40 protein-coding genes (1 of these 40 running past the window's edge) are annotated in these 57671 nt (G+C 66.5%); 15 read left to right on the forward strand and 25 right to left on the reverse strand.

The genetic code is table 11. The annotated features are described in order from the left end of the window. The 14 genes from HMPREF2914_RS02660 to glnE all read right to left on the reverse strand — a co-directional run. A partial coding sequence (locus HMPREF2914_RS02660) for a glycosyltransferase (protein ID WP_070702800.1) occupies nt 1-677 on the reverse strand: 677 nt, incomplete at its 3' end. 72 nt (nt 678-749) lie between these two features. Continuing rightward, nucleotides 750-2168 (reverse strand): PIG-L deacetylase family protein, encoded by a 1419-nt coding sequence (locus HMPREF2914_RS02665; RefSeq protein WP_023092697.1) that lies wholly within the window; start codon nt 2166-2168, stop codon nt 750-752. Nucleotides 2169-2171: 3 nt separating this feature from the next. Continuing rightward, nucleotides 2172-3068: an antimicrobial resistance protein Mig-14 gene (locus tag HMPREF2914_RS02670; protein WP_023092698.1), complete on the reverse strand. Its 897-nt coding sequence runs from the start codon at nt 3066-3068 to the stop codon at nt 2172-2174. Then, nucleotides 3062-4198, reverse strand: a complete 1137-nt coding sequence (locus HMPREF2914_RS02675) for a glycosyltransferase (protein ID WP_003109898.1) — start codon at nt 4196-4198, stop codon at nt 3062-3064. Before HMPREF2914_RS02675 ends, HMPREF2914_RS02670 begins: the two co-directional genes overlap by 7 nt. After that, entirely contained in the window at nt 4182-5939 is a 1758-nt protein-coding gene (locus HMPREF2914_RS02680) for a carbamoyltransferase family protein (RefSeq protein ID WP_003095766.1), read from the reverse strand. Before HMPREF2914_RS02680 ends, HMPREF2914_RS02675 begins: the two co-directional genes overlap by 17 nt. Nucleotides 5940-6042: 103 nt before the next feature. Continuing rightward, nucleotides 6043-7521: a lipopolysaccharide kinase InaA family protein gene (locus tag HMPREF2914_RS02685; protein ID WP_003135663.1), complete on the reverse strand. Its 1479-nt coding sequence runs from the start codon at nt 7519-7521 to the stop codon at nt 6043-6045. Continuing rightward, a complete protein-coding gene (locus tag HMPREF2914_RS02690; RefSeq protein ID WP_003095770.1) occupies nt 7518-8276 on the reverse strand; it encodes a lipopolysaccharide kinase InaA family protein in 759 nt (252 codons plus the stop codon). Before HMPREF2914_RS02690 ends, HMPREF2914_RS02685 begins: the two co-directional genes overlap by 4 nt. Continuing rightward, nucleotides 8273-9007: a lipopolysaccharide kinase InaA family protein gene (locus HMPREF2914_RS02695; protein WP_003109902.1), complete on the reverse strand. Its 735-nt coding sequence runs from the start codon at nt 9005-9007 to the stop codon at nt 8273-8275. The genes HMPREF2914_RS02690 and HMPREF2914_RS02695 overlap by 4 nt, the downstream gene beginning before the upstream one ends. Continuing rightward, a complete protein-coding gene (gene rfaP / locus HMPREF2914_RS02700; RefSeq protein ID WP_003095775.1) occupies nt 9007-9813 on the reverse strand; it encodes a lipopolysaccharide core heptose(I) kinase RfaP in 807 nt (268 codons plus the stop codon). Before rfaP ends, HMPREF2914_RS02695 begins: the two co-directional genes overlap by 1 nt. After that, nucleotides 9810-10931 (reverse strand): glycosyltransferase family 4 protein, encoded by a 1122-nt coding sequence (locus HMPREF2914_RS02705; protein WP_023092699.1) that lies wholly within the window; start codon nt 10929-10931, stop codon nt 9810-9812. Before HMPREF2914_RS02705 ends, rfaP begins: the two co-directional genes overlap by 4 nt. After that, a complete protein-coding gene (waaC, locus tag HMPREF2914_RS02710) occupies nt 10928-11995 on the reverse strand; it encodes a lipopolysaccharide heptosyltransferase I (protein ID WP_023092700.1) in 1068 nt (355 codons plus the stop codon). Before waaC ends, HMPREF2914_RS02705 begins: the two co-directional genes overlap by 4 nt. Further along, nucleotides 11992-13029, reverse strand: coding sequence for a lipopolysaccharide heptosyltransferase II (gene waaF / locus HMPREF2914_RS02715; RefSeq protein WP_003109905.1), 1038 nt, complete (start codon nt 13027-13029; stop codon nt 11992-11994). The genes waaC and waaF overlap by 4 nt, the downstream gene beginning before the upstream one ends. Before the next feature lie 59 nt (nt 13030-13088). Next, on the reverse strand, nt 13089-14012 hold the full coding sequence (gene ilvE / locus HMPREF2914_RS02720; RefSeq protein WP_003095783.1) for a branched-chain-amino-acid transaminase: 924 nt from the start codon (nt 14010-14012) through the stop codon (nt 13089-13091). A gap of 55 nt (nt 14013-14067) precedes the next feature. Continuing rightward, complete coding sequence (gene glnE / locus HMPREF2914_RS02725; RefSeq protein ID WP_003109906.1) at nt 14068-17016, reverse strand: bifunctional [glutamate--ammonia ligase]-adenylyl-L-tyrosine phosphorylase/[glutamate--ammonia-ligase] adenylyltransferase; 2949 nt, start codon at nt 17014-17016, stop codon at nt 14068-14070. Nucleotides 17017-17297: 281 nt separating this feature from the next. On the opposite strand from glnE, the gene aceE reads away from it, so the two are divergent. From aceE to msrA, 4 genes are all read left to right on the forward strand, one after another. Further along, nucleotides 17298-19946, forward strand: coding sequence for a pyruvate dehydrogenase (acetyl-transferring), homodimeric type (gene aceE / locus HMPREF2914_RS02730; RefSeq protein ID WP_003109907.1), 2649 nt, complete (start codon nt 17298-17300; stop codon nt 19944-19946). Nucleotides 19947-20090: 144 nt separating this feature from the next. Further along, nucleotides 20091-21734 carry a dihydrolipoyllysine-residue acetyltransferase gene (gene aceF / locus HMPREF2914_RS02735; RefSeq protein WP_003125595.1) on the forward strand — a complete coding sequence of 548 codons (1644 nt, stop codon included), beginning with the start codon at nt 20091-20093 and terminating at the stop codon, nt 21732-21734. Nucleotides 21735-22151: 417 nt separating this feature from the next. Further along, a complete protein-coding gene (dipA, locus tag HMPREF2914_RS02740; protein ID WP_003106476.1) occupies nt 22152-24851 on the forward strand; it encodes a phosphodiesterase DipA in 2700 nt (899 codons plus the stop codon). A 94-nt stretch (nt 24852-24945) separates the two neighbouring features. Next, the gene (msrA, locus tag HMPREF2914_RS02745) at nt 24946-25593 is read left to right on the forward strand and encodes a peptide-methionine (S)-S-oxide reductase MsrA (RefSeq protein ID WP_023092701.1); all 648 of its coding nucleotides are present in this window, start codon (nt 24946-24948) and stop codon (nt 25591-25593) included. Between the two features lie 3 nt (nt 25594-25596). Here the strand turns inward: msrA and HMPREF2914_RS02750 are convergent, their stop codons facing one another. Continuing rightward, nucleotides 25597-26433: a 23S rRNA (adenine(2030)-N(6))-methyltransferase RlmJ gene (locus tag HMPREF2914_RS02750; RefSeq protein ID WP_003095790.1), complete on the reverse strand. Its 837-nt coding sequence runs from the start codon at nt 26431-26433 to the stop codon at nt 25597-25599. A gap of 301 nt (nt 26434-26734) precedes the next feature. On the opposite strand from HMPREF2914_RS02750, the gene HMPREF2914_RS02755 reads away from it, so the two are divergent. The 8 genes from HMPREF2914_RS02755 (at nt 26735) to HMPREF2914_RS02790 (ending at nt 39557) form a co-directional block, all read left to right on the forward strand. Continuing rightward, on the forward strand, nt 26735-28537 hold the full coding sequence (locus HMPREF2914_RS02755) for an acyl-CoA dehydrogenase (protein ID WP_023092702.1): 1803 nt from the start codon (nt 26735-26737) through the stop codon (nt 28535-28537). A gap of 292 nt (nt 28538-28829) precedes the next feature. Next, on the forward strand, nt 28830-30572 hold the full coding sequence (locus HMPREF2914_RS02760) for a potassium/proton antiporter (protein ID WP_003161655.1): 1743 nt from the start codon (nt 28830-28832) through the stop codon (nt 30570-30572). A 91-nt stretch (nt 30573-30663) separates the two neighbouring features. Further along, on the forward strand, nt 30664-34020 hold the full coding sequence (gene mscK / locus HMPREF2914_RS02765) for a mechanosensitive channel MscK (protein ID WP_003095799.1): 3357 nt from the start codon (nt 30664-30666) through the stop codon (nt 34018-34020). Nucleotides 34021-34086: 66 nt separating this feature from the next. After that, nucleotides 34087-35547: a protein adenylyltransferase SelO gene (gene selO / locus HMPREF2914_RS02770; protein ID WP_023092703.1), complete on the forward strand. Its 1461-nt coding sequence runs from the start codon at nt 34087-34089 to the stop codon at nt 35545-35547. Nucleotides 35548-35697: 150 nt separating this feature from the next. Next, nucleotides 35698-36672, forward strand: coding sequence for a sulfite exporter TauE/SafE family protein (locus tag HMPREF2914_RS02775; protein ID WP_003095804.1), 975 nt, complete (start codon nt 35698-35700; stop codon nt 36670-36672). A gap of 136 nt (nt 36673-36808) precedes the next feature. After that, on the forward strand, nt 36809-38086 hold the full coding sequence (locus HMPREF2914_RS02780; RefSeq protein WP_003114564.1) for a bifunctional O-acetylhomoserine aminocarboxypropyltransferase/cysteine synthase: 1278 nt from the start codon (nt 36809-36811) through the stop codon (nt 38084-38086). A 90-nt stretch (nt 38087-38176) separates the two neighbouring features. Further along, nucleotides 38177-38629 carry a YiiD C-terminal domain-containing protein gene (locus HMPREF2914_RS02785; protein WP_003110186.1) on the forward strand — a complete coding sequence of 151 codons (453 nt, stop codon included), beginning with the start codon at nt 38177-38179 and terminating at the stop codon, nt 38627-38629. 112 nt (nt 38630-38741) lie between these two features. Then, a complete protein-coding gene (locus HMPREF2914_RS02790) occupies nt 38742-39557 on the forward strand; it encodes a universal stress protein (protein WP_003095811.1) in 816 nt (271 codons plus the stop codon). A gap of 21 nt (nt 39558-39578) precedes the next feature. On the opposite strand, the gene HMPREF2914_RS02795 is transcribed toward HMPREF2914_RS02790, so the two are convergent. Continuing rightward, entirely contained in the window at nt 39579-40346 is a 768-nt protein-coding gene (locus tag HMPREF2914_RS02795) for a ParA family protein (protein WP_003095812.1), read from the reverse strand. A gap of 90 nt (nt 40347-40436) precedes the next feature. After that, a complete protein-coding gene (locus tag HMPREF2914_RS02800) occupies nt 40437-41342 on the reverse strand; it encodes a LysR family transcriptional regulator (protein ID WP_003095817.1) in 906 nt (301 codons plus the stop codon). Nucleotides 41343-41517: 175 nt separating this feature from the next. Between HMPREF2914_RS02800 and HMPREF2914_RS02805 the strand changes: the two genes are divergently transcribed. Beyond that, the gene (locus HMPREF2914_RS02805) at nt 41518-42834 is read left to right on the forward strand and encodes an MFS transporter (RefSeq protein ID WP_003095819.1); all 1317 of its coding nucleotides are present in this window, start codon (nt 41518-41520) and stop codon (nt 42832-42834) included. 27 nt (nt 42835-42861) lie between these two features. Here the strand turns inward: HMPREF2914_RS02805 and HMPREF2914_RS02810 are convergent, their stop codons facing one another. Continuing rightward, complete coding sequence (locus HMPREF2914_RS02810) at nt 42862-43791, reverse strand: oxidoreductase (protein WP_003095820.1); 930 nt, start codon at nt 43789-43791, stop codon at nt 42862-42864. A 111-nt stretch (nt 43792-43902) separates the two neighbouring features. Here HMPREF2914_RS02810 and HMPREF2914_RS02815 point away from each other — a divergent pair, with 111 nt between their 5' ends. Continuing rightward, complete coding sequence (locus HMPREF2914_RS02815; RefSeq protein ID WP_003095821.1) at nt 43903-44976, forward strand: AraC family transcriptional regulator; 1074 nt, start codon at nt 43903-43905, stop codon at nt 44974-44976. Nucleotides 44977-45049: 73 nt separating this feature from the next. After that, nucleotides 45050-46030: a PA5033 family protein gene (locus HMPREF2914_RS02820; RefSeq protein ID WP_023092704.1), complete on the forward strand. Its 981-nt coding sequence runs from the start codon at nt 45050-45052 to the stop codon at nt 46028-46030. Between the two features lie 120 nt (nt 46031-46150). Here the strand turns inward: HMPREF2914_RS02820 and hemE are convergent, their stop codons facing one another. The 7 genes from hemE to pilQ form a co-directional block, all read right to left on the reverse strand. After that, nucleotides 46151-47218, reverse strand: coding sequence for a uroporphyrinogen decarboxylase (gene hemE, locus HMPREF2914_RS02825; RefSeq protein WP_019486037.1), 1068 nt, complete (start codon nt 47216-47218; stop codon nt 46151-46153). A gap of 176 nt (nt 47219-47394) precedes the next feature. Next, complete coding sequence (locus tag HMPREF2914_RS02830) at nt 47395-48828, reverse strand: FAD-dependent oxidoreductase (protein WP_003095829.1); 1434 nt, start codon at nt 48826-48828, stop codon at nt 47395-47397. A gap of 28 nt (nt 48829-48856) precedes the next feature. After that, nucleotides 48857-53302, reverse strand: a complete 4446-nt coding sequence (gltB, locus tag HMPREF2914_RS02835) for a glutamate synthase large subunit (RefSeq protein ID WP_023092705.1) — start codon at nt 53300-53302, stop codon at nt 48857-48859. A 224-nt stretch (nt 53303-53526) separates the two neighbouring features. Next, entirely contained in the window at nt 53527-55182 is a 1656-nt protein-coding gene (locus HMPREF2914_RS02840; protein WP_003141778.1) for an AAA family ATPase, read from the reverse strand. Nucleotides 55183-55188: 6 nt separating this feature from the next. Continuing rightward, on the reverse strand, nt 55189-56295 hold the full coding sequence (gene aroB, locus HMPREF2914_RS02845) for a 3-dehydroquinate synthase (RefSeq protein WP_003107839.1): 1107 nt from the start codon (nt 56293-56295) through the stop codon (nt 55189-55191). A 49-nt stretch (nt 56296-56344) separates the two neighbouring features. Then, complete coding sequence (gene aroK, locus HMPREF2914_RS02850) at nt 56345-56863, reverse strand: shikimate kinase AroK (protein WP_003095833.1); 519 nt, start codon at nt 56861-56863, stop codon at nt 56345-56347. A gap of 11 nt (nt 56864-56874) precedes the next feature. Beyond that, nucleotides 56875-57671, reverse strand: partial view of a type 4a pilus secretin PilQ gene (pilQ, locus tag HMPREF2914_RS02855; protein WP_003095835.1) — the 3' portion only. Its footprint extends 1348 nt past the window's final position; only the last 797 of its 2145 coding nucleotides appear in the window; its start codon lies beyond the right edge, outside the window — the gene reads right to left on this strand; the stop codon is at nt 56875-56877.

The following is a 57671-nucleotide window of genomic DNA, read 5'->3' on the forward strand; positions in this document are numbered from 1 at the left end:
GGCATTTTATCAACCAGAAATTCCGGATACCCGAAATTCTTGATCATGTATTCGCCCATGCCGACATCCGCGCTGACGAAGAAACGGATGCGGTTGAGCGTACGCAGGTACTCCTCGCCGGACTTGGTCTTGGTCACCAGCAGGTTCTCCACTCCGCCCAACTCGTCGAGCAGCGCCTTGCGTCCACTGTAGGCCACGCTGCCGGTACTGCCGACGAAGCCCAGCTCGATATCGCGCGCCAGGCCCAGGTCATGCAACAGGGTCTGGTCGTAGCCCTTGGGCACGAATACCGCGTCGAATCCCTCCTGGCGCAGGCGTTCGCTGACCGTATGGCCCGAACTGATCACCCGAACCCAGGGCAGGCGCCGGTAATGGGCACTGAACTTGCCGGTGTACTTGCAGGGAATGTAGTTCTGGTAGGCATCGTGCTCGAGGATCACCAGGTTGGGCACGCTGCGAATGAAGCGGACCTGGCGCATTTCCTTCTTGAAGCGGAGGAAGAACAGGATGCGGTCGTAGCGCGAGACATCCACGTGCTTGCGGAAGTAGCCGCGCAGGTCGGCCTGCTCCTCGCTGCTCAGCCAGCGGGTATCGCACTCGCAATGGGCGGCGATGCCGTCGTACAGGCGATCCAGGATCGCTCGCTGCTCTTTCTGGACCAGAAACAGAACTTTCATCAGACCTTCATCCTCGCGGCTGCTCCGAAGCAGCATGGCGGCTCGAACCTTGCCGAACGCTCGACCCAAGCATCATGCCTCCCCGTCCAGCGACTCCACCCAGAACAACTCGTGCCGACGCACCGCCTTGCGCATGAACTCGTCCTCGCCGTATGCCGGCCAGCGACGCCCGGCGAGCCAGCCCTGCAGACGGCGGCGCAGACGGCGCTTGAACGGCGGCCTGGGTTGCAGGTCGTGCATCATGCCCAAGGCCATGGCCTTGTCCACCTGGCGCGTGCGCTCCAGCGCCAGCGTCCATGGCAGCAACGGCGAGCACTCTTCGGTCAACGGCGGCAGGCTGACCCCCATGTGCGCATCGCCCATCGGCCAGCGATCGTTGTCGTGCAGGTGATTGGCATAGTGCAACAATGCCTGCGGCTGCCAGTCCAGACCCTGGAGCGCCTCGCGCACGGCCTCCTGGGCGCGGACATGGTCCGGGTGCGGATCGAAATGCGGATGAGGCAGGACGATGACCTCGGGACGTGCCAGCAGGATCAGCTCGCGGAGATCGGCCAGCAGATTGTTCCAGGTCGACAGGCCGTCGGCATCGCTGGCCAGGCGCAGGCGGTTGAACTGGCGGAACGGACGGATATCGGCGAGATCGGCCTCACGGGACGGTACCACCTCGCCCGGGTTCGCCTGCATGGCAGGCAATTGCAGGCAGAAATAACCCAGTTGCACGCAGCGCTCGGCCGGCACCCCACCCCACGCCGGCACGGCCTGGCTATCCCAGGCGCGCAGGCGGCCCTTCAGGCGCGCCGCAGCTATTCCGTCGAGGCCCATGCGGCGGTAATGCTCGGTTTCGATCTCGCCGGCGGTCAGGGTCACGATCCAGGCCTCGCGTGCCTGGCTGTAGAGGCCGAAGGCGGCCAGCTCGGCGTCGTCGGCATGCGGAGCGATGACCATCACCCGCCGCTCACGGTAATCGGGATGGCGCGCACGCCACAGGGTCGGTTCGCCGACCAACCGGCAATGCCGGCCGCGCAGGCGAATCCGGCCCTCGCCCAGCGGCCCGGCCAGTCCCGTCAGGTTCAGGTAGCGCAAGCCGTTCACCCCACGTTCGAAAGCCTGGGCATCGGCCTCCGCGCCACCTTCCAGCAGTACCGAGGGTTCGAGGAAACGCCCCAGCCAGCCAGCGCGCACGCCGATGCCAAGCACCAGCGTATCGCCTTCGCGCAGCTCGCCGTCGACTCGCAGACGGCCATCCGCCAGGCGTACCGGCAGCGACTCGACCCCTTCCGCGAAACGGTAGCGGTAGTCCTCGCCCGGCGAATAGAACAGGTGATCGGCGAACCAGGCTTCGTGGGCGACCCACAGGGCCACGAGGAGGATCGGCAACAACCAGGGGCTGACCAGCAGACCGACGGCCAGCAATGCCAGCAGCGCAACCAGTAGGCCGATCCGCTTGTTGCGTCGATGACGCTTGAGCAACTGCTGCTTGCGTGCGCTCATGCTTCAGACCTGGAAGACCGGAGAAGGATGGCACCAGCGATCCTTGTATTCGCGGTCGGCGCGACCGAACGAATAGCGCAGGGGTTTGCCCAGCGCTCGCGCATCCTCCCAGGCGGCCTGGGTGTTCAGGTAACTGAGCACGCTGCCAGGGCTGAACTCGCGGGTCTGCGGATCGACGCCGCCGTTGATGTACTCGACGCTGAGCCAGCCCGGCGCTTCGGCGCGATACAGTACCTGGACCGCGATGGGCTGGTCGTTGAGCAGCAGGACCGAGCCGCGCAGCAATTCGCGCAGCCGCTCGAAGACCTCGGCCATGCGCTCCGCGCCGGTGGCCGGGAAACCCCAGCGACGCTGGAACAGTTCGAGATAGATGGCGGCGAACTCGGCCGGGGCGAAGCTGTCTGCCTGGCGCACCTGGCCACCGGCCTCCTCCACCAGGCGCACTTCGCGCCGCTGGTTGTAGCGGAACTTCTTGGAGAAATCCTCGGGGGCGCGAGCGAAAGCCAGTTGCTCGGCCTGCGGGCGCAGCGTGACGATGTTCCGCTCATGCAGCACCGACAGGTAACGTCCCCCATGGCGGAGGGCGATGCGGGCATCGCCAGCCACCGGCAGGATCAGTTCGGCGTTGCCCAGGTCGTACAGGCCCTTCTTGCCGCGCCGCTTGAGCACGTCCTTGGACAACGCCAGGTGGCGGCCCCAGGTCGGGATCGCCGCAACCAGTTCGCCAGCGCTCTCCCAACCCAGGTAACGCACCGGGATTCCAGCCATTTCGGCGAGCTGCTCGACCACCAGCGGGTGGGTCGCGACGCTGCCGCCGAAACGCTGCCAGGCCTGGGCGTAGGTCAGCGCATCCACTTCGCGCCAACCGCGTTCGCGGAAGGCGCGCAACCTGTTCAGCATGCAGACTCCGAAGCGAAGCCGGCAATCGTCGGCAGGCGCCAGAATTCGCGGCGCACCGCGGCGTCGGAGAAGCGTGTCTCCAGGCGCTCGAGCATGAGCCGCGCACAGGCCTCGCGCTGGCGGCGGTCGAGCGCTGCCAGGTGGGTCAGACCCTCGGCCAGGGCCGTCTCGTCGCCCAGCGGGAAGAGGATGCCGACCCCCTCCACCACTTCGCGGGCGCCGCCACAGGCGGTGGCGATCAGCGGTACGCCGGCGACCATGGCCTCCAGCAGGACCATGCCGAACGGCTCGTGGTCGGAACTCAGGGCGAAGGCGTCGAACGCCTTGAAGTAGCGCCGTGCCTCTTCGACCTGGCCGAGGAACAGCACGCGCTCGCCGATGCCCAGTTCGCAGGCCAGGTCCTTGAGCTGCTCTTCCAGGCGGCCGCTGCCGAGGATCGCCAGCAGGCTGTTCTGTGGCAGGCGCGGCAGCGCGGCGGCGAAGCCGCGCAGCAGGGTAGCCTGGTCCTTGTCCGGATGCAGGCGGCCAACGTTGCCGACCACCCAGGCCTCGTCGGGCAGGCGCAGTTGCCGGCGCGCACTCAGGCGCTCGACCTGCTCGGCCTGCAGCGCAGCGACGTCGATGCGGTTGTAGAGCGTCTCGATCCGCTCCGCCGGCCACTTCGGCAGGCAACGGCGGATATCGTCGCGCACCGCGTCGGACACCGCCAGCAGGCTCAGGCGCTTGCTCATCAGGCCGGCGAAGACCTTGCGCGACAACCGCTGGTAATCGCCGAAGGCGTGGTGCACGCCAACGATCGGCAGACGAGTGGCCAGGCTGGCGATCCAGATCGGCTTGAAGCGGTGCGCGATGCAGAAGCGGAAGTCGCGCGAACGGGCGATCTCGCGCAAGTCGCGGATCGCCTTCAGCTTGAGGCCACGGATGTCCCTGGAGCCGTACTCGAGGAACAGTACCTCGTCGGAGGCGCAACGCGCCGCCACCTCAGGATCGGAACGCCCGGTGAGGAACACCGTGGTGACCTTGTACGGGGTTCCGGCGAACAGGCTGGCGTACTGACGGGCACAGTCGAGGAAAGGCCCGTCGTAGCCGTGACAGAACTGCAGGACGCGAGGTTCAGCCGACCGAGTCATACCAGTCCACGCCCTCCTTCACCACCAGGATGTCCTCCATGATCAGGTACTGCAGATCGGAGCCGAAGAACATGTTCAGGGCGTCGGTCGGCGAGCAGATCATCGGTTCGCCACGACGATTGAGCGAAGTGTTCAGGGCCACGCCGTTGCCGGTGAGGTTCTCCAGTTCCTTCATCAGGTCGTAGTAGCGCGGGTTGTACTCGCGCTTCAGCACCTGGGCGCGGGAGGTGCCGTCTTCGTGCACCACTTCCGGCACTCGCTCCTTCCACTCTTCGTTGACTTCGAAGGTGAAGGTCATGAACGGGGCCGGGTGGTCGATCTTGAACATCTGCGGGCCGACGGTATCCAGCATCGACGGGCAGAAGGGCCGCCAGCGCTCGCGGAACTTGATCTGCGCATTGATCCGGTCGGCCACGCCCGGCACGCTCGGGCAGCCGAGAATGGAGCGGCCACCGAGGGCACGCGGACCGAACTCCATGCGTCCCTGGAACCAGGCCACCGGGTTGCCGTCGGCAAGGATCCTGCCGATACGCCGGCTGCGGTTGTCGATCTTCTGCCACTGCGGCCTGGCCTCGTGACGGGCGCAGGCGGCGATGACGTCCTCGTTGGAATACTCCGGGCCGAGGTAGACGTGCTCCATCTTCTCCACCGGCACGCCGCGCTGGTGCGACACGTAGGCCGCCGCGCCGACCGCGGTGCCGGCGTCGCTGGCCGCCGGCTGGACGAACAGCTCCTTCACTTCGGGGCGCGAGATGATCTTCTGGTTGAGCTTGACGTTCAGCGCGCAGCCGCCGGCGAAAGCGACCTTGCCGGTCTCGCGGATGATATCGCCGAGGTAGTAGTCCATCATCTCCAGCGCGAGCTTCTCGAACAACGCCTGGATGCTCGCGGCGTAATGGATGTAGGGATCGTCGGCGATGTCGCCTTCGCGCTTGGGCCCCAGCCACTCGATCAGCTTGGGCGAGAAGTAGTAGCCCTTGCCTTTCTCCTTGTAGCGGCGGAAGCCGATGACGTTGGCATAGTCGGTGTTGATCACCAGTTCGCCGTTCTCGAACTTGGCGAGACGGGAGAAATCGTACTTGCTGGCGTCACCGTAGGGCGCCATGCCCATGACCTTGAACTCGCCGTCGAGCATGTCGAAGCCGAGGTACTCGGTGATCGCGCCGTACAGGCCGCCCAGCGAATCCGGATCGTAGAACTCCTTGATCTTGTGGATCCGACCGTTCTCGCCCCAGCCGAAGAAAGTGGTGGCGTACTCGCCCTTGCCGTCGATGCCGAGGATCGCGGTCTTTTCCTTGAACCCCGAGCAATGGTAGGCGCTGGAGGCATGGGCAAGGTGGTGCTCGACCGGCTGGATCTTGATTTTCTTCAGGTCGAAGCCGAGTTGCTGCAGGCACCACTCGATGCGCTTGTAGTAACGCTTGTAGCGGCGGTTGCCGAGCAGGATCGCATCCAGCGCGCGATCCGGCGCGTAGGCGTAGCGCTTGGCGTAGTGCCAGCGGGCCTTTTCCATGATGCTGATGGGAGCGAAGGGAATCGCCACCACGTCGACATCGGCCGGCTCGATCCCTGCCTGCTCCAGGCAGAACTTCGCCGATTCGTAGGGCATGCGGTTCTTCGCGTGCTTGTCGCGCACGAAGCGCTCTTCCTCGACGGCCGCGACCAGCTTGCCGTCGATGTACAGGGCGGCGGACGGGTCATGGCTTACGGCGCCAGACAGGCCTAGGACGGTCAATGCCACGGTAGAACCTCTTCAAAGCAGCTCGCGGTTGCGGAGTGGGACCGACAACCGCGGCTTTCGTTTAACTCGTCGACCGCCGCAGGCGGTGGTCGTCGCTTGTCGTTCAAGCCCCGGCGGCGTCGCCGAGGCGGGGAATCCGTTGCTCCAGCAGCCGGTAGAGGCCGCTGTCCTGCGGCCAGTTGCGCAGGAAGCGCGCGCGGTCGCGGGCGTAGGCGCGGGCAAAGGACGCCTGGCTGTGATGCTTGCGCATCGCGTCCAGGTCGATCAGCGCCCATTCGCCGCCTTGTTCATGGGCCTGCCAGAACAGGTTGTGTCCCTTCAGGTCGCCGTGGCTGATGCGTTCGCGGATCAGCGTCGAAAACAGCCGATCCAGTGCCGCCAACTCGGCTTCCGGTGGCGAAACGGCGCCATCGGGCATGTCCAGGCAAGGCTTAAAACGAGCGATTATATCCTGACCGCCGAGATAATCGGTAATCAGGTAGGCGCGCCCGCGCAGCCAGCACCAGCGCCGCTCCAGCATCGCCAGCGGACGGGCGGTGGCGATGCCGAGGAATTCCAGGCGGTTGCCTTCGCGCCAGGAGGCCCAGGCCCGGCTCGGCCGCCAGAAGCGCTTCAGCCAATGGACCCAGCCCTTGATGTTGTAGCGTTTGATGATCAGCGTGCGGCCATTCGCTTCGACCCGGGCGACGGTGGCCGCGCCGCCGTCCTTGTAGACGTGGCCGGCGGCGATCAGGCGGTCCGCGTCCGCCAGCAGCGGCGCCATCGTCTCGGCCTCGCTGCGGCGGGCGGCGAACAGGCGGAACGGACCGCGCACGACGCTGAACAGGCTACAGTCGCGACCGACCTTCCTCAGCAGGTCGCGCACCCGCCAACGGCGAACCTTGGCGATTTCCTTCTGCAAGGCTTCCAGCGGCAGCGCATGCTCGCCGTTGGCCAGCAGGTAATGCACCAGCAACTCTTCCAGGAAAGGATCGAGGACCGCCGGCAACTGGGCGAAGAACACCCCGAGGTTTTCCAGCACTTTCTGTCGCGACAGCGGCTGGCCGGGAGTTTCCGCACGCACGCCGCCACCGTCGATGAGATACAGGCGGCCGGCGTGGCGCAACAGGTTGTCCAGGTGCAGGTCGTCCTGCCAGAGGCCCTTGGCATGCAGCTCGCCAATGGCCGCCAGGGCTTCGCCGAGCACCGCTTGCTGGGCATCGCCCAGCGGCGCCTGGGCCTCCACCGCACGCCAGGCGTCACCGAGGCTCTGCGCCGCGTCGAGGTAGTCGAACAGCAGCCAGCCGCCCTCGCCCTCCTGCAGCCCGTCGGCCAGCAGCGCCGGGGTGGTCAGCCCCTGGGCCGCGAGCAGACGCGCCCCTTCCAGTTCGCGCTGGAAATGCCGTGCGGCCTTGCCGCCCACCAGCAGCTTGGCCAGCACCTTGCGCCCACGCCATTCGCCGGCACCGACGTAGCGCTGCCCGGGCAGCACCCGCAGCAGACTGTCCAGGCGCAATTCGGCAGCGCCAGCGCCATCCGCCAGGGTCACCCGCAATGGCAGTTGCGGGTGGCGGCCGGCGGCTTGCAGTTCGGCCAGTCTCATCGGCGCGACTCCTTGCGCCGGCGGCGCTGGTCGAGAAGGCGATACCACTGCTCGACCTCGGCCGAGTCGAGGGGTTCGTCGACATAGGCGGAGATGAATTCGTGCACGTCCGCTTCGCTCCAGTCCGGGGCACGGCGCAGCATCGGCTCCAGGTCCTTGACCTGGTCGCGGCGGCCGAACCAGATCGGGCGGGTCTTCTCCAGGTCGATCAGGCAGGCCTCGAAGACACCATCGGCCCCCTCGCGGAGGAATACATGCTTGGGATAGAAGCAACCATGCATCTGTCCGGCCGCGTGCAGCTGGCGCGCCAGCCTGCCAACCGCCCGGAGAATCGCCCGGCGCCGCTCTTCGGCCAGGTCGTGCCAGGACGCCAGCCAGGTGTCCAGGTCCTGCCAACCGTCCAGGGCACGGGTCAGGAGGATCGCCTGGCGCTCTCCGCCGACCGCCTGCTGGGCGAAGAACGCCGCCTGCAGGGCGGGAATGCCCAGCGCCCGGTAGCGCTCGATGTTGCGGAACTCGCGGGCGAAGGTCGGCTCGCCCAGCGGATGGCGCAGGCTGCGGGTCAGGTGGTTGCTCTGGCGCTTCAGGTAGTAGGCGGAGTCGCCCAGGTCGAGGCGGTAGACGCTGCTCCAGCCACCCCGTTCGGTATTCGGTTCGTCCACGGCGTCCAGCTGCAAGGCCCACAGGGCGTCGAAGCTGTCCAGACGGTTGCGCTGGAGCAGGTCGTGGTCCTGCGCGGCGATGAAAACGCTCATTCGCGCCCCTCGAAGAAAGCCACCACCTGGCGAATACGCTTCTTGTCGGATTCGTTCAGGTGCCGGCGACGGCGATATTGCAGGTAGAAGCGCAGGCGCTGGGTGCGCGACAGGTGGTACTTGGCCACCTTGTCCAGGCAGGCCAGGTCCTTGGTGATCCGGTAGCGCAGCATGAAGCTCCACCAGAACGCGCCGTTCGGGCAGTCGATGAAATACACCAGCGGCTGGCCGTCCACCAGCAGGTTGCGCCACTTCAGGTCGTTGTGGGTGAAATGCTGGTCGTGCATCAGGCGCGTAGCCTTGGCGATCTGCCGGCTGACGCCGTCCACCCAGCGCGGGTCCTTCAGGCGCGGATCCCGGTTGCAGGCGAGCACCGACAAGTCCTCGGTGCCCGGCAGCTCGCGGGTGATCATGGCGCCGCGCTGGAAGGCGCCGGCCTTGCGCTCCAGCCCCCAGGCGACCACTTCGGCGGTGGGAATGCCCCACTTCTCGAAGCGCTTGAGGTTCTGCCACTCGGCCTTGATCCGCGGTCGCGCCAGGTAGCGGCGCAGGCCCTTGCCGGCGCTGCGGTAGCGCTTGACGTAGTAACGCACGCCGTCGCGCTCGATGCGGATGACTTCGGACAACGGGTCGCGGGTCAGGCGCTCGCCCTCCAGGGCGAACACGCTATCGAGGCTACCGAAGTCGGCGGCCAGGTGACGGTAATCGGGTTCGAGGGTCCACCCCGCCATCAGAGCAGGTCTCCGTAACGCTGCTTGCGTTCGTAGAGTTTTTCCGCCTTGCGTTCCATCCAGGCCAGCAGGCCGGCCTCGTCGCGCAGTATCTCGCGCAACGGCCGGCGGAAATAGGTGCGCAGGAAGCGTAGCTTGTCGCGACGCGTCAGTCCGATGTCCAGCGCAGAGAAATACAATGCCGCCAGATCCTTGTTACGCCAGCGTTTCGGCGTGGCGTCGCGAGTCTGGGCACGGTGCAGGTCGATCACCGAGAGGCGGAAATCGTCCGCGCTCACCGGCTTGTCGGTGTGCAACAGGAAATGACAGATGTAGCAGTCGCGATGGTTGACTCCGGCACGGTGCATGTCGCCGACCATCCGCGCCACCGCCTCGACCAGCGCGCGCTTGAGCCGCGGCGGTGGAGGACGTTCGCGCCAGTCCTGGGAGAACACCTCGAGGTCCACGGTCGGCGCCAGTTCCTCGGTGACGATGAAGGAATGCTGCCGCGCCGGATCGCTGCCGCGCTCGCCGTAGGCGACCGCGGTCATGGTCGCTACGCCGGCCTCGTGCAGGCGCCGGATGGCCTGCCACTCCTGGCGCGCGCCGAGCACCGGGAGCTTGGCGGTGAGCAGGTTCTTGGCGATCTCGCCCCAGCCGATGCCACGGTGGATCTTGACGAAGTAGCCGCGCCCGTCGACCTCGGTGCGCAGGGTGCGGCGCCCCTCCAGTTCGCGGTAGACCTTGCCTTGCAGCGCCTCCACCGCCTCGAACGGGTCGCGCCCGCTCCACAGGCGCTTGAACGGCTCTTCCAGCACCAGCCTCATGAGACCTCCTCGAGGATCAGGTCGGCGGCGCGCTGCGGCATGCTGTAGAGGTCGGCGTGATCGGCGTAGGCCAGGCCATTGCGCGACCAGGCGGCGCGCGCCGGAGCGTCCTCCAGCATTTCCGCGAGCAGGCGGTTGAGACTGTCCTGCTCGAAGGGACTCGGCAGCACCCGCCCGGCGTCGGCCTCGGCGATGTAGTGGGCGTAGCCGCAGACATCGGTCACCAACACCGGCAGGCCGGAGACCAGCGCCTCCAGCAGCACCGTACCGGTGTTCTCGTTGTAGGCCGGGTGGATCAGCAGGTCGGCGCCGAGCAGGAAGCGCGGGATATCGCTGCGACCCTTGAGGATCTGTACCTGGTCGTTGAGACCGAGGGCGGCGATCTGTAGCAGGAACGGCTTGGGATCGTCCTGGCCGATGGCGATCAGCCGGGTACGCCTGCGCAACGCCTTGGGCAGCGCGGCCAGCGCCTTCAGGCTGCGATCCAGGCCCTTGGTCTTGAAGCCGGAACCGATCTGCACCAGCAGCAGGTCGTCTTCCTCCAGGCCGAACTCGCGGCGGAATTCCGCACGCACGTCCGCGGCGTTGGCCGGCGCCCGGCGATCCTGGCTGATCCCCGGCGGCAGCAGATGGAAACGCTCGGCCTGGGTGCCGTAGTGCTTGACGAAGAGCGGCTGCTGCACCTCGGAGATCATCAGGATCTCGGTCTTCGAGGCCGGGTCGAACACTGCCCGTTCGTAGCCGGCGAAGTGGCGGTAGCGGCCCCACTGGCGGTACAGCGGGTTGCGCAAGGTCTGGGCCTTTTCCTCGAAACAGGCGTCGGCGGCGTAGTAGACATCCAGTCCGGGCATCTTGTTGAAGCCGATCACCCGCTGCACCGGGCGCCTGGCCAGGTCGGCGCGGACCCACGCGGTGAACTTCTCGTTGCGCCGGTGGTTGAAGATCGAGCGCACCGGGGCCACCAGCACTTCGAAGCCGTCCGGCACGTCGCCCTCCCAGATCAGGGTATAGACGCGGATGTCGTGCCCGCGCCGCTGGCATTCCAGGGCGATGCGCATGAAGTCGCGCTGCAGGCCGCCGAAGGGGAAGTATTTGTAGAGGATGAACGCCAGGGTCATCGGAGGGTCTCCGGGGCCAGCAGCATGGCCTCCAGCTGGGTGGCCACGCGCTGGGGATTCAGCCGGGTGAAGCACAGCGGCTGCTCACGCTTGAGATCGAACAGTTTGCGGTCCTCTTCGGTCGGCTGGTAGGTACAGGTCTTCTTCAGGCACGGCGCACAGGGGAAGTCGCTGCCCAGGTGGACCTGGGAGCGCCCGTAGGCGCCGGTGAAGCCAGGATTGGTCGGGCCGAACAGCGACAGCGTCGGCACGTCCAGCGCCGCCGCCAGGTGACCGAGGCCGGTATCCACCGCCACGCAGGCGCGCGCGCCGGCAAGCACCTTGGCCATGCCGGCCAGGGATAATCTGGGGAGTACCGCGGCATTTTCCAACCCCGCCGCCAGGCGCCCGGCCCGCTCCCGCTCGGCGGCGCTGCCCCAGGGCAGGCGCACCGACCAGCCGCGCTCGCACATGCGCTCGGCCAGTTCGCGCCAGTAGGCTTCCGGCCAATGCTTGGTGTCCCAGGTAGTACCGTGCAGGAACACCAGGTACGGCGCTCCAGGGTCGGCGTCGGCCAACTGCTCGCGGTCCAGGCCATAGTCACCGACCGACTCGGGCAACGGGTAGTCCAGCACCTGGGCGAACAACTGGCGCGTGCGCTCCACCGCATGCTGTCCCCAGGCGACCGGATAGGCACGGCGATAGAAGCGGCTGGCGAGCGGCTCGCGCGCCGAGTCGCGATCGAGACCGGCGACCGGCGTCTTGCCCACGTAGCGGGTCAGCCAGGCACTCTTCAGCAGCCCCTGGGCGTCGATCACCAGGTCATAGTCGACTTCCTTCAGGCGCTGCTTGAAGCGCCGCCATTCGCCGTTGCGCAGGGTCTGCCAGAGGTTCTTGCGCCAGCGCCGGATCGCCACCGGGATCACCCGCGCCACCGCCGGATGCCAGGCGGGAATCTCGGCGAAACCTTCCTCCACCACCCAGTCGAACTGGATGCCGGGAATCGCCCGGGCGGCGTCGGTAAGCGCCGGCAGGGTGTGGATCACGTCGCCGAGGGACGAGGTCTTGACCAGCAGTACCCTCATCCGGCGACCTCGGCAGGGTCGCCGACCAGCCGCTCCAGGGCTTGCAATACCAGACCAGGCGGCAGCTCGCGGAGGCAATTGTAGTGGCCGAAGCGACAGGTGCGCTCGAAGCACGGGCTGCACTCGAGACCGAGGCGGACGATCTCCACCCGGTCCGCCAGCGGCGGGGTGAACTGCGGCGAGGTGGAGCCATAGACGCCCACCAGCGGGCGATCCAGCGCGGCCGCCACGTGCATCAGGCCGGAATCGTTGGACACCACCGCGCCAGCGCAGGACATCAGGTCGATGGCCTCGGCCAGCGAAGTCTCCCCGGCAAGATTGAAGGACTCCTCGCGCAACCCCGGAATCAGGCGCTGGCGAATCTCCTCTCCACCGGGATGGTCGTTCTTCGAGCCGAACAGCCAGACCTGCCAGCCGGCACGGATCTTCGCCTCGGCGACCGCGGCGTAGTGTTCCGCCGGCCAGCGCTTGGCCTCGCCGAACTCGGCGCCGGGACAGAGCGCCAGCACCGGGCGGTCCAGGCTCAGGGCGAACTTGTCGAGCGCCGCCTGGCGGCTGCCGTCGTCGATCCGCAGGCGCGGCTGCGGATAGGGCTTCGGCAACTCCACGCCCGGCTCGAAGGCCAGGGCCATGAAGCGTTCGATCATCAGCGGATAGCGCTGCTTGTCGAGCTTGCGGATGTCATTGAGCAGCCCGTAGCGCATCTCGCCGCGCCAGCCGGTGCGCTTCGGTATTCCGGCGAACCAGGGCACCAGCGCCGACTTCAGCGAGTTGGGCAGCAGGATCGCCTGCTCGTACTGACCGCGCAGGCCGCGTCCGATCCGGCGCCGGGTGGCGACGTCCATCACCCCGTGGCCGAGCGGGAAGCTCAGGGCCTGGCGCACCTCGGGCATGCGCTCGAGGATCGGTCGGCTCCATTCGGGCGCCAGCACGTCGATCACGCACTCGGGATGCCGCTGGCGCAGACACTGGAACAGGGTCTGCGCCATCACCATGTCCCCCACCCAGGAGGGACCTACGATCAGAATTCTCATTCAGGCTCCGGAAATGATCAGGGAGGCTTTCGCCTCCCTGTCACACCCTTCTTCGGTGCTTACTTGACCAGGGTACGCCACTCGGCGTGGGCCTCGGTCTTGCCGCTGACCAGGTCGAAATAGGCTTTCTGCAGCTTTTCGGTGACCGGGCCACGGCGGCCGGCGCCGATCTTGCGCCCGTCCACTTCGCGGATCGGCGTGACTTCCGCGGCGGTGCCGGTGAAGAAGGCCTCGTCGGCGATGTACACCTCGTCGCGGGTGATGCGCTTCTCGACCAGTTTAAAACCGTGTTCGGCGGCCAGGGTCAGGATAGTGTTACGAGTGATGCCGTTCAGGCAGGCGGTGACTTCCGGGGTGTAGATCACGCCATCCTTGATGATGAAGATGTTCTCGCCGGAGCCTTCGGCCACATAGCCTTCCGGATCGAGCATCATGGCCTCGTCGGCGCCACCGGAGATCGCCTCCTGGAGGGCCAGCATCGAGTTGATGTAGGCACCGTTGGACTTGGCGCGGGTCATCGAGATGTTGACGTGGTGGCGGGTGAAGGAACTGGTGCGCACCTTGATGCCTTGCTGCAGGGCTTCCTCGCCCATGTAGGCGCCCCAGCTCCAGGCGGCGATGATCACATGGACCTTCAGGCCGCTGGCGCGCAGGCCCATGCCTTCGCTTCCGTAGAACACCATCGGGCGGATATAGGCGCTTTCCAGGTTGTTCTCGCGCACGGCGGCGCGGGTCGCCTCGTTGATCTCGTCGCGGCTGTACGGGATCTGCATGTTCATGATGTGCGCGGAGTCGAACAGCCGGTCGGTGTGCGCCTGCAGGCGGAAGATCGCCGTGCCCTGCGGGGTGTCGTAGGCGCGCACGCCCTCGAACACGCCCATTCCATAGTGCAGGGTATGGGTCAGCACGTGCGTGGTCGCATCGCGCCACTGCACCAGTTCACCGTCATACCAGATCACGCCATCACGATCGGCCATCGACATAGTTGCCAGCTCCTTCAGATATTCGTTACGTACTTGCGTTACGTGCCTGAGTGGATCAGCCGAGCCGTAGCTCGCGCCAGATCCTGATCACTTCTCGCCGCTCCGTCTGGAAGTGCTCGCCGCTCACGACCCCGGCCTCCTTCTGTAGTGCCAGGCGGTGTGCGGCTGCGCGATAGGCCTTGTAGGCCTCCTGCAGGAGACGGACGTCCTCGCTGGCGATCAGGCCAGCCCGTTCCAGTCCTTCCAGAATGCGGATGTTATCGGTGAATTCGAGCAGCGCCGGGTGTTCTCCGGACCAAGCTAGAACCGCATATTGCACCATAAATTCGATATCGACGATACCACCGGCATCGTGCTTGAGATCGAAGGCTGCCGTGGCCTCGAAGGCATTCGAAGCGGTACCGGCGGCGGTCGCGCGGGTTCCCAGGTTGTCGCGCATCTTGGCGCGCATTTCGCTGACTTCGGTGCGCAACGCGTCGAGATCGCGCGGCCTCGCCAGCACCTCGGCACGTACCGCCTCGAAGCTCGCCTGCACCCGCCGGCAACCGGCCAGCACCCGGGCGCGGACCAACGCCTGGTGCTCCCAGGTCCAGGCCTCCTGCTCCTGGTAGCGCTGGAAGGCGCCCAGCGAACTCACCAGCAGGCCGGCCGCGCCGCTCGGACGCAGGCGCATGTCGACCTCGTAGAGGGTACCGGATGGCGTCTGCGCGGTGAGGAAATGGATGATCTTCTGCCCCAGGCGGGTAAAGAACTGCGCGCCATCGATGGATTTGCCGCCATCGGTCTCGCAGTGGGGGTCGCCGTCATGGATGAACACCAGGTCGAGGTCCGAGCCATGACCGAACTCCAGCCCGCCGACCTTGCCGTAGCCGACGATGACGAAGTCCGGATCGCACGGCGTGCCGTCGGCGCGCAACGGCCGGCCGTGACGCTGCACCAACTGCCGCCAGGCCAGTTCGAGGACCTCGACGAGGATCGCCTCGGCCAGCCAGGTCAGGTAGTCGCTGACCTTCATCAACGGCAGCGTGCCGGCGATCTCCGAGGCCGCCACCCGCAGCCCGTGGGCCAGCTTGAAGTGACGAAGGGTCTCCATCTGCTGCTCGAGGTCGTCCTCGGGAATCCGCATCAGCCGTTCGCGCAGCTCGGCGGCCAGCTCGGCGGCCTGTGGAGGACGGAACAGGCGCCCCTCGTTGAGCAGTTCGTCGAGCAGGATCGGGAACCGCGCGATCTGCTCGGCAACCATCGGGCTGGCCGCGCAGAGGGTCAGCAGGCGCTCCAGCGCGCCAGGGTTCTCGGTCAGCAACACCAGGTAGGCGGAACGCCGCGCCACCGCTTCCACCAGCGGCAGGACCCGCTCCAGCACCAGGTCCGGCTGAGGGTTTTCCACGGTCATCGCCAGCAGGCGCGGAACGAAGGCATCCAGGCGTTCCCGGCCGAGACGCTGCATCGCTCGCACCTGGGGGCCGTGGCGCAGATCGCTGAGACGCTTCCAGGCCGCCTCGGCATCGACGAAGCCGGCGTCGGCCAGTTGCCGACTGGCCGACTCCTCGTCCAGCGCCTCCTCCCACAGCGGGATCCACTCGGCGCCGACGCTGCCGCAGGCCGCCTCGCCGCTTTCGTCCTCGTCCGGGTCGGCGATCACCTGGCGGAAGTGCCAGTCGATGCGCGCCCGCCAGTGGCTCAGGCGCTCGTGGAATGCGGCCCAACTGGCGAAGCCCATGATGAAGGCCACGCGGATGCGGTCGTATTCGTCGCTGGGCAGCATTTGCGTCTGCCGGTCGGCCAGCGCCTGGATGGCATGCTCGGCGTAGCGCAGGAACTCGTAGCCGCCACGCAGCTCCTCGACCACCGCCGGCGGCAGGTAGCCCTGCCCCTCCAGGGTCGCCAGCACCTTCAGCAGCGGCCGTTGCTGCAAGCTCAGGTCGCGCCCGCCATGGATCAACTGGAAGGCCTGGGCGATGAACTCCACCTCGCGGATACCGCCTTCGCCCAGCTTGATGTTTTCCGACATCCCCTTGCGCCGGACCTCCTGCTGGATCAGCTGCTTCATGGTGCGCAGCGCCTCGATGGCGGAGAAGTCCAGGTAGCGCCGATAGACGAACGGCCGCAGCATGCCGAGCAGTTGCTCGCCTGCCTGCTGGTCGCCGCCGACCACCCGCGCCTTGATCATCGCGTAGCGCTCCCAGTCGCGCCCCTGGTCCTGGTAGTACTGCTCCAGCGCGGCGAAGCTGTAGACCAGCGGTCCGCTGGAGCCGTAGGGACGCAGGCGCATGTCGACGCGGAAGACGAAGCCGTCGACGGTGATCGCATCCAGCGCCTTGATCAGCTTCTGCCCCAGGCGGGTGAAGAACTCCTGGTTGTCCAGCGAACGCTTCGCCCCCTCGGTCTCGCCGCCCTCCGGGTAACCGAAGATCAGGTCGATGTCCGACGACAGGTTGAGCTCCACCGCGCCCAGCTTGCCCATGCCGAGGACCACCATCCGCTGCGGTTCGCCGGAGCGCCGGCCGATCGGCGTGCCGAACTGCTCGCACTGGCGCCGATGGAGCCACTCGCAAGCCAGGTCGATGCAGGCGTCGGCCAGGGCCGACAGGTCGCGACAGGTTTCCGCCAGCGCGGCGCGGCGGGTCAGGTCGCGCCAGATGATGCGCAGTTGCTGGCGTGTGCGGAAACGTCGCAGGCGCCGACCGAGTTCGTCCTCGTCGGCGCAATCCTCCAGCCGCGCCTGCAACTGGCTGCGCAATTCGCCGGGCGCGTGGGGGTTCTCCAGCTCGCCGCGTTCGGCCAGATCCAGCAGCATCGCCGGGTCGCGCACTGCCTGCTCGGCGACGAAATCGCTGGCCGCAGCGACCCGTCGGAAATCCTCCAGGCGCTCCTCGGGCCAGGCCTCCAGGCGGGCCAGGGCGGCGGCATCGAGGGCGGCGACAGCGGAGCGGAGGGCAGTCCCGGCGCGTTCGGCGGCGGGCAGCAGGGTGGCCGGCAGATTCGCCAGCGAAGGCAGGCTCATGGTCTATCCTGTTTGGGCTTCCGACCGAAGACCACAGGCTCGACGCACAACGTCGAAAAGGCTCTACATCGGGCCTTATAGCCTGACAGCGACAATCGAAATGTAGTTTTACTACTAAAAATTGTATCCAGAGGGCTGTTTCTCAGACTGATCTGTAGTAAAACTACAAGTCGCCGGGTACACCCCCGGAGAACATCCAAGAATTAGCTGCGGTCGCCCACGAGGCCGGCCGCTCACCTATGGCATCCGATTCTGGAAGCCTTTCCGCCCTGGAGCAAGCCATGCAAGACCTCGATCCCGTCGAAACCCAGGAATGGCTGGACGCCCTGGAGTCCGTACTCGACCGCGAAGGTGAAGACCGCGCTCATTACCTGATGACCCGCATGGGCGAGCTGGCCAGCCGTAGCGGCACCCAACTGCCCTACGCGATCACCACGCCCTATCGCAACACCATTCCGGTAACCCACGAAGCACGCATGCCCGGCGACCTGTTCATGGAGCGCCGGATCCGCTCCCTGGTGCGCTGGAACGCCCTGGCGATGGTGATGCGGGCGAACAAGCACGACCCGGACCTGGGCGGCCACATCTCCACCTTCGCCTCCTCGGCGACCCTCTACGACATCGGCTTCAACTATTTCTTCCAGGCTCCCACCGAAGAACACGGCGGCGACCTGGTGTTCTTCCAGGGCCACGCGTCCCCCGGCGTCTACGCCCGGGCCTTCCTCGAAGGCCGCATCAGCGAGGAACAACTGGAGAACTTCCGCCAGGAAGTGGACGGCAACGGCCTGTCCTCCTATCCGCACCCCTGGCTGATGCCGGACTTCTGGCAGTTCCCCACCGTATCCATGGGCCTTGGCCCGATCCAGGCGATCTACCAGGCACGCTTCATGAAGTACCTGGAAAGCCGCGGCTTCATCCCCGCCGGCAAGCAGAAGGTCTGGTGCTTCATGGGCGACGGCGAGTGCGACGAGCCGGAATCCCTCGGCGCGATCTCCCTGGCCGGCCGCGAGAAACTCGACAACCTGATCTTCGTCATCAACTGCAACCTGCAGCGCCTCGACGGCCCGGTCCGCGGCAACGCCAAGATCATCCAGGAGCTGGAAGGCGTGTTCCGCGGCGCCGAGTGGAACGTCAACAAGGTCATCTGGGGTCGCTTCTGGGACCCGCTGTTCGCCAAGGACACCGCCGGCCTGCTGCAGCAGCGCATGGACGAGGTCATCGACGGCGAATACCAGAACTACAAGGCGAAAGACGGCGCCTACGTCCGCGAGCACTTCTTCGGCGCGCGTCCGGAACTGCTGGAAATGGTCAAGGACCTTTCCGACGAGGAAATCTGGAAGCTCAACCGCGGCGGCCACGACCCCTACAAGGTCTATGCGGCCTACCACCAGGCGGTCAACCACAAGGGCCAGCCGACCGTCATCCTGGCCAAGACCATCAAGGGCTACGGCACCGGCAGCGGCGAAGCGAAGAACATCGCGCACAACGTGAAGAAGGTCGACGTCGACAGCCTGCGCGCGTTCCGCGACAAGTTCGACATCCCGGTCAAGGACGCCGACCTGGAGAAGCTGCCGTTCTACAAGCCTGAAGAAGGCAGCGCCGAGGCCAAGTACCTGGCCGAGCGCCGCGCCGCGCTGGGCGGCTTCATGCCGGTGCGCCGGCAGAAGAGCATGAGCGTGCCGGTTCCGCCGCTGGAAACCCTGAAGGCCATGCTCGACGGCTCCGGCGATCGCGAGATCTCCACCACCATGGCCTTCGTGCGGATCATCTCGCAGCTGGTCAAGGACAAGGAACTCGGCCCGCGCATCGTCCCGATCGTCCCGGACGAGGCCCGTACCTTCGGCATGGAAGGCATGTTCCGCCAGCTCGGCATCTACTCCTCGGTCGGCCAGCTCTACGAGCCGGTGGACAAGGACCAGGTGATGTTCTACCGCGAGGACAAGAAGGGCCAGATCCTCGAGGAAGGCATCAACGAGGCCGGCGCCATGTCCAGCTGGATTGCCGCCGGTACCTCCTACAGCACCCACAACCAGCCGATGCTGCCGTTCTACATCTTCTATTCGATGTTCGGCTTCCAGCGCATCGGCGACCTGGCCTGGGCCGCCGGCGACAGCCGCGCGCACGGCTTCCTGATCGGCGGCACCGCCGGTCGCACCACGCTGAACGGCGAAGGCCTGCAGCACGAGGACGGCCACAGCCACCTGCTGGCCTCGACCATCCCGAACTGCCGCACCTACGATCCGACCTACGCCTACGAACTGGCGGTGATCATCCGCGAAGGCTCGCGGCAAATGATCGAAGAGCAGCAGGACATCTTCTACTACATCACCGTGATGAACGAGAACTACGTCCAGCCGGCCATGCCGAAGGGCGCAGAGGAAGGCATCATCAAGGGCATGTACCTCCTCGAGGAGGACAAGAAGGAAGCCGCTCACCACGTGCAACTGCTGGGCTCCGGCACCATCCTGCGCGAAGTCGAGGAAGCGGCCAAGCTGCTGCGCAACGACTTCGGCATCGGCGCCGACGTCTGGAGCGTGCCGAGCTTCAACGAGCTGCGTCGCGACGGCCTTGCCGTCGAGCGCTGGAACCGCCTGCATCCGGGCCAGAAGCCGAAGCAGAGCTACGTCGAGGAGTGCCTGGGCGGCCGTCGCGGCCCGGTGATCGCCTCCACCGACTACATGAAGCTCTACGCCGAGCAGATCCGCCAGTGGGTTCCCTCCAAGGAGTACAAGGTGCTCGGCACCGACGGCTTCGGCCGCAGCGACAGCCGCAAGAAGCTGCGCAACTTCTTCGAAGTGGATCGTCACTGGGTGGTGCTGGCCGCGCTCGAAGCGCTGGCCGATCGCGGCGATATCGAGCCGAAAGTGGTGGCCGAGGCCATCGCCAAGTACGGTATCGATCCGGAGAAGCGCAACCCGCTGGATTGCTAATTCGCTCCATACTCCCCTCGGCAGCGAGGGGTTTCGAGCACGCCGGCGCCGCCAACGGGCGGCGCCGGCTCACAACGAACCAAGGACCAAAAGTCTTTGTTTTGCGCGCCGCACAGCGGTGGTGGCACGTAAAAGGAGAGGAATGTGAGCGAACTCATTCGCGTACCCGACATCGGCAACGGTGAGGGTGAAGTCATCGAGCTGCTGGTCAAGCCCGGCGACAAGGTCGAGGCCGATCAGAGCCTGCTGACCCTGGAATCCGACAAGGCCAGCATGGAAATCCCCAGTCCCAAGGCCGGGGTAGTGAAAAGCATCAAGGCGAAGGTCGGCGACACCTTGAAAGAAGGTGACGAAATCCTCGAGCTGGAAGTGGAAGGCGGCGAACAGCCTGCCGAAGCCAAGGCCGAGGCAGCGCCCGCCCAACCGGAAGCGCCGAAAGCCGAAGCGCCTGCTCCCGCCCCGAGCGAGAGCAAGCCGGCCGCCCCCGCCGCAGCCAGCGTCCAGGACATCAAGGTCCCGGACATCGGCTCGGCCGGCAAGGCCAACGTCATCGAAGTGATGGTCAAGGCCGGCGACACGGTCGAGGCCGACCAGTCGCTGATCACCCTGGAATCCGACAAGGCCAGCATGGAGATCCCCTCGCCGGCCTCCGGCGTGGTGGAAAGCGTCTCGATCAAGGTCGGTGACGAAGTCGGCACCGGCGACCTGATCCTCAAGCTGAAGGTGGAAGGCGCCGCTCCGGCAGCCGAAGAGCAACCGGCAGCCGCTCCGGCCCAGGCCGCGGCGCCCGCCGCCGAGCAGAAGCCCGCCGCGGCGGCCCCTGCGCCAGCCAAGGCCGATACCCCGGCTCCGGTCGGCGCACCCAGCCGCGACGGCGCCAAGGTCCACGCCGGCCCGGCGGTGCGCATGCTGGCGCGCGAGTTCGGCGTCGAGCTGAGCGAAGTGAAAGCCAGCGGTCCCAAGGGCCGCATCCTCAAGGAAGACGTCCAGGTCTTCGTCAAGGAGCAACTGCAGCGCGCCAAGTCCGGCGGTGCCGGCGCCACCGGCGGAGCCGGTATCCCGCCGATCCCGGAAGTCGACTTCAGCAAGTTCGGCGAAGTGGAAGAAGTGGCGATGACCCGCCTGATGCAGGTCGGCGCCGCCAACCTGCATCGCAGCTGGCTGAACGTGCCGCACGTGACCCAGTTCGACCAGTCGGACATCACCGACATGGAAGCCTTCCGCGTTGCCCAGAAGGCCGCGGCGGAGAAGGCCGGGGTCAAGCTGACCGTACTGCCGATCCTGCTCAAGGCCTGCGCCCACCTGCTCAAGGAACTGCCGGACTTCAACAGTTCGCTGGCCCCCAGCGGCAAGGCGCTGATTCGCAAGAAGTACGTACACATCGGCTTCGCCGTGGACACTCCGGACGGCCTGCTGGTCCCGGTGATCCGCGATGTCGACCGGAAGAGCCTCCTGCAACTGGCCGCCGAGGCCGCCGAGCTGGCCGACAAGGCCCGCAACAAGAAGCTCTCGGCCGATGCCATGCAGGGCGCCTGCTTCACCATCTCCAGTCTCGGCCACATCGGCGGCACCGGCTTCACGCCGATCGTCAACGCGCCGGAAGTGGCGATCCTCGGTGTGTCCAAGGCGACCATGCAGCCGGTATGGGACGGCAAGGCCTTCCAGCCGCGCCTGATGCTGCCGCTGTCGCTGTCCTACGACCATCGCGTGATCAACGGCGCCGCCGCGGCGCGCTTCACCAAGCGCCTGGGCGAACTGCTGGCGGACATCCGCACCCTGCTCCTGTAATACCTGCGCCGCTCCCCACGGAGCGGCCAGCCCCTCTCGCGAGCATGCCACGCTCGTCTCTCGGCCCCACCGGATGGTGGGGCTTTTTTTGCCCGCCTGACGGCTCGGCGAAACTGCGACCCGTCGTACCGCCAGCGAATGCCACAGCACCCGCAGGCGCGAGTTCGGCGCGCACGATGACAGGCGCTCGACGCCAACCCTCCCGGCGAAGCCAACCCTACGAAAAACAGGGCTTTTCCAGCGGCGCCGCAGACCTCCGACCGTCCAGCGGTTTTTTCCCGGATCCGCTTAACTTGGGCCCTGCCGGGCCGATACAGAGTTACTTGTCAGACCAATCGGCATAATGCACCCTTTGCCTGCACCCCATCGAAACGGGTCGAGGCCTCCCCCTCGCTCAGTACCTGGAATCAGCCTCGCATGAAAAGTCATCCCGATGCCGCCAGCCGTTCGGCGGCCGAGGTTGTCACGCAGCTACCCGTGCCGTCGCGGCTCGGGCTGCTGCGTTTCGAGCGGCTGAACGAGCCGAGCTGGGCACTGCTGTTCCTCGATCCTGCCTGCGAGCGCCAGCTCGGGCTGCCGGCGACTACCCTCTGCGCACTGCTCGATGCGCCTTACGCCAGCCTGATGGAACCCGAGGCCCGCCACCGCCTGCACGAGCAGATCCAGCAGCAACTGGTGAAGCGCCCGCACTACCAGGTGAGCTACAAGCTGCACACACCCAACGGCGTGCTGACCATGCTGGAGTTCGGCGAAGCCTTCCAGCAGCATGGCCGCCAGTTGCTGCACGGCTACCTGATGGTCGAGGAGCGAGCGGAGAGCGCCGAGCGCAGCGAACAGTTGCTCGACCTGGAATCGCAGAACCTGCGCCTGAAGGCGTCCCTGGACCTCTACCAGCGCTCCCAGGACGACCACCTGCAACACCTGCTGCGCTCGCGCACCCAGCAGAACCTGATCGTCCGCCTGGCCCGCCATCGCTACCTGTCCAGCGACCCGCTGCTGGAAGCCGCGCAACTGATCACCCAGGCCGCCTGCGAAGCCTACGGCACCGCGCGCGCCGGCATCTGGCGCCTGCTCGACGACCAGCGCCTGGAAGCGGTGACCGTCTACCGCCGCGACCTCGACCAGTACGAGAAGCCCCAGAGCATCGACGCCAGCCGCTACCCCGCCTACCTCGAGGCGGTACACAGCGGGCGCGCCATCGACGCCCACAACGCCCAGCGCGACCCACGCACCCAGGAACTCTACAAGGACTACCTGAAGCCGCTGGGCGTCAACGCCCTGCTCGACGCCACCATCCGCATCGGCGGCGAGGTGGTCGGCGTGCTGTGCCTGGAACACGCCGGCGAGAACCGCATGTGGCAGAGCGACGAGATCGCCTTCGCCGGGGAACTCGCCGACCAGTACGCGCAGGTCCTGATGAACCACGAGCGACGCAATGTCTCCAGCGCCCTGCACTTGTTCCAGCGCGCGGTGGAACAGAGCGCCAGCGCCTTCCTGCTGATCGACCGCGACGGCGTGGTGGAATACGTCAATCCGAGCTTCACCTCGATCACCCAGTACAGCGCCGACGAAGTGCGTAACCGACGCCTGTCCGAGCTTCCGGCGCTGGAGAACCTCAGCGAGCTGCTGTTCGACGCGCGTTCCGCGCTGACCCAGCAGAACAGCTGGCAGGGCGAGTTCCGCAGCCGCCGCAAGAACCACGAGCCTTACTGGGGCCAGTTGTCGCTGTCGAAGGTCTACGACGATCTCGGCGAGCTGACCCACTACATCGGCATCTACGAAGACATCACGCAGAACAAGCTGGCCCAGCAGCACATCGAGAAACTCGCCTACCGCGACAACCTCACCGGCCTGGCCAACCGGCACTATTTCATCGGCGCCCTCGAGGAACGCCTGGAAAGCAGCGGCGACCGCCCGCTCAGCCTGCTGCTGGTGGACATCGACAACTTCAAGCGGATCAATGACAGCCTCGGCCACCAGACCGGCGACAAGCTGCTGGTCAGCCTGGCCCGGCGCTTGCGCAGTTGCCTCGGCGACGGCGCCACCCTGGCGCGCTTCGCCAGCAACGAGTTCGCCGTGCTGCTCGACGACACCGCGGTGGAAAAGGGCGAAAGCATTGCCGCGCAGGTCCTGCACATGCTCGACAAGCCGCTGTTCGTCGACAACCAGTTGATCAACATCACCGGCTCCATCGGCCTGGCCAGCGCCCCGCAGCACGGCTGCGACCCGCAGACCCTGATGAAGTACGCCGGCCTGGCGCTGCACAAGGCCAAGGCCAACGGCAAGCACCAGGTCCAGGTGTTCACCGAGGCGCTGACCGCCGAGGCCAGCTACAAGCTGTTCGTCGAGAGCAACCTGCGCCGCGCCCTGGCGCAGAACGAACTGGCGGTGCACTACCAGCCCAAGCTGTGCCTGCGCAGCGGCCAGTTGCTCGGCCTGGAAGCCCTGCTGCGCTGGCAGCATCCGGAAAAAGGCATGATCCGCCCGGACCGCTTCATCAGCGTGGCCGAGGAAACCGGACTGATCGTGCCGATCGGCAAGTGGGTGATCCGCGAAGCCTGTCGCCAGGCCCGCGAGCTGGCCGAGGCCGGGCTGGGCGAGCTGCAGATCGCCATCAACCTGTCGCCCAAGCAGTTCACCGACCCGGACCTGGTCGGCTCGATCGCGGCGATCCTCCACGAAGAGAACATCCCGGCCAGCCAGCTGGAACTGGAGCTCACCGAAAGCCTGCTGCTGGACGCCACCGACGATACCCGCCAGCAACTCGAACGCCTGAAGAGCCTCGGCCTGACCCTGGCGATGGACGACTTCGGCACCGGCTACTCGTCACTGAGCTACCTGAAGAAATTCCCCATCGACGTGATCAAGATCGACCGCAGCTTCATCAAGGACATCCCGGACAGCCAGGACGACATGGAAATCACCTCGGCGGTGATCGCCATGGCCCACAACCTCAAGCTCAAGGTAGTCGCCGAAGGCGTGGAGAGCGCCGAGCAACTGGCCTTCCTCCGGCGCAACCGCTGCGACATCGGCCAGGGCTACCTGTTCGACCGGCCGATCCCCAGCGACCTGCTCAATACCAGCCTGCTGCGCTATCCCTGCCGCACCCTGCACTGATCGCCCCAGGCCTCCCCCGCCGGCGCGGAAAGGCTGTACTCTCTGTGCTCATCCGCGAGTCATTCGCCTACCCCCTGAGCAGGAGACGAGAGCCATGGTTCTGCGTTCTGAAATCCTCACCAAGAAAAGCGAGCTGCCCACGCCGGACCAGGCCCTGCCGGGTCGCGAAAGCGCCATGCCGGTGCCCGAAGCGCACTTCGTCAACGGCCGCCCGCTGACCGCGCCATTCCCCGCCGGCCTGCAACAGGTGCTGTTCGGCATGGGCTGCTTCTGGGGCGCCGAGCGTCGCCTCTGGCAGCAACCGGGCGTCTGGGTGACTGCGGTGGGTTATGCCGGCGGCTACACGCCGAACCCGACCTACGACGAAGTCTGCTCCGGCCTGACCGGCCACAGCGAGGTCGTGCTGGTGGTCTACAACCCGCAGGAGACCAGCTTCGAACAGCTGCTCAAGGTATTCTGGGAAGCCCACGACCCGACCCAGGGCATGCGCCAGGGCGGCGACATCGGCACCCAGTACCGCTCGGTGATCTACACCTTCGACGCGGCCCAGAAGGCCGCGGCCATGGCCAGCCGGGTGAACTTCCAGGCCGAACTGGCGAAAGCCGGCTACGACCGCATCACCACCGAGATCGCCGACGTCCCGCCCTTCTACTACGCCGAGGCCTACCACCAGCAGTACCTGGCGAAGAACCCCAACGGCTACTGCGGCCTGGGCGGCACCGGGGTGTGCCTGCCGGCCTGACGACTATTCCGCCACCAGCCAGTCGAGACGCCAGCCACCCTGGCTCTGGGCCATGACCTCGGCCAGCCAGGGCAGCAGGTCGCGCAGTTCGTCCTCCAGCGGCCACGGCGGATTGACGATGGCCAGCCCGGAGCCGTTGAAACGCTCGGCGTCGTCGATCGGATGCACGTGCAGCTCGGCACGCAGCAGCTTCGGCGCGACGCTACGTTCCAGGGCCTGGTAGAAACGCTTGAGCTGGCGCTCGTCCTTGATCGGATACCAGATCACCACCACCGTCTGGCGCATCCGCCCGATCGCCTCGTCGAGCGCAGCAACACAACGCTGCAATTCGTCGGCCTGCTCGAACGGCGGATCGATCAGCAGCACCGCGCGCTTTTCCGGCGCCGGCAGGAACGCCCGCGGCAGCAGCCAACCGTCGCCCTGGTGCACGGCGACCCGCCGTTCGCCAGCCATGTTGGCCTTGAGCAGGCGGCCGTCCTCGGGATGCAGTTCGTTGAGCAGCACGCGGTCCTGGGCGCGGGTCAGGCGCCGTGCCAGTTCCGGCGAGCCCGGGTAGTAGCGCAGGGAGCCGTCCGGGTTCAGGTGACGGATCACGTCCAGGTAATCGTCCAGTTGCTCGGGCAGGCCTTCGCGCTCCCACAGGCGGGCGATGCCCTGCTCCCACTCGCCGGTGCGGCTGGCCTCGTCACCCTGCAAGTCGTAGAGGCCGACCCCGGAATGGCTGTCCAGGTAGGCGTACGGCGTGTCCTTGCGCCCCAGCAGGGCGAAGATCCGCGCCAGCACCAGGTGCTTGAAGACATCGGCATGGTTGCCGGCGTGGTAAGCGTGACGATAGTTCATGATGACTGCTCCTTGGACAGCGCCAGGCAGCGCTGCTAGCCGGACCGCCCGGCCCCGGCGGATTCACGCCGACCCCGCGTCGGCACAGGCCCTCGCCCATGGGCGAGGGGCGCGGATTCTACCAGCCTCCCGAGGCTTCGGCAGCGGTCTCGCCGTCGCAGGTTTGGCCCTTGTATCACGCATGTCGATGTTGGTTGGCGACCTTCATTCACCAGCCTAGACTCGCTGGCACCCTGGCACCGCCTGCGACGGTCGATGCCTTCGCCGCGCCGCCCCACGATCCCCTTTCGCCGAGGTCGTCATGTCCGAAACCCTGCTCAGTTCCCGCAACCTGGCGTTCGAGCTGTACGAAGTCCTCGATGCCGAAGCCCTGACCCAGCGCCCGCGCTTCGCCGAACATAGCCGCGAAACCTTCGATGCCGCCCTCGGCACCGCGCGGAGCCTGGCGGAAAAGCTGTTCGCCCCGCACAACCGCAAGGGCGACGAACACGAGCCGCTCTATGAGAATGGCTCAGCCACGCTGATTCCGGAAGTGAAGCCGGCAGTGGATGCCTTCCTCGACGCCGGCTTCCTCAACGCCACCCGCAGCTTCGAGCAGGGCGGCATGCAGTTGCCGACCCTGCTGTCGCAGGCCTGCTTCGCCCACTTCCAGGCGGCCAACGTCGGTAGCTCGGCCTATCCGTTCCTGACCATGGGCGCCGCCAACCTGATCGAGAGCTTCGGCAGCGAGGAGCAGAAGCGGCGCTTCCTGCAACCGATGATCGAGGGCCGCTTCTTCGGCACCATGGCCCTCACCGAGCCGCACGCCGGCTCCTCCCTCTCCGACATCCGTACCCGTGCCGAACCGGCCGCCGACGGCAGCTATCGGATCAAGGGCAACAAGATCTTCATCTCCGGCGGCGACCACCCGCTCTCCGAGAACATCGTGCATATGGTCCTGGCCAAGCTGCCGGATGCCCCGCCGGGGGTGAAAGGCATCTCGCTGTTCATCGTGCCGAAGTTCCTGGTCAACGCCGACGGCAGCCTAGGGCCGCGCAACGACGTGATCCTCGCCGGCCTGTTCCACAAGATGGGTTATCGCGGCACCACCTCCACCGCGCTGAACTTCGGCGACAACGGCGCCTGCGTCGGCTACCTGGTGGGCAAACCGCACCACGGCCTGGCCTACATGTTCCAGATGATGAACGAGGCGCGCATCGGCGTCGGCATGGGCGCGGTGATGCTTGGCTATGCCGGTTACCTCTATTCGCTGGAGTACGCCCGCGAACGCCCGCAGGGCCGCCTGCCGGACGGCAAGGACCCGAGCGCGCCACAGGTGGCGATCATCCGCCACGCCGACGTGCGGCGCATGCTGCTGACCCAGAAGGCCTATGTCGAAGGCGCCTTCGACCTGGGCCTGTACGCCGCGCGCCTGTTCGACGACAGCCAGACCCTGGAGGACGACGAACAGCGCCGCCAGGCCCACGAACTGCTCGACCTGCTGACCCCGATCGTCAAGTCCTGGCCCTCGGAGTTCTGCCTGAAGGCCAACGAGCTGGCGATCCAGATCCTCGGCGGCCACGGCTACACCCGCGAATACCCGGTGGAACAGTACTACCGCGACAATCGCCTGAACCCGATCCACGAAGGCACCCACGGCATCCAGTCCCTCGACCTGCTGGGACGCAAGGTCGGGCAGAACAACGGCGCCGGCCTGCGCCAGCTGACCCGCCTGATCCAGGACGCCTGCCGGCGCGCCGAAGCCCATCCATCCCTGGCCGCCCTGCGCCAGCCGCTGGAACGGCTGGTGGCGCGGCTGTCCGAAGTGACCCTGGCACTGCTCGGCGACCTGATGCAGGGCCAGGTCAACCAGGGCCTGGCCAACTCGGCGCTGTACCTGAAGGTGTTCGGCCATGCGGTGATCGGCTGGCGCTGGCTGGAGCAGGCGATCCGCGCCGAGGAAGGGCTGGCTCGCGGCGACTGCGCCGACGCCGACTTCTATCGCGGCAAGTTGCAGGCCGCTCGCTACTTCCTGACCTGGGAAGTGCCTGGCTGCCACCACGAACTGGCGCTGCTGGAGGCCCGCGACGACGTGTGTTCGAGCATGCAGGAAGAATGGTTCTGATCCTGCCTGCCCTTTCCCGCCCCGGTCACGTCCGGGGCTTTTTTATGTCCGGGCATGAACGCCGGGTTGCCGTTGCCTGGCGGCCACGCCAGCGAGTTCGCGCGCACTCGCCCGGACAACGCGAAAGCCTCGGAATTCCTTCGAAAAAAACCGCCGACGCCCCTTTACAGTCCGCCAAATCCGCAGGTTAGAATCACTTGGCATGCGGCCTGCATCCTGTCTACGTAATTCCCCTACGTAAAACCGACCCGTAGCGTCGCCTTCCCCCTGTCCCGCCGCGAGGAGGCCGACCTTGGACGCCGTCACCGTCAATAATTTCTTCCTGATCGGGGCGGTGCTGGTCGGCATGAGCATCCTCGTCAGCTCGCTGTCCTCCCGCCTGGGCATCCCGATCCTGGTGATCTTCCTCGCCGTCGGCATGATCGCCGGCAACGACGGGGTCGGCGGCATCGTCTTCGACAACTATCCGGTGGCCTACCTGGTGGGCAACCTGGCGCTCGCCGTGATCCTCCTCGACGGCGGCCTGCGCACCCGCGTCTCCAGCTTCCGCGTGGCGCTCTGGCCGGCATTGTCGCTGGCCACCCTGGGCGTGCTGGTGACCACCGGCCTGACCGGCATCGCGGCGGCCTGGCTGTTCGACCTGCACTGGATGGAAGGCCTGCTGATCGGCGCCATCGTCGGCTCCACCGACGCCGCCGCGGTGTTCTCCCTGCTCGGCGGCAAAGGTCTCAACGAGCGGGTCACCGCGACCCTGGAGATCGAATCGGGCAGCAACGACCCGATGGCGGTATTCCTCACCGTGACCCTGATCGAGATGCTCGCCAGCGGCCAGACCGGCCTCAGTTGGGGCTTCGCCCTGCACCTGGTGCAGCAGTTCGGTCTCGGCGCCCTGCTCGGTCTCGGCGGCGGCTGGTTGCTGCTGCAACTGATCAACCGCATGCACCTGGCCGGCGGCCTCTACCCGCTGCTGGTGATCAGCGGCGGCCTGCTGGTGTTCGCCCTGGCCAACGCCGTCGGCGGCAGCGGCATCCTGGCCATCTACCTGTGCGGCCTGCTCCTCGGCAACCGGCCGATCCGCAGCCGCCACGGCATCCTGCACATGCTCGACGGCATGGCCTGGCTGGCGCAGATCGGCATGTTCCTGGTCCTCGGCCTGCTGGTCACCCCCCACGACCTGTGGCCGATCGCCCTGCCGGCGCTGGCCCTGGCGCTGTGGATGATCCTGGTGGCGCGGCCGCTGTCGGTGCTGATCGGACTGATCCCGTTCCGCGCCTTCCACGACCGCGAGAAAGCCTTCATCGCCTGGGTCGGCCTGCGCGGCGCGGTGCCGATCATCCTCGCGGTGTTCCCGCTGATGGCCGGCCTGCCGAACGCCCAGCTGTTCTTCAACGTGGCCTTCTTCATCGTCCTGGTCTCGCTGCTGGTGCAGGGCACCAGCCTGCCCTGGGCGGCCAGGCTGCTGCGGGTGGTGGTGCCGCCGGACCCGGCACCGATATCCCGCGCCGGCCTGGAGATCCACCCGACCAGCGAGTGGGAGCTGTTCGTCTACCACCTGAACAAGGAAAAGTGGTGCATCGGCGCCGCCCTGCGCGAGCTGAAGATGCCCGGCGGGACCCGGATCGCCGCGCTGTTCCGCGGCACCGAACTGCTCCACCCGTCGGGCAGCACCATCCTCGAGGCCGACGACATCCTCTGCGTGATCGGCCACGAACACGACCTGCCGGCCCTCGGCAAGCTGTTCAGCCAGGCGCCCGACCGCGGCCTCGGCGCGCGCTTCTTCGGCGACTTCGTGCTGGAAGGCGATGCCCAGCTGTCGGCGGTGGCCTCGCTCTACGGCCTGAAGCTCGACGGCATCGACGGCGAGCAAGCGCTGGGCCGCTTCATCGCCCACGAGATCGGCGGCGAAGCGGTGATCGGCGACCAGGTGGAGTGGAACGGCCTGACCTGGACCGTGGCCGCCCTGGAAGGCAACCGTATCCGCAAGGTCGGCGTGAAGTTTCCGGAAGGCCGCCCAGGGCCCGGACTTTTCCTCTGATTTCCTGTCGAATCCCCGTTCCGTGACGCCTTGCGGCGTCCCGGAGCCACCACTAACCTGCATTCACCCTTCTTCGAGTCTCTTCTCGACCATGCCTGCCCTCCGCTCCCTGATCGCTACTCTTTTCCTCGGCCTCTGCCTTGCCAGTCCGCCGCTCCTCGCCCAGTCCGAGCCGCCCTCGGCCGAAGCCGTCCAGCAAAGCCTCGACAAGCTGGCCGAACGCAAGCTCGCCGAAGCCGACCAGAAGGTCGTCAAGGCCAGACTCGAACAGACCCTCAAGTTCCTCGCCGCGCGCGACGAAGCGCTGCAGAGCCTGGAAGACCTGAAAAAGCGCCTGAGCGACGCGCCCCGGCAGATCGAGGATAACCAGCGCGAACTGGAGCGCCTGAAGAAGACCCGCGAACGCCCGGTCAGCGAGCGCTACAGCGGCGAGAGCGTGGCCCGCCTGGAGATGCTGCTCAACGACCGCACCACCCAGCAGGCCGAGTGGCAGAAGGCCCTGGGCGAGGCCAACAGCCTGTCGATCACCGCCGAGACCCGCCCGGAACGAGCCCAGGCCGGCATCAGCAGCATGCAGGCACGAATCCTGGAGATCGGCTCGCTGCTCAAGGCCGGCAAGGAAAGCGGCAAGGCGATCAACGCCGACCGTCGCGGCGAGCTGCTCGCCGAGCAGGCCGCGCTGACCGTGCAGAGCCAGCTGTTGCGCCAGGAGCTGGCCGGCAACAACCTGCTGCAGGACCTCGGCAAGAGCCAGCACGATCTGCTCACCGAGAAGATCTCGCGCCTGGAAAAGGAAACCCTCGACCTGCAGGCGCTGATCAGCGAGAAGCGCCGCGAGCAGTCGGAAAAGACCGTCGCCGAGCTGTCCAAGGAAGGCGCCCAGGGGGCCGGCACCGACAGCCTGCTGAGCCAGGAGAACGCCAAGAACCTGCGTCTCTCCGACTACCTGCTGCGCGCCACCGACCGCCTCAACGTGCTCACCCGGCGCAACCTCGAGACCAAGCAGCAACTGGACAACCTGACCCAGTCCAACCAGGCCCTCGAGGAACAGATCAACGTCCTGCGCGGCAGCCTGCTGCTGTCGCGCATCCTCTACAAGCAGAAACAGGCGCTGCCGAAGATCAAGACCGACCAGAGCCTGGCCGACGAGATCGCCGACCTGCGCCTCGGCCAGTTCGAACTGAACCAGGAACGCGACAAGCTGGCGACCCCGCAGCAATACCTGGACGACCTGCTCGCCCAGCAGCCCAGCGAGCAGGTCACGCCGGAACTGCGCAAGGATCTCGACACCCTGCTGGCAACCCGTTCCGAGCTGCTCGAACGGCTCAACCACGAACTCAACGCGCTGCTCAACGAAGCGATCACCTTGCAGTTGAACCAGAAGCAGTTGCTTTCCACCAGCGAGAGCCTGCGCACCACCCTCGACGAGCAGATGTTCTGGATTCCCAGCAACCAGCCGCTCGACCTGTCCTGGTTCAAGATGACCCCGACCCTGCTGAAGAACCAGCTCACCGAGATCCCCTGGGGCTCCGGGGTGCGTGAACTGGGCGAAGGCCTGGTCGATCGGCCGCTGCTGTTCTTGCCGCTGTTCCTGCTGATCGCCGCGCTGCTGTGGAAACGCCGCTACCTGTACGACAAGCTGGCGGAGCTGAACGACGACATCGGCCACTTCAAGCGCGACAGCCAGCTGCATACCCCGCTGGCGATCCTGATCACCATCCTCCTCGCCCTGCCCGGCACCCTGACCTTCGCCGTCGCCGGCCTGGCCCTGCTGCTGGACGCCCGCGGCCAGAACGCCACCCTCGGCAGCGCCCTGCTGGAAATGGCCCAGGTCTGGCTGCTGTTCTACACCGCCCATCGCATCCTCACCCCGGGCGGCATCGCCGAGCGGCATTTCCACTGGAGCCGCGAACAGGTCGGCTTCCTCGACCGGCACCTGGTCCGCCTCGGCGTTGTGGTCCTGGCGCTGGTCGGCGTGGTGACGGTGGCCGAGCACCAGCCGGCGAGCCTGGCCGACGACGTGATCGGCATCGCCGTGGTCCTGCTCGGCTACGCGGCCATGGCCTGGCTGCTCAGCCGCCTGCTGTTCAGCAGCCCCGGCGACGAGCGTCCGTCGCTGATCAAGATGATCGTCGGCCTCCTCTTCACCGCGCTGCCGCTGGTGCTCTTCGTCGCGGTCTGCTTCGGCTACTACTACACCTCGCTGAAGCTCACCGACCGTCTCATCGATACCCTCTACCTGCTGCTGCTCTGGTTCGTCATCGAGGCCGCCTTCGTCCGCGGCCTGGGTGTGGCGGCCCGGCGCCTGGCCTACGCCCGGGCCCTGGCGAAACGGCAGAACGCGGCGAAGGAAGGCGTCGACGGCGAGACCAACGTCGAGGAGCCGACCCTCGGCATCGAGCAGATCAACCAGCAATCGCTGCGGCTGATCCGCCTGGCCCTGCTGATCGGCTTCATCGTCTGCCTGTACTGGGTCTGGGCCGACCTGATCAGCGTGATCTCCTACCTCGACAACGTCACCCTGTACCAGTACACCGCCGGCACCGGCGAAGCGGCCACCAGCGTGCCGATCAGCCTGCGCGACTTCCTCGCGGCGCTGGCCATCGCGGTGGTCACCGTGGCCCTGGCGCGCAACCTGCCCGGCCTGCTGGAGGTATTGGTGCTACAGCGCCTGACCCTGGCCCAGGGCAGCGCCTACGCCACCACCACCCTGCTTTCCTATGCCATCAGCGGCATCGGCATCGTCAGCGCCCTGTCCACCCTCGGGGTCAGCTGGGACAAGCTGCAATGGCTGGTGGCGGCGCTCTCGGTAGGCCTCGGCTTCGGCCTGCAGGCGATCTTCTCCAACTTCGTCTCCGGCCTGATCATCCTTTTCGAGCGTCCGGTGCGAATCGGCGACGTGGTGACCATCGGCAACCTGTCCGGCACGGTCAGTCGGATCCGCATCCGCGCCACCACCATCACCGATTTCGACCGCAAGGAGATCATCGTCCCGAACCAGACCTTCATCACCGGGCAACTGGTGAACTGGTCGCTGAGCGATACCGTGACCCGGGTCACCATCAAGATCGGCCTGGCCTACGAGACCGACCTGCCGCTGGCGCGCAAGCTGATGATGCAGGCGGTCAAGGAAAACCCGCGGGTACTGCGCGACCCGGAGCCGCTGCTGTACTTCCTGACCATCAGCGCCAGTACCTTCGACTACGAGCTGCGCTTCCACGTCCGCGAACTGGGCGACCGCAACCCCTCCACCGACGAGATCCTGACGAAGATCGCCACCAGCTTCCGCGAACACAAGATCGACATGGCTTTCAACCAGGTCGATGTGTTCGTCAAGAACCTCCAGGGCCAGCAGGTCCAGCTGTTCGTCGGCGAGCCGCAGCACAGCGGCGTCGGCAATCCGCCCGCGCTCAAGGGCCAGGACGGTCCCGCCGAACCGACCCGCTGAACCTCCGGGCCTGGACGCCCTCCGGCAATTCCCAGCACAATGCTCGGGAATTGCCGGAGGCCTCTCTTGAAATCACTCGACGACCTCGACTTCGACAACCGCTTCGCCCGCCTGGGCGACGCCTTCTCCACCGAAGTCCTGCCCGACCCCATCGCCGAGCCGCGCCTGGTGGTAGCCAGCCCCGCCGCCCTGGCGCTGCTCGACCTGCCAGCGGAAACCAGTGACGAAGCGCTGTTCGCCGAGCTGTTCGGCGGGCACAAGCTGTGGTCGGAGGCCGAGCCGCGGGCGATGGTGTATTCCGGCCACCAGTTCGGCTCCTATAACCCGCGCCTGGGCGACGGCCGCGGCCTGCTGCTCGGCGAGGTGATAAACCAGGCCGGCGAGCACTGGGACCTGCACCTCAAGGGCGCCGGCCAGACCCCCTACTCGCGGATGGGTGACGGCCGCGCCGTGCTGCGCTCGTCGATCCGCGAGTTCCTCGCCTCCGAAGCCCTTCCGGCACTGGGCATTCCCAGCAGCCGGGCGCTCTGCGTGATCGGTTCGAGCACGCCGGTCTGGCGCGAGAAGAAGGAAAGCGCGGCGATGCTGCTGCGCCTGGCGCCCAGCCACGTGCGCTTTGGTCACTTCGAATATTTCTACTACACCCGCCAGCACGACCAGTTGAAACAGTTGGCGGCGTTCGTCCAGGAACACCACTTCGCCGACTGCAACGCAGCCGAGCGGCCGTACGCGGCGATGTTCCTCCAGGTCGTCGAGCGCAACGCCGAACTCATCGCCCGCTGGCAGGCCTATGGCTTCTGCCACGGGGTGATGAACACCGACAACATGTCGATCCTCGGCATTACCTTCGACTACGGGCCCTACGCCTTCCTCGACGATTTCGACGCCAATCACATCTGCAATCACTCCGACGACGCCGGCCGCTACTCCTTCAGCAACCAGGTACCGATCGCCCATTGGAACCTGGCCGCCCTGGCCCAGGCGCTGACGCCACTGGTGGAAGTGGACGAACTGCGCGCCAGCCTCGACCTGTTCCTGCCCCTCTACCAGGCCCACTACCTCGACCTGATGCGCCGGCGCCTGGGCCTGGGCGTCGCCGCGGAGAACGACCAGGCCCTGGTCCAGGAACTGTTGCAGCGCATGCAGGGCAGCGCAGTGGATTACTCGCTGTTCTTCCGCCGACTCGGCGAGGAGACTCCGGAGCGGGCGCTGGCCAGCCTGCGCGACGACTTCGTCGACCGCGAGGCCTTCGACCGCTGGGCCGAGGCCTACCGCCGGCGCGTCGAGGAAGAAGGCGGAGACCAGGAGTCGCGGCGCCGGCGCATGCACGCGGTCAATCCGCTCTATGTACTACGCAACTACCTGGCACAGCAGGCTATCGAAGCGGCCGAGCAGGGCGACTACACGGAAGTCCGCTTGCTGCACCAGGTGCTGAGTCGCCCGTTCGAGGAACAGCCGGGCATGGAGCGCTTCACTCGGCGCCCGCCGGACTGGGGGCGGCACCTGGAAATCAGTTGCTCCTCCTGACGGGATGCCCTGACAGAACGGCGGCCGATAATGCCGCAATGGAATAAATACCTTCGGAAAACTTCTTAGACGCACTAAGAAAAGCCGATTATCTTCGCCGCCACACTTATTCCAGCCTGTTCTACCACCTCCTGTCAGGCGCCTTGCCGCATGAAGATACGCGACCTCGATCTCAGCCAGAGTTCGATCAACACCGAACACCAGGCGCTAGGTCTGCCTCCTGTCGAAGATTTCGTCACCCATCCGGACGACCACCCGGTACTGCGCGCCGCCATGTGGGCGGCGGTGCTGATCCTGGTCGGCCTGCTCGCCTTCCTGGCCTGGCGCCTGTTCTTCGACAACGGCGGCAGCAACGGCTTCGAGATCATCGAGCAGGCCCTGACCAGCCGGGGTTTCTGGAGCGCGGTGGCGGTGGGCTTCTTCGCCCAGGTGATCGACGGTGCGCTGGGCATGGCCTATGGCATCACCGCGACTACCTTCCTGCTCAGCGCTGGTGCCACGCCGGCCGCTGCCAGCGCCAGCGTGCACATCGCCGAAGTGTTCACCACCGGCTTTTCCGGGATTTCCCACGTCAAGCTCGGCAACGTCAACAAGTCACTCTTCCTCCGCCTGCTGCTGCCGGGAATGATCGGCGCGGTGCTCGGCGCCGTGCTGATCACCCGCTTCGACGGCCACCAGCTCAAGCCCTTCATCTCCGCCTACCTGCTGCTGATGGGCCTGTACATCCTGAGCAAGGCCTACCGCCACGTGATCAAGCGCCGGGCACCGCGCCACGTGGCCAAGCTGGCACTCTTCGGCGGCTTCGTCGATGCTGCCGGCGGCGGCGGCTGGGGCCCGGTGGTCACCAGCAGCCTGATCGGCTCGGGTAGCGACCCGCGCACCACCATCGGCTCGGTGAACTTCGCCGAGTTCTTCCTGACCATCGCCAGCGCCACCTCCTTCATCCTCCTCGCTGGCCAGCCGGACACCTGGAAGATGGTCGCCGGGCTGGTCTTCGGCGGCCTGTTCGCCGCACCGTTCGCCGCCCTGCTGTGCAAGAAGCTTTCGCCGCGCACCCTGCTGGTCATCGTCGGCACCCTGATCACCCTGATCAGCGCCTACAACATCTACATCGGCCTGCGCTGAAACCGACGCCGCCGCTCAGGCATAAGCGGCGAACACAACGGTCTAACCAGGCACGCTTTTCCTTGCCCGGGCGCATTGACCCGCCCGGCGCGCTTTCCCATGCTGCGTCCTTCCAATCTGCCCGAAGGAACGCTGCATGAAACTGGAAACCCTGGCCGTCCACGCCGGCTACAGCCCTGACCCGACCACCCGCGCGGTGGCGGTGCCGATCTACCAGACCACCTCCTACGCCTTCGACGACACCCAGCATGGCGCCGACCTGTTCGACCTGAAGGTACCGGGCAACATCTACACACGGATCATGAACCCCACCAACGACGTACTGGAACAGCGCGTCGCGGCGCTGGAAGGCGGGGTCGGGGCGCTGGCGGTGGCCTCGGGGATGGCGGCCATCACCTACGCGATCCAGACCGTCGCCGAGGCCGGCGACAACATCGTCTCGGTGGCCAAGCTCTACGGCGGCACCTACAACCTGCTGGCCCACACCCTGCCACGCATCGGCATCCAGGCGCGCTTCGCCGCCCACGACGACGTCGCCGCCCTGGAAGCGCTGATCGACGAGCGGACCAAGGCCGTGTTCTGCGAAACCATCGGCAACCCGGCGGGCAACATCATCGACCTGCAGGCACTGGCCGACGCCGCTCACCGCCACGGCGTGCCGCTGATCGTCGACAACACGGTAGCCACCCCGGTGCTCTGCCGGCCGTTCGAGCACGGCGCCGACATCGTCGTGCACTCGCTGACCAAGTACATGGGCGGCCACGGCACCAGCATCGGCGGGATCGTGGTCGACTCCGGCAAATTCGACTGGGCGGCGAACAAGTCGCGCTTCCCGCTGCTGAACACGCCCGATCCGTCCTACCACGGCGTCACCTACACCGAGGCCTTCGGACCCGCCGCCTTCATCGGCCGCTGCCGGGTGGTACCGCTGCGCAACATGGGCGCGGCGCTCTCGCCGTTCAACGCCTTCCTCATCCTCCAAGGCCTGGAGACCCTGGCGCTGCGCATGGAGCGCCACTGCGACAACGCCCTCGCCGTGGCCCGCTACCTGCAGCAGCATCCGCAGGTGGCCTGGGTGAAATACGCCGGCCTCGCCGACAACCCCGAGCACGCCCTGGCCCGGCGCTACCTGGGGGGCCGCCCGGCGGCGATCCTGTCCTTCGGCATCCAGGGCGGCAGCGCCGCCGGCGCGCGCTTCATCGACGCCTTGAAGCTGGTGGTGCGGCTGGTCAACATCGGCGACGCCAAGTCCCTGGCCTGCCACCCGGCGAGCACCACCCACCGCCAGTTGAACGCGGAGGAACTGGCCCGCGCCGGAGTCTCCGACGACATGGTGCGGCTGTCGATCGGCATCGAGCACATCGACGACATCCTCGCCGACCTCGACCAGGCCCTGGCCGCCGCCGCACGCTGAGCGGATCGGTCAGTCCGGGCGAGCGTTTCGGTCCTTGCCCGGCCTGGCCGGCCGGCTAGTCTGGCTGGGATCCCCGACATGGAGAGCGCCATGCCACTGCCCACCGAACTCGCCAGGCACCTGACCGAAGAAAAGATCGCCTTCGTCCAGCGCAGCGGACTCAGGGCGGAAGTCCTCGAACCCGGCTACGTGCGCCTGCGCATGCCGGGCGCCGGCAACGAGAACCACATCGGCAGCATGTACGCCGGGGCGCTCTTCACCCTCGCCGAACTTCCCGGTGGCGCGCTGTTCCTGACCAGCTTCGACAGCGCCCGCTTCTATCCCATCGTCAAGGAGATGACCTTGCGCTTCCGCCGTCCGGCCAAGGGCGACATACGCGTCGAGGCACGCCTGGATGCCGAGCGCATCCGCCAACTGGAAACCGAGGCCGGGGAGCACGGCAAGGCCGAATACAGCCTCGAACTGCAACTCACCGACGAGCAGGGCGAGGTAGTGGCGGAAAGCGCCGCGCTGTACCAGCTACGCAGCCACGCGCGACCCTGACTGGCAGATTTCGCAGGGCCCGGCGAAGGTTTTTTCTGCCGTGGATCAAGGTCCGTAGCGAGCTGCGGCGCGACAGTGGGGAAGCCAGCGTAGCCATCCCACGGAGTCCGCCATGATCCGCCACCTCCTGGTCGCCCACGACCTCACCCCGGAAGCCGACGTCGCCCTCGCCCGCGCCGCCCAGTTGGCCCGCCAGCACGATGCGCGGGTCAGTCTGCTGCACGTGTACGACCCGGGGCTATCGGCGTCGGCGGTGAAGACCGTCAGCGCCATGCTGCAACTCAAGCGCAAGGAGGCCGGCCTCGACGAGGACAGCGCCATCCACCTGTTCAGGGGCCAGCCGATCGACGGCATCCTGCAGCAGACCCGGGCGCTCGAACCGGACCTGCTGCTGATGGGCGCACACCACCAGAAGACCTTCGAACGCTTCGGCAACACCACCCTCGACCAAGTGGTGCGGCGCAGCCGGGTGCCGGTGCTGCTCGCCGTGCGCGAGGCGGACGAACCCTACCGCCAGGCGCTCAGCGCCCTGGACTTTTCCCAGTGCGCCTGTACCGCGCTGCGCCAGGCCTACCGCCTGCTGCCGGTGGAAGCCGACCTGCACGCCCTGCACGTGTTCGAGTCCCCCGACGACGGCGTGCTCGGCCTGCCCCGGCAGAATGCCGCGCACCTGGCCACCCAGGCCGGGCTGATCGAACAATTGCTGAGCGACGAGCAGGAGCGCCTGCCGGGCGTCGGGCCGCAGCTGAGCCACGAAGTGGTTCCCGGCGTGCTGCCGTACAGCCTGGACGCCGCGTTGAAGCAGCGCCAGCCGGAGCTGCTCGCCCTCGGCCGGCACAGCCGAAACGCGCTGATGCAGGCGCTGCTCGGCAACCTGGCGCAGCGTTACCTGCGCCAGCCGAGCTGCGACGTCCTGGTTACCTCGTAGAAGCGCTGCCGCAGAGGCTGCTCAGCTTTCGAGCAGCCCGTGCAACTCGACGAACTGCTGGGTCAGCTTGTGCCGCGGTTCGAGGAAGATCAGCGGGGTGCAAGCCTGGTGCGACTCGCGCATCTTCACCGAACTCATCAGGTACACCGGCAGCACCGGCAGTTCCTCCGCCACCAGCTCGTCGAGCAGTTGCTGCGGCAGGCTGGCGCGCGGCTGGAACTGGTTGACCACGATGCCCTCGACCTGCAGGTCTTCGTTGTGGTCGTCGCGCAGTTCCTCGATCTCCTGGAGAAGGCCATACAGCGCCTGGCGGGAGAAGCTGTCGCAATCGAAGGGAATCAGGCAGCGATCGGCAGCGATCAGCGCAGATACCGTGTAGAAATTCAGTGCCGGCGGGGTATCCAGGTAGATCCGATCGTAGTCTTCGTCCAGTTCGTCCAGCAATTTGCGCAGCTTGTTGATCTTGTGCTTCGACTCCAGCTTCGGCTGCAGGTCGGCCAGTTCGGGGCTGGAGGTGACGATGTGCAGGTTGTCGAACGGCGTCTCGTAGATGTCGACCCTGCCCTTCTTGCTGAAGGGCCCGGAAGACAAGGTCTGCTTGAAGAAGTCGGCGATCCCCACCGGCAGGTCCTCGCCGGTCAGTCCGGTCAGGTAGTGCGTGGAGTTGGCCTGGGCGTCCAGGTCCACCAGCAGGGTGCGATAGCCCTCCGCCGCGCTGACCGCCGCCAGGTTGCAGGCGATGCTGGACTTGCCTACCCCGCCTTTCTGATTGAACACCACGCGCCGCATGGGAAATCTCCGTGAGCCGAGCCTGATCCCGGATGATAGGCAAAGCCGCGGGCAAGCGCGAGCGCCGTCTCGGTCCTGACATAGAGCGGTTCAGCGCCGGCGCAGGCTGGCCGCCTCGCGGGTCACCAGGTCGATGAAGGACAGCGCCAGCGGCGAGCCCTCGTTCTGCCGGCGGACCAGCCATACCGCAGTCGTCGCCTCGGGATCGCTCAGGGTGCGGTAGACCACGCCGTCGACCCGGGTGCGGCGGAACGACGCCGGCAGGATCGACACCCCCAGTCCGGCCGAGACCAGGCCGATGATGGTCATCGCCTCGCTGGCCTCCTGGGCGATGCGCGGGCTGAAGCCGGCCTGTCGGGTCAGGGCGATGACCTGGTCGTAGAGCCCGGTGCCATAGCTGCGCGGGAAGAACACGAAGGGCTCCTCGGCCAGGGCGGCGATGGCCAGGCCATCCTCGCTGCCGGCCGCCAGCGGATGGTCGGCCCGCAGCACCGCCACCAGCGGTTCGCGGAACAACTCCACCCAATGCACCGCATCCGGCAGCGCCAGCGGACGGATCACGCCCACCTGCAGGCTTTCCTCGAGCAGCGCCTTGAGTACCTGGCGGCTGCTCATTTCCTGCAGGTCGAGGTGTACGTCCGGATAGGCCTTGCGGAAGGCATGGATGCTGCTGGGTATGGTCGAGGTGAAGGGTGCCGAGGAAGTGAAACCGATCTTCAGCTCGCCCAGTTCCCCCAGGTGGGCCCGACGCGCCAGCAGCACCGCCTTGTCTACCTGGGCCAGCACTTGGCGGGACTCGTCGAGGAACAGTCGGCCGGCGTCGGTGAGTTCGACGCGGCGGTTGGTGCGCTCGAACAGGCGCGCACCGATTTCCTCCTCCAGCGCCTGGATCTGCTGGCTCAACGGCGGCTGGGAGATCCCCAGGCGCTCGGCGGCGCGGCCGAAGTGCAGCTCCTCGGCGACGGCGATGAAATAGCGCAGGTGCCTGAGTTCCACGCGGCCCCTCCAATTAGGTCTTTTTACATATCAATCGTGTCGATCAATATATTGGAAATCATATAAACCTATCTATATCCTTTGCCACATAACCTCCAACAACGACCCCTTGTCCCTGAAATCCAGGTGGCGCGGCCTCGTTGTGCCTGCTCGCCACCGTCCCCAGAGGTGCCCCGTGAGCAATCCGCAAGTCCGGCCACAGGCCGAAGAAGAACCCGCGTTAATCGAGGCGGCCCGCGAAGCAGCCAACGAGGTGCTGGAAGCCGCCACCGAAGTCGAACGCTATATCGAAAAAGGCACCCCGCAGTTCATGCGCACCTCGCTGGCGCTGTTCTCCGGCGGTTTCGCCACCTTTGCCCTGCTCTACTGCATCCAGCCGATGATGCCGGTGCTGTCCAAGGCGTTTTCCATCAGCGCCGCGGAAAGCAGCCTGGCATTGTCCGTCGCCACCGCCATGCTCGCCCTTGGCCTGCTGGTCACCGGCCCGATCTCCGACGCGATCGGCCGCAAGCCGGTGATGGTCGTCTCGCTGCTGGCCGCCGCGCTGTTCACCCTCGGCAGCGCGGTGATGCCCACCTGGCATGGCGTGCTGCTGATGCGCGCGCTGGTCGGGCTGTCCTTGAGCGGCCTGGCCGCGGTGGCGATGACCTATCTCAGCGAAGAGATCCATCCGCAGCACATCGGCCTGTCGATGGGCCTGTACATCGGCGGCAACGCCATCGGCGGGATGAGCGGACGCCTGATCAGCGGCGTCCTGGTCGATTTCATCTCCTGGCATGCCGCACTGGCGGTCCTCGGCGGCCTGGCCCTGGTCGCCGCGCTGGTGTTCTGGCGCGTGCTGCCCGAGTCGAAACACTTCCGGCCGGCACCGCTGAAGCCGGCGACCCTGCTCAACGGCTACCGCTTGCACTTCCGCGACGCCGGACTGCCCTGGCTGTTCCTGATCGGCTTCCTGCTGATGGGCAGCTTCGTCACCCTGTTCAACTACATCGGCTACCGCCTGCTGGCCGAGCCCTACCACATGAGCCAGGCGGTGGTCGGCGTGCTCTCGGTGGTTTACCTCTCGGGCATCTACAGCTCGGCCTGGGTCGGTTCGCTGGCCGACAAGCTGGGGCGACGCAAGGTGCTCTGGGCGGTCATCCTGCTGATGCTCGGCGGCCTGCTGCTGACCCTGTTCGAGCCGATCCCGCTGATGCTCGCCGGCCTGCTGCTGTTCACCTTCGGCTTCTTCGGCGCGCACTCGGTGGCGAGCAGCTGGATCGGGCGCCGCGCCCTGCGCGCCAAGGGCCAGGCCTCGTCGCTCTATCTGTTCAGCTACTACGTCGGCTCGAGCCTGGCCGGCACCCTCGGCGGGGTGTTCTGGCATTACTACGGCTGGAACGGCATCGGGCTGTTCATCGGCTCGCTGCTGGTGGTCGCGGTATTGGTCTCGCTGCACCTGGCGCGCCTGCCGGCCCTGCCTGGCAACACCCTGGCGCAGCCCGCCCACTGAGTTCGAGGCGCCGGTCTCCCGGCGCCTTCACTCCGACCAGAAGCGTACTCCGGTCAGTTCTTCCGATAGCGCCCACAGCCGCGCGGCCAGCCCCAGGTCGCGCGCATTCCGCGGAATCCGCGCCGCTGCCGGATAACCGCGGGTTTCCAGCCAGCGATCCGGGCCGACATAGGCGCCGCCATACCAGCGCTGTTCGGTCAGCGCGGAAAGTGCCGGCAACGCCCCCATCTCCGCCGATTGCGCGAACGCTCCGTTGGCCACCTTCATCGCCCAGCGTCCCAGGCGCGAACCGGACATCGCCGGTGCCGCGTACTGCAGGTTGGTCGCCGCGTAGCCCGGATGCGCCGCCAGGCTCTGCAGAAGCACGCCCCGCTGGCCGGCGCGGCGCTGCAACTCCAGGCTGAACAGCAGATTGGCCTGCTTGCTGTGGCAATAGGCGAGATAGCGGTTGTAGCCGCGCTCGGCGTTGAGGTCGTCGAGCGGCAGCCGGCCGAACTGGTTGAAACCGCTGGTCATACCCACCACCCTGGGCCGTGGAGCGGCCAGCAACGAGTCCAGCAGCAGTCCCGTAAGCGCGAAGTGGCCAAGGTGATTGGTGCCCATCTGCATCTCGAAACCGTCGCGGGTACGCCGCAGGGGCAGGAACATCACTCCGGCGTTGTTGAACAAGAGATCGAGGCGTTCGTGGCGCTGGCGGAAACCGGCGGCGCAGGCGCGGATCGAGGCGAGGTCGGCCAGGTCGAGATCGGCCAGCTCCAGGCGTGCCTGGGGATACTCGTCGAGGATCGCCCGCCGCGCCCGCTCCGCCTGTTCGCGATTGCGGCAGGCCATCACCACGGTTGCCCCTTTGCCGGCCAGCGTGCGCGCCGCCTGCCAACCCAGGCCGCTGTTGGCGCCGGTGACCAGCGCCAGGCGCCCGGCCAGTTGCGGAATGTTGCGTCGTGCCCAGGGATGCATCGCTCGTTCTCCGCTTGACTGCGTTGTCGGGCAGTATCGCGGCGCCAGCCAATGCAGCGGCAGACGCGCTCGCGCCAGACTGCCGATCATTTCGGGCCAGGACACGCCAGCATGAGCCGCCGCACGGACTCCGACGCACCGACCATCACCGCCGCCTATCCGCGCCTGCTGCTCGGCCTGCTGGAGGAACGCGGCCTGGACGGACGCGCGCTGCTGCGGGAAATCGGTCTGTCGACGCTGCGACTGGAAGAGCCGGAAGCACGCGTCACATCGCAGCAGTACCAGGCGATCGCCGCCGCGGCGCTCGCGCTGAGCGGCGACCCCGGCCTCGGCGCACAGCTCGCCTTGCGCACGCCTCCCACCGCCCATGGCAGCCTGGGCTACGCGATGATGGCCTCGGCGACGCTCGGCGATGCCTTGTGCCTGGCGCTGCGCTACATGCCGCTGCTGCAGGGCAACGTCGAAATCAGCCTGCTGCGCGAGGACGAGCAGGTGATCCTGCGCCTGCTGCCAGGCCCCGCGCTCCCGCCGGCGCTGCACCGGTACTTCAGCGAAGCCCTGCTGATCGGCCTGTATCGCTCCGGCGCCTGGCTGCTCGGCGAACCGGCCCTGGTCGGCAGGCTCGACTTCGACTATCCCGAACCTGCCGTGCCTGTGCCACTGCCGCAGTGCCGCTACGACCAGGCCCACGTCCAGCTGGTGTTCCCCGCCATCCTGCTCGCCCGCTCGCTACCGATGGCCGATCCGGCTGCATTGCGCCGCGCCCGCGAACACTGCGAACGCGAACTGGCGCTGCTCGATGCCGGCCGCCGGGACATCTGCGCCCGCGTGCGGCTGGAGCTGGAACGCCAGGAACAGCGTTTCCCCAACCTGGAGGAAGTAGCCACGCGCCTGCACCTGTCCAGCCGCAGCCTCAAGCGGCATCTGCATGACGCCGGCACCAGCTTTCGCCAGTTGCTCGGCCAGGCTCGCCAGCGCCAGGCCTTGCGATTGCTGCGGCGTCCCGAGGTGTCGTTGCAGCGTATCGCCCTGTACCTGGGCTACAGCGATCCAACCAACTTCACCCGCGCCTTCAAGCGCTGGACCGGCGAGCCGCCGAGCGACACCCGCGCCCGCCTGCTGGGCGGGCAACCAGTTTCACGAACAAATGCCAAGCGCTCGACAAATCCCTCGCGTTTCCCTTGAGCGCGGCAAGCGCTGTCCTATGCTGCTGCGGCCGGCATCCGGCCGGCCTCGACAGCGATATGAAAGGGACTTTATGAAACCAGCGATCAAGCGCGCCTGCCTGCTCGGCACGGCACTGTTCTCCCTCTGCGCCAGCGCAGCCCAGGCGGCCGGCGTTCTGGTAGGAACCTGGGACCTGCGGGGCAACGGCCAGCTCGCCGCGGTCTACCGCGACGGCGCCAACCTGCAGGTGGTGGAAGGCGGCAGCACCCGCAACTACAGCTTCGGCAACGTGGTCTGGTCGGTCTTCGGCGCCACCGATACCGACGGCCAGCCCGGCGCGGAAATCCTGGTCAAGGCCGGTCCCGACATGGTGATCGTCTCCCACGCCAGCACCACCCAGCGCAAGTACCCGGTAGGCAACGTCTCCTGGGCGATCATGCGTGCCACCGACGTCGACAACGTCGCCGGCGACGAAGTCATCCTCAGCATCGGCAACGGCGTGCGCACCGTATTCGATCGCACCCGTACGCAACGCGACGCCACCTTCAGCTACAACGGCACCTGGGGCCTGTTCGACGTCGCCGACGTGGACGGCGCGCCGGGCAAGGAACTGGTGCTGAACATGGGCAACGGCGTCAAGGTCATCGACCCGCGCACCAGTGGCGCCAAGGACTTCACCTTCAGCGGCTACCACGCACTCGCACAGATCGCCGACCTCGACGGCCAGCCCGGCGCGGAGATCATCGGCCGCACCAGCACCGGCATCTACGTGATCAGCAACGCCAGTTCCCGCAAGGAATACAGCATCGGCGCCAGCGCCTGGGCACTCTATGGCGGCACCGCGGACACCGACGGCAAGCCGGGCAACGAGCTGATCGTGGTGATGCAGGGCAAGGTGCGGGTCATCCACCACGCCAGCGGCGCCAGCAGCGACTACCGCATCGGCGACGTCAACTACAGCATCGATTCGGTGGCCGACATGGATGGCCAGCCGGGCGCGGAAATCCTCGTGCGCGACGCCAACGGCAAGCTGTTCGTGATCAACGACCGCACCGGCAAGGTAAGCAACTGAGCCGGGCGGTTTGCGTAGGGCGGGTACGCCACCGGCGCGGCCCCGCCAAGCAACGCGCCGGAGGGCCGTCGGCCCGCGCATGAAAAAGGGGGGCCTCGGCTCCCCTTCTTTCGTTCCGGCTCAGCCGTGGTACTGCGCCGACAGCTCGTGCACCGCCTCGAAGAAGGCGCCGGCATGGGCCGGGTCGACTTCAGGGGTGATGCCGTGGCCGAGATTGAACACATGCCCCGTACCCTTGCCGTAGGCCGCCAGGATCCGCGCGACTTCGGCGCGTATCGCCGCCGGATTGGCGTAGAGCACCGAGGGATCCATGTTGCCTTGCAGGGCTACACGCTCACCGACACGGGCCCGGGCGCTGCCGATGTCGCAGGTCCAGTCCAGGCCCAGCGCCTCGGCGCCGACCTCGGCCATCGACTCCAGCCACAGGCCGCCTCCCTTGGTGAAGAGGATCACCGGCACCCGGCGTCCGTCGTGCTCACGGATCAATCCATCGACGATCTTGCGCATGTAGGCCAGGGAGAACTCCTGGTAGGCCGCCGCCGACAGGCTGCCGCCCCATGAGTCGAAGATCTGCACCGCCTGGGCGCCGGCGCGGATCTGCCCGTTGAGGTAGCTGGTCACCGATTGCGCCAGCTTGTCCAGCAGAGCGTGCATGGCCTTGGGGTTGTCGTAGAGCATCGCCTTGGACTTGCGGAAGTCCTTGCTCGAGCCGCCCTCGACCATGTAGGTGGCGAGGGTCCAGGGGCTGCCGGAGAAGCCGATCAGCGGTACGCGGCCGTTCAGCTCGCGGCGGATGGTGCGCACGGCGTCCATCACATAGCCCAGGTCCTGTTCCGGGTCGGGAACCGGCAGCGCCTCGATGTCGGCCAGCGACGAGACCACCTTGCGGAAGCGCGGGCCTTCGCCGGTCTCGAAGTACAGGCCCTGGCCCATGGCATCGGGAATGGTCAGGATGTCGGAGAAGAGGATCGCGGCGTCCAGCTGCGGGTAACGGTCCAGCGGCTGCAGGGTCACTTCGCAGGCCAGCTCCGGGTTCATGCACAGGCTCATGAAATCGCCGGCCTTGGCACGGGTGGCACGGTATTCCGGCAGGTAACGACCGGCCTGGCGCATCATCCAGACGGGGGTGACATCGACGGGCTGCTTGAGCAGGGCGCGGAGGAAGCGGTCGTTCTTCAGGGCAGTCATAACGGCATCCGATCAAAGGCTGCTGGCTTCACGCGGGCACGTGCGGAAGAGGGTTATCCACAGGCCGGCGGGCGAAAAGGGCCGCTATTGTCGCAAAGCACAAAACAAAAGGCACGGCGGGGGCCGTGCCTTTTGTCTATCGCGGTGATTTGTCGCAGCGCCGGTGGCGCCGCGGGTCAGACGCCAAGGTAGTCGAGGATGCCTTCGGCCGCGGTACGTCCTTCGAAGATCGCCGTCACCACCAGGTCGGAACCACGGACCATGTCGCCACCGGCGAAGATCTTCGGGTTGCTGGTCTGGTGCTTGAACTGCGCCTGCGCCGGAGCCACCACGCGGCCCTGGCTGTCGGTGGCGATCTCGAAGCGCTCGAACCACGGCGCCGGACTCGGCCGGAAGCCGAAGGCGATCAGCACGGCTTCCGCCGGGATGATCTCCTCGGAACCGGGGATCGGTTCGGGGCTGCGGCGTCCGCGGGCGTCCGGCTCGCCGAGACGGGTCTCGACCACCTTCACGCCTTCCACCCGGTCCTCGCCGACGATGGCGATGGGCTGGCGGTTGAAGAGGAACTTCACGCCCTCTTCCTTGGCGTTCTTCACTTCCTTGCGCGAGCCCGGCATGTTTTCTTCGTCACGGCGATAGGCACAGGTCACCGACTTGGCGCCCTGGCGGATCGAAGTGCGGTTGCAGTCCATCGCGGTGTCGCCGCCGCCCAGGACCACCACGCGCTTGCCCTTCATGTCGACGAAGTCCTCGGCCGACTTCTCGAAGCCGAGGTTGCGGTTCACGTTGGCGATCAGGAAGTCCAGGGCGTCGTGTACGCCCGGCAGGTCCTCGCCGGGGAAACCGCCCTTCATGTAGGTGTAGGTGCCCATCCCCATGAACACGGCATCGTACTCATCGAGCAACTGCTCCATGGTCACGTCCTTGCCGATCTCGGTGTTCAGGCGGAACTCGATGCCCATGCCGGTGAACACCTCGCGGCGACGGCTGAGGACGTGCTTCTCCAGCTTGAACTCGGGAATGCCGAAGGTCAGCAGGCCGCCGATCTCCGGGTTGCGATCGAACACCACCGGGGTCACGCCGTTGCGCACCAGCACGTCGGCGCAGCCGAGGCCGGCCGGGCCGGCACCGATCACCGCGACGCGCCTGCCGGTCGGCTTGACCTTGGACAGGTCCGGGCGCCAGCCCATGGCGAAGGCCGTATCGGTGATGTATTTCTCCACCGAGCCGATGGTCACCGCGCCAAAGCCGTCGTTGAGGGTACAGGCACCCTCGCAGAGGCGGTCCTGCGGGCAGACCCGGCCGCAGACTTCCGGCAGGGTGTTGGTCTGGTGCGACAGTTCGGCGGCGGCCAGGATGTTGCCTTCGGAAACCAGCTTCAGCCAGTTCGGGATGAAGTTGTGCACCGGGCACTTCCACTCGCAGTAGGGGTTGCCGCAGCCCAGGCAGCGGTGGGCCTGGTCGGCGGCCTGCTGCGGCTTGAACAGGTCGTGGATCTCCACGAACTCGCGCTTGCGCTGGCGCAGCAGCTTCTTCTTCGGGTCCTTGCGCCCGACTTCGATGAACTGGAAGTCGTTGTTCAGGCGGTCGGAATTCAGACGTTCAGACATATCGAAACCTCATCACAACTTCGGGCGCTTATTGCGGGTTGGCACGGGTGCTGGTCAGCAGCGAACCGAGGCTGGCCGCCTTCGGTTTCACCAGCCAGAACCGACGCAGGTAGTCATCCAGGTTTTCCAGGATGTTCGCGCCCCACTCGCTTGCCGTTTCGTTCACGTACTCGACCAGAACCTTGCGCAGGTGGCTGCGATAGGCCTCCATCGCCTCGCCGCTGATCCGCTGGATTTCCACCAGCTCGTGGTTCACGCGGTCGACGAAAGTGTTGTCCATGTCGAGGACGTAGGCGAAGCCCCCGGTCATGCCGGAGCCGAAGTTGTAGCCGGTCTTGCCCAGCACGCAGACGAAACCGCCGGTCATGTATTCGCAGCAGTGGTCGCCGGTGCCTTCCACCACCGCATGGGAACCGGAGTTGCGCACGGCGAAGCGCTCGCCGGCGGTTCCGGCGGCGAACAGCTTGCCGCCGGTGGCGCCGTACAGGCAGGTGTTGCCGACGATGGCCGATTCCTGGGTCTTGAACGGGCTGCCCTTGGGCGGGGTGATGACCAGCTTGCCGCCAGTCATGCCCTTGCCCACGTAGTCGTTGGCGTCGCCTTCCAGGTACAGGTGCAGGCCACCGGCGTTCCACACGCCGAAGCTCTGTCCCGCGGTGCCCTTGAAACGGAACACCACCGGCGTCTTGGCCATGCCCTGGTTGCCGTGCAGGCGGGCGATCTCGCCGGATACCCGCGCGCCGATGGATCGGTCGCAGTTGCAGATGTCCAGCTCGTACTCGCCGCCGCTCAGGCCTTCGATGGCGGCCTTCGACAGCTCGACCATCTTCTCGGCCAGCAGGCCCTGGTCGAACGGCGGGTTTTTCTCCACCTCGCAGAACTGCGGCTTGTCGGCCGGGATCAGGTCACTGCCCAGCAACGGAGCGAGATCCAGGTTCTGCTGCTTGGCGGTCTCGCCGGGGAGGATCTCCAGCAGGTCGGTGCGGCCGATCAGTTCGCCCAGGCTGCGCACGCCGAGGCGCGCCAGCCACTCGCGGGTTTCCGTGGCGATGAAGGTGAAGAAGTTGATCACCATCGCGGTGGTGCCGATGAAGTGGTCCTTGCGCAGCTTGTCGTTCTGCGTCGCCACGCCGGTGGCGCAGTTGTTCAGGTGGCAGATGCGCAGGTACTTGCAGCCCAGGGCGATCATCGGCGCGGTGCCGAAGCCGAAGCTCTCGGCGCCGAGGATGGCCGCCTTGATCACGTCCAGGCCGGTCTTCAGGCCGCCATCGGTCTGCACCCGGACCTTGCCGCGCAGGTCGTTGCCGCGCAGGGTCTGGTGGGTTTCCGCCAGGCCCAGTTCCCAGGGCGAGCCGGCGTACTTGATCGAGGTGATCGGCGAGGCGCCGGTACCGCCGTCGTAGCCGGAGATGGTGATCAAGTCCGCATAGGCCTTGGCCACGCCGGCGGCGATGGTGCCGACGCCAGGCTCGGATACCAGCTTCACCGATACCAGCGCCTGCGGGTTGACCTGCTTGAGGTCGAAGATCAGTTGCGCCAGGTCTTCGATGGAGTAGATGTCGTGGTGCGGCGGCGGCGAGATCAGGGTCACGCCGGGCACCGCATAGCGCAGGCGGGCGATCAGGCCGTTGACCTTGCCGCCCGGCAACTGGCCGCCCTCGCCGGGCTTGGCGCCCTGGGCCACCTTGATCTGCAGGACCTCGGCGTTGACCAGGTATTCCGGGGTCACGCCGAAGCGGCCGGTAGCCACCTGCTTGATCTTCGAACTCTTCAGCGTGCCGTAGCGCGCCGGGTCCTCGCCGCCCTCGCCGGAGTTGGAGCGACCGCCCAGGGTGTTCATCGCCTCGGCCAGCGCCTCGTGGGCCTCCGGCGACAGCGCGCCGAGGGAAATCCCGGCGGCATCGAAGCGCTTGAAGATGGCTTCCAGCGGCTCCACCTCGTCGAGCGCCAGCGGCTGCGCGGCGGTCTTCACCTGCAACAGGTCGCGGATCATCGACACCGGGCGCTGGTCCACCAGCGCGGTGTATTCCTTGAACTTCTCGTAGTCGCCCTGCTGCACGGCAGCCTGCAGGGTATTCACCACATCCGGGTTGTAGGCGTGGTATTCGCCGCCATAGACGAACTTCAGCAAGCCGCCCTGCTGGATCGGCTTGCGGTTGCTCCAGGCCTCGGCGGCCAGGAGCTTCTGCTCGTTCTCGATATCGACGAAGCGCGCACCCTGGATGCGGCTGGCGACTCCGGTGAAGCACAGGCCGGTGACCTCGTCGGACAGGCCCACCGCCTCGAACAGCTGCGCGCCACGGTAGGACGCGACGGTGGAGATGCCCATCTTCGAGAGAATCTTCATCAGGCCCTTGGAGATCCCCTTGCGGTAGTACTTGAACACCTCGTAGAGATCGCCCAGCACTTCACCGGTGCGGATCAGGTCGGCCAGCACCTCGTAGGCGAGGAACGGATAGACCGCCGAGGCGCCGAAGCCGATCAGCACCGCGAAATGGTGCGGATCGCGGGCGGTGGCGGTCTCCACCAGGATGTTGGAGTCGCAGCGCAGCCCGGTCTGCACCAGACGGTGGTGCACCGCGCCGACAGCCAGGGCAGCATGCACCGGCAGTTTGCCGGGAGCGATATGGCGGTCGCTGAGGATCAGCAGCACCTTGCCGCCGCGCACGGCTTCCTCGGCCTGGTCGGCGATGTTGCGCACCGCGGCCTCCAGGCCCATCGACTCGTCGTAGTTGAGGTCGATGAAGTGGCGGTCGAAGCCCGGGCGGTCCAGGGTCATGATGGTCCGCCACTTCGCCGGCGAGATCACCGGAGTGGTGAGGATCGCCTGGTTGGCATGGTGCGGGGCTTCCTCGAAGATGTTCTGCTCGACGCCCAGGCAGGTTTCCAGGGACATCACGATGGCTTCGCGCAGCGGGTCGATCGGCGGGTTGGTGACCTGGGCGAATTGCTGGCGGAAGTAATCGTACGGAGAGCGGATGCGCCGGGAGAGGATCGCCATCGGCGTATCGTCGCCCATGGAGCCCACCGCTTCCTGGCCCTGCTCGCCGAGCGGACGCAGCACCTGGTCACGCTCCTCGAAGGTGACCTGGAACATCTTCATGAATTGCTTGAGCTGGTCGGCGTCGTAGCTGGCCACGCCATGGTCGTCGTCCAGGGTCGCCTGGATGCGCAGGGCATTCTGCCGCAGCCATTGCTTGTAGGGATGGCGCGACTTCAGGCGGTTGTCGATGTCGTCGCTGTGCAGGACCTGGCCGGTCTCGGTGTCCACCGCGAGGATCTGCCCCGGACCGACGCGACCCTTGGCGATGACGTCCTCGGGCTTGTAGTCCCAGACGCCGATCTCCGAGGCCAGGGTGATGTAGCCGTTCTTCGTGGTGACCCAGCGCGACGGGCGCAGGCCATTGCGGTCGAGCAGGCAGACGGCATAGCGACCGTCGGTCAGCACGACGCCGGCGGGGCCATCCCAGGGCTCCATGTGCAGCGAGTTGTACTCGTAGAACGCGCGCAGGTCGGCGTCCATGGTCTCGACGTTCTGCCAGGCCGGCGGGATGATCATGCGCAGGCCGCGGAACAGGTCCATGCCGCCGGTGACCATCAGTTCGAGCATGTTGTCCATGCTCGACGAGTCGGAGCCGACGCGGTTCACCAGCGGGCCTAGCTCTTCCAGGTCGGGGATCAGTTCGTTGGTGAACTTGGTCCGCCGCGCCTGGGCCCAGTTGCGGTTGCCGGTGATGGTGTTGATCTCGCCGTTGTGGGCGAGGAAGCGGAAAGGCTGCGCCAGCGGCCATTTCGGCAGGGTGTTGGTGGAGAAGCGCTGGTGGAATACGCAGATCGCGGTCTGCAGGCGCTCGTCGCCAAGGTCCGGATAGAAGGCGGCCAGGTCGGCCGGCATCATCAGGCCCTTATAGATGATGGTCTTGTGCGAAAAGCTGCAGATGTAGTGGTCGCTGTCGGCGGCGTTGGCCACCGACGAGCGGCGCCGTGCGCTGAACAGCTTGATGGCGAAGTCCTGGTCGCTCAGGCCGGCGCCGCCGATGAACACCTGTTCGATCTGCGGCAGGCGCTCCAGCGCCAGGCGGCCGAGAACGCTGGTATCGATCGGCACCTTGCGCCAGCCGACCAGCTCCAGTCCGGCGGCGACGATCTCGCGATTCATGTTCTCGCGTGCCGCCTCGGCTTTCACCGGGTCCTGGTTGAAGAACACCATGCCCACCGCGTATTGCTCGGGCAGGTCGACAGAAAAGGCTTCCCTGGCGACGGCACGCAGGAACAGGTCGGGCTTCTGGATCAGCAGCCCGCAGCCGTCCCCGGTCTTGCCATCGGCATTGATCCCACCGCGGTGGGTCATGCAGGTCAGTGCTTCGATTGCGGTTTGCAGAAGTTGATGGCTCGGCTCGCCCTGCATATGGGCGATCAGGCCAAATCCGCAGTTATCCTTGAACGTTTCAGGATGGTACAGACCTGCTTTCATAAGGAACTCTCACCGGCAAAACTTTTTTAGTCATCTACTTCGCCTGTCACCCGCTCATGCGGCGAGTTTTCGACAGGCAAAGGGAGGCCATTGTACATAGGTGCACAAGGCCTCACAAATTTTGCGGCGAGAAAATGAAATTCAATGTCGCCAAAATGAAAGACGAAACCCGCCGGTCATGCTAACGACTAGCGAGTTTCGTCAAAAGGCGACGGCAGGTCGGATCAATGCGCCTGGCCGATCTCCTGCTGGATGCTGGCGAAGGTACGCGGCCACGGCTTGCCGGCCTGCACCTTGGACGGCAGTTTTTTCACTGCGGCCAGGGCGGCGGCACGATTCGGGAAGCTGCCATAGGTGACGACGTAGAACGGCTTGCCTTGCAGGGTTTTCTTGAAGTAGCGGAAATCGCCGCCGCCCTGCTGGCGAATGAACGCCTGGGCATTGGCTTCGGAGCCGGTACCGAGGATCTGCAGGGCGAAGTTACCACCAGACTGGTTGCGATACCACTGGCTTCCCGCACCGCCACCGCTGGCCGGCTTGGCGGCCGGAGCCGGGGCCGGCTTCGCCGCGGCGGTGGTGGCCGGCTTGCTCGCCGCCGGCTTGGCCGGAGCGGGGGCCGGGGCCGGCTTGCTGGCCGGGGCGCTGGCGACCGGCGCGGCCGGTGCCGGGGTCTGCGCCGGAGTCGGGGTCGCCGCAGGCGCGGTCGGTTCGGTCGGCGCCGGCGGCACCGGATGCATCGGCGTGACGCCGTTGTTGGCCAGCGGCGTCACCGGAGGAGCCGAGCTGGAAACGGTAGGCGGCACCGCGGCGGACGGCAGGCCGCCTTCGTCGTCGCCACCTTGCCCGGCGGCCTGGGCCAGCGGCTCGCGAATGACCGGCTGCGACTCGCCGACCAACGGTAGCGGCAACGGCTGGCTGGAGCCGTTGAACTCCACGGCCGGGCCGCTGCCCGGCTGCTGGGCCTGGGCCGGCGTAGCGCCATTCATGGACAATTCGGTAGAGGCGGTCTGCGGCGCCTCCGGCTTGCTCTTGCCTTGCATGAACCAGGCGGCGATCACGCCGATGGCCACGACCGCAAGAATCACCAGATGCTTCTTGGGCAAGTTGAAAGACCCTCCGGTTGCCTTGCGCGCTGCGCCACGATTGGCCAGCATCGCTTCGATCAGGGCATCGCGGGCGACCTGGTTGATCGCTCCCGGCCAGCCTTCCGACTGCTCGTGGATGTCCACCAGCAGGTCGTTGGAAATCAGCTCGATGCCCTGCCCGGCGCCCTCGAGACGCTGGGCCAGGTAGTCGCGGGTTTCCTCTTCGCTGTATGGCTGCAACTCGATGGCATGGAAGCGCTCCTCACCCTCGGAAAACACCTCCAGGCGCGGCAGCAACGACGGCTCACCGAACAGGAATACATGCAGGCGTCCCTCGTTGGTGCCGGAAGCCAGCAGCAACAGCACTTCCAGCGCGCTGTCCTGGAGCTGCTCGGCATCGTCCACCATCAGGTAGACGTCCTGCCCGGTGATCGCCAGCTGCGCCACCTTGGTCAGGATCGCCTCCAGGCTCGCCTGGTTGATGCTCAGGCCCTGCGCCACCTGGCGCAGCAACGAAGTCTCGTCGGCGGCGGTGCGCGCCGAGATCACCACGCTGAGGACCGCATCCTTGTTGGTGCTGGCCACCAGCGCCTGGCGCAGCAGGGTCTTGCCGCTGCCCAGGGGCCCGGTGACCAGCAGCAGGAGCTGGCTGTAGCGGGCCAGATGGTGCAACTGGCCGAGCACCGGCTTGCGCTGCGCCGGGAAGAACTTGAAACCCGGAACGCGCGGCGCGAACGGGTCGTGACTGAATTGGTAGTGGCCCAGGAAGGCCTCATCGGCATGCAAGCTGGTCATGGGACCTCATTCATCTCCAAGCTGGTCGGCCAAGGCCCGATAGTCGGTGCGCAGGGTCGCGTCCAAGATCTCACGGGGAAAATCGCCGGTGACCACGGCATTCCCCAGTCCTTGCAGCAAAACCAGACGCAGGCGGCCATCGAGCACTTTCTTGTCGACGGCCATGTGTTCCATAAAATCTTCCGCCGTCATCTCGGCCGGCGGTACCACGGGCAGGCCAGCCCGGCGCAGCAGACGGATACCGCGATCGCGCTCGGCGGCGCTCAGCCAACCCAACCGATGCGACATCTCGAGTGCCATCACGGTTCCCGCCCCTACCGCTTCGCCGTGCAACCAGACGCCGTAACCTTGCTGGGTCTCGATCGCGTGACCGAAGGTATGGCCGAGGTTCAGCGTGGCACGCACGCCCGACTCGCGCTCGTCGGCGCCCACCACGCGGGCCTTCGCCGCGCAAGAGCGCTCGATGGCCTCGGTGACAACGGTCGGCTCCAGTGCCAGCAAGGCATCCATGTGCTCTTCCAGCCAGGTGATGAACGGTTCGTCGCAAATGAAACCGTACTTGATCACCTCCGCCAGCCCGGCGGACAGCTCGCGGGACGGCAGCGTCTTCAGCGACGCGGTGTCGATGACCACCGCCTGGGGCTGGTAGAACGCACCGATCATGTTCTTGCCCAACGGATGGTTGATCCCGGTCTTGCCGCCCACCGAGGAGTCGACCTGGGACAACAGGGTGGTCGGCACCTGGATGAAGTTGACCCCACGCTGGTAGCAGGCCGCGGCGAAACCGGCCATGTCACCGATGACGCCGCCGCCCAGGGCGATCAGGGTAGTCTTGCGGTCATGCCGCTCCTTCAGCAGGGCATCGAAGATCAGTTGCAGGGTTTCCCACTGCTTGTAGGCCTCGCCGTCGGGCAGCACCACAGGGGTGACCTCGTGGCCTTGCAGTGCCTTGAGCAGGGTTTCCAGATAGAGAGGAGCGACCGTTTCGTTGCTGATCACCGCGACCCGGCGACCGACGATATGCGGCGCGAACCAGCGGGCGTCGCCCAGCAGGTTTTCACCGATGTAAATGGGATAGCTACGCTCGCCTAGATCGACGTGAAGTGTGCGCATGAGGCCCCCAGACAGGAAAGGGCAATAGGATAACGCAATTCGCCGCGCCTCAGCGGGGCGGCAACTTGCGCAGGCGTTCGAGAATTTCCTGGACGACCAGGCGCGGCGGCCTTTCGTCGGTCTCCACCACCACATCGGCGATTTCGCGGTAGAGCGGGTCGCGCAGCGCCATCAGGTCGCGGAGGATCTGTCCCGGGTTGGGCTTCTGCAACAAGGGGCGGTTGCGGTCCCGCGCCGTGCGCGCGATCTGGTGCTCGACCGAGGCATGCAGGTACACAACCCGGCCACCGGCGCGCAGCACCTGGCGGTTACCGTCGCGCATCACCGCCCCGCCGCCGGTGGCGATCACCATGCCGTCGGCGGCGCAGAGTTCGGTGAGCATGGCCTGCTCGCGCTCGCGGAAACCGACCTCGCCCTCGACATCGAAGATCCATGGGATATTCGCGCCGCACCGCTGTTCGATCTCCTTGTCGGAGTCCTTGAACGCGAGATGCAGCTCCTTGGCGAGCAGGCGCCCGATGGTGCTCTTTCCAGCACCCATCGGGCCGACGAGGATCAGGTTGACCACGTTGTTCGATATCAGCGACCGATTGCGATGGCCTGATTATTCATGATCCGCGGTGTCAGGAAAACCAGAAGTTCGTTTTTCACGTCCGAGACCGTATCGCGCCGGAACAGCCGCCCCAGGTAAGGCAGGTCGCCGAGGAACGGCACCTTGTCCACCGACTTGCTCTGGGTGTTGCTGAACACGCCGCCGATGACGATGGTCTCGCCGTCGTTGACCAGGATCTTGGCGTTGACCTCGTTCTTGTTGATCGGCGGTACGCCGTTCAGTGCGCGATCGAAGTCCGGCGCATCCTTGGTCACCTTCACTTCGACGATGATCCGGTTGTCCGGGGTGATCTGCGGGGTCACCTCGAGGGACAGCGCGGCCTCCTTGAACGAGGTGCTGGTAGCGCCGCTGGAGCTGGCCTCCTGGTAGGGTACTTCCTGGCCCTTGAGGATCTTCGCGGTTTCCTTGTCCGAGGTCACGACCTTGGGCTGGGAGACGATCTCGCCGTTGCCGGTCTTTTCCATCGCCGACAGTTGCAGGTCGAGGATGATGTTGTCGGTGATGAAGCCGATGCCGATCCCGGAAGTGGCATCCTTGGCGCCGATGTCGACGAACGGCGACGGCGACTTGCTGGTTCCCGTGGTGGGGAAAGTACAGTTGCCGGCGATCGGGCCGCAGTTCATGCCGTCCTCGTCCTTGATCCCGATATTGCCGTCCTTGCCGTAGCCGTTCCAGTTGCCCTTGTGATAAGCGCCGCCCCAGCGCACACCGAGGCTCTTGTCGTAACCGACGTTGGCCTCGACGATGCGTGCCTCGATCATCA

The sequence above is a fragment of the Pseudomonas sp. HMSC067G02 genome (assembly GCF_001813485.1).
GTDB lineage: Bacteria > Pseudomonadota > Gammaproteobacteria > Pseudomonadales > Pseudomonadaceae > Pseudomonas > Pseudomonas aeruginosa.

Excerpts from the sequence above, each read along its gene's own strand:
- HMPREF2914_RS02665 (WP_023092697.1), bottom strand. The coding sequence starts at position 2,168 with ATGAGCGCACGCAAGCAGCAGTTGCTCAAGCGTCATCGACGCAACAAG.
- HMPREF2914_RS02670 (WP_023092698.1), bottom strand. The coding sequence starts at position 3,068 with ATGCTGAACAGGTTGCGCGCCTTCCGCGAACGCGGTTGGCGCGAAGTG.
- HMPREF2914_RS02675 (WP_003109898.1), bottom strand. The coding sequence starts at position 4,198 with ATGACTCGGTCGGCTGAACCTCGCGTCCTGCAGTTCTGTCACGGCTAC.
- HMPREF2914_RS02685 (WP_003135663.1), bottom strand. The coding sequence starts at position 7,521 with ATGAGACTGGCCGAACTGCAAGCCGCCGGCCGCCACCCGCAACTGCCA.
- HMPREF2914_RS02690 (WP_003095770.1), bottom strand. The coding sequence starts at position 8,276 with ATGAGCGTTTTCATCGCCGCGCAGGACCACGACCTGCTCCAGCGCAAC.
- HMPREF2914_RS02695 (WP_003109902.1), bottom strand. The coding sequence starts at position 9,007 with ATGGCGGGGTGGACCCTCGAACCCGATTACCGTCACCTGGCCGCCGAC.
- rfaP (WP_003095775.1), bottom strand. The coding sequence starts at position 9,813 with ATGAGGCTGGTGCTGGAAGAGCCGTTCAAGCGCCTGTGGAGCGGGCGC.
- HMPREF2914_RS02705 (WP_023092699.1), bottom strand. The coding sequence starts at position 10,931 with ATGACCCTGGCGTTCATCCTCTACAAATACTTCCCCTTCGGCGGCCTG.
- waaC (WP_023092700.1), bottom strand. The coding sequence starts at position 11,995 with ATGAGGGTACTGCTGGTCAAGACCTCGTCCCTCGGCGACGTGATCCAC.
- waaF (WP_003109905.1), bottom strand. The coding sequence starts at position 13,029 with ATGAGAATTCTGATCGTAGGTCCCTCCTGGGTGGGGGACATGGTGATG.
- ilvE (WP_003095783.1), bottom strand. The coding sequence starts at position 14,012 with ATGTCGATGGCCGATCGTGATGGCGTGATCTGGTATGACGGTGAACTG.
- glnE (WP_003109906.1), bottom strand. The coding sequence starts at position 17,016 with ATGAGCCTGCCTTCGCTGGCGAATCTGCCGGCCACCCTGCTGCCCGCC.
- aceE (WP_003109907.1), top strand. The coding sequence starts at position 17,298 with ATGCAAGACCTCGATCCCGTCGAAACCCAGGAATGGCTGGACGCCCTG.
- dipA (WP_003106476.1), top strand. The coding sequence starts at position 22,152 with ATGAAAAGTCATCCCGATGCCGCCAGCCGTTCGGCGGCCGAGGTTGTC.
- msrA (WP_023092701.1), top strand. The coding sequence starts at position 24,946 with ATGGTTCTGCGTTCTGAAATCCTCACCAAGAAAAGCGAGCTGCCCACG.
- HMPREF2914_RS02750 (WP_003095790.1), bottom strand. The coding sequence starts at position 26,433 with ATGAACTATCGTCACGCTTACCACGCCGGCAACCATGCCGATGTCTTC.
- HMPREF2914_RS02755 (WP_023092702.1), top strand. The coding sequence starts at position 26,735 with ATGTCCGAAACCCTGCTCAGTTCCCGCAACCTGGCGTTCGAGCTGTAC.
- mscK (WP_003095799.1), top strand. The coding sequence starts at position 30,664 with ATGCCTGCCCTCCGCTCCCTGATCGCTACTCTTTTCCTCGGCCTCTGC.
- HMPREF2914_RS02775 (WP_003095804.1), top strand. The coding sequence starts at position 35,698 with ATGAAGATACGCGACCTCGATCTCAGCCAGAGTTCGATCAACACCGAA.
- HMPREF2914_RS02780 (WP_003114564.1), top strand. The coding sequence starts at position 36,809 with ATGAAACTGGAAACCCTGGCCGTCCACGCCGGCTACAGCCCTGACCCG.
- HMPREF2914_RS02785 (WP_003110186.1), top strand. The coding sequence starts at position 38,177 with ATGCCACTGCCCACCGAACTCGCCAGGCACCTGACCGAAGAAAAGATC.
- HMPREF2914_RS02790 (WP_003095811.1), top strand. The coding sequence starts at position 38,742 with ATGATCCGCCACCTCCTGGTCGCCCACGACCTCACCCCGGAAGCCGAC.
- HMPREF2914_RS02795 (WP_003095812.1), bottom strand. The coding sequence starts at position 40,346 with ATGCGGCGCGTGGTGTTCAATCAGAAAGGCGGGGTAGGCAAGTCCAGC.
- HMPREF2914_RS02810 (WP_003095820.1), bottom strand. The coding sequence starts at position 43,791 with ATGCATCCCTGGGCACGACGCAACATTCCGCAACTGGCCGGGCGCCTG.
- HMPREF2914_RS02815 (WP_003095821.1), top strand. The coding sequence starts at position 43,903 with ATGAGCCGCCGCACGGACTCCGACGCACCGACCATCACCGCCGCCTAT.
- HMPREF2914_RS02820 (WP_023092704.1), top strand. The coding sequence starts at position 45,050 with ATGAAACCAGCGATCAAGCGCGCCTGCCTGCTCGGCACGGCACTGTTC.
- hemE (WP_019486037.1), bottom strand. The coding sequence starts at position 47,218 with ATGACTGCCCTGAAGAACGACCGCTTCCTCCGCGCCCTGCTCAAGCAG.
- HMPREF2914_RS02830 (WP_003095829.1), bottom strand. The coding sequence starts at position 48,828 with ATGTCTGAACGTCTGAATTCCGACCGCCTGAACAACGACTTCCAGTTC.
- gltB (WP_023092705.1), bottom strand. The coding sequence starts at position 53,302 with ATGAAAGCAGGTCTGTACCATCCTGAAACGTTCAAGGATAACTGCGGA.
- HMPREF2914_RS02840 (WP_003141778.1), bottom strand. The coding sequence starts at position 55,182 with ATGACCAGCTTGCATGCCGATGAGGCCTTCCTGGGCCACTACCAATTC.
- aroB (WP_003107839.1), bottom strand. The coding sequence starts at position 56,295 with ATGCGCACACTTCACGTCGATCTAGGCGAGCGTAGCTATCCCATTTAC.